This window comes from Nonomuraea sp. NPDC004580, from assembly GCF_040609855.1.
GTDB classification, from domain to species: domain Bacteria; phylum Actinomycetota; class Actinomycetes; order Streptosporangiales; family Streptosporangiaceae; genus Nonomuraea; species Nonomuraea salmonea.
Window position 1 is genome coordinate 1 of the sequence record NZ_JBEXLH010000060.1, and the last position, 53,824, is coordinate 53,824.

Consider the following 53,824-nt stretch of genomic DNA (forward strand, 5'->3'; position numbering starts at 1 on the left):
CTCAACCGGACCAAGGACACACGACGTCGGCGGGCAACCACTCCCGATTTTCAGCCCAGAACGGGCCTCCCGCTAGGGAGATCGGAGACTAACCCGCCGGCTCGCGGCCGAACGGCGTGCGCCCGGGGTGGTGAGACCCGGTGTCCCTCGCCCATCCGGCCCGGTCGCCGGCCCGGTCGCCGGTGTCCCTCGCTCATCCGGCCCGGTCGTCGGCCGTCCGGCGGGCGTGTGCGCGGGGCGTCAGTCGGGTTGCTGGGCGGTGACGAGGAAGCCGCAGTCGCCGAAGGCGACCTCGTCGCCTGACTTCACGCGCGCGGGCCCCACCAGGCGCCAGCCGTTGAGCCGGGTGCCGTTGAGCGAGCCGAGGTCGACCAGCATCCACTCGCCGTCGCTCTCCCGCCGCAGCTCGGCGTGCACCCGGGAGACGGTCAGATCGGACAGGACGAGGTCGCACGCGGACCCGCGCCCGACCACGTACCGCAGCCGGTCGTCGTCGGGCAGCGCGAGCCGGGGCAGCCTGGGCCGCCGCCAGGCGGCCTGGAGGCGGGTGGTGAACTCCGAAACGGAGGCGACGGCGTCGGTCAGCCGCTGCCGGAGGGTGGGCCGCCGGGGCAGGTCGGCCACGAGCTCGTCGAGCTCGTGCCTGCTGCGCGCCCGCAGCGCCTGGTCGACCCGGCCCACGAAGGTGTCATGGGAGATGCGGCCCTCGACGGCGCGGTCTCTGAGCTCATCGATCGCACGGTCACGTTCCCCGTCTGAGGCGCGAAAGGGCGGATGAGTGGAGCTCATAGAGCGAGTATCGGCCTGAACCTCGGTCGCTGTCCAGAATACGGGGATCAGTTGCGATAAGCATACTCAGTATGCATAGTCAGTATCCATGTCGATCAGGCACGGACTGCTCGCCCTGCTCAGTGGCGGACCCCGCTACGGCTACCAGCTCAGGGTGGAGTTCGAGGCGTCCACGGGGGGCACGTGGCCGCTCAACATCGGCCAGGTCTACACGACGCTGGCCCGGCTGGAGCGCGACGGGCTGGTCGCCCCGGGTGGCTCCGACGACCAGGGCCGCGCGATCTACACGATCACCGAGCAGGGCCGGCGCGAGCTGGAGCACTGGTACGGCACCCCGGTCGCCCCGACCGACCGCCCCAGGGACGAGCTGACCATCAAGATCGCCATGGCGGTGGCCGGCGGCGTGGACGTCGCCGCCGTCCTCCACACCCAGCGGGAGGCCACCATGCGCGCCCTGCAGGAGCACACGAGGGCCAAGCACAGGGCGGGCGAGGGCCTCGCGCAGCGCCTGGTCCTCGACTCGCTGATCTTCAAGGCCGAGGCGGAGCTGCGCTGGCTCGACCACTGCGAGGCCGTGGCGAAGGGGAGGACCTGACGGCGGTCACTCGGCGCCGGCAGGGGCCGGCGCGGCGGGCGCCTTGAGCCGGTACTTCATGACCATCAGCACCGAGGAGAAGATGATCAGCGCGGGGATCACGGTCTGCCCGATGAGGACGGCGGTCACCGCGCTCTCCGGCTGCTCGACCGGCCGGCTCGGCTCGGACTCGATGAACCCGCCGATCGACAGCACCACGCCGAAGATCAGCGCGCCGAACGCGCTCACCCCGCTCTCGATGGCCGTCCACAGCCCGGTCAGCACGCCGGCCCGCCGCTTGCCGGTCTCCGCCGCGTCGGCCGCGATGACGTCCGCCAGCATCGAGAACTGCAGCAGCTGCACCCCGGCGTAGCCGACGCCGACCAGCAGGATCCACAGGTGCGCCCACACCGAGCCGAACAGCGGCGTGGCGATCGCGGCCGTGGTGCCGCCGCCGAACATCACCGTGGCCAGCACCATCGCGCCGCGCTTGTCGAGGCGCCTGGCCAGCCGCACCCACAGCGGCATGGTCAGCAGGATCGGCCCGACGAGGGCGGCGAAGAGCGTCTGGGTGGCCCCCGAGGAGCCGAGCGTGTACGTCGCGAAGTAGGGCGCGGCGGCCAGCATCATGCTGACGGCCAGCATCTGCGTGCAGGCCAGCACGGTCAGCCAGATGAACGCAGGGTTCCCCTTGATCGCCGCGAACTGCTCGCGCCACCCGCCGCGGTCCGGCTCCGGCGCTCCCGTCATGGGGGCGCGGGCGGTGCCGAGGAAAGAGGCGAGCATGGCGACGAGCAGGATGACCGCGATCGTCAGGCCCATCGTCCGGTAGCTGCTCAGCGTGCCGTGCTCGCCGTCGCCGGTGGCGATGGCCGGCGCCAGCACGCCGCTGATCGCGGTGGCCGCGCCGATGAAGACCATCCGCCACTGCAGCAGCGCCGTGCGCTCGTGGTAGTCGTGCGTCATCTCGCCGGGCATCGCCTTGTACGGCACCTCGAACAGCGCGTACGCGGTCGCCGTGGCCATGAAGCAGGCGCCGACGTACAGCGCGGCGGGCACCCCGGTCAGCGGCGGCCCGGCGAACACCAGGAAGAAGGCGACCGGCAGCGTGCACGCCCCGGCGAGCAGCCAGGGCCGGCGCGGCCCCCAGCGCGAGACGGTCCGGTCAGACCAGCGCCCGACGAGCGGGTTGATGATCAGGTCCCAGATCTTGGGCGCGCTCACCACCACACCGGCCAGCCATGCGGGCACCGCGAGGAAGTTCGTCATGTAGAACAGCAGCAGCAGGCCGGGCACCGCGTTGACGGTCGAGGTGCAGAACGACCCGATCCCATAGCCGAACCGCACGCCTTTCGGGACGGTGGCCGTGCCTGCCCCCGGTGTGATCATGACCTCATTGAAACCGAGCGAGGGCTTGTTGGGGAGGGCCCACTTTCGCGGGCCCTCCGCCGCTCAGTCGTTCACGCTGGCGCAGACCACGTGCGCGCCGATCTCGATCATCCGGCGCTCGCTGCGCGCGTCGGCGACCCTGGCCATCAGGATCGGCGCCCCTGAGGCGGCGAACTGCGGCAGCCGGGCGCGGACGAGGCGGTGCAGGTCGCGTACGACGTCCTCGGCCGCGGACATGTGCACCTTGACGTGCAGCATGATCCCGGGTGCGCCGGACGCCGTGCGCGCCTCGCTGATCCAGACGTGGTGCACGAGCGGGAAGTCCATCAGCAGGTACGCGATGGCCTGCCGCAGCGCGGGCAGGATCGGATGTGTGCACCGCCGGTAGCCGGGGTCCACCTGCTGCATCGGCCCCGACAGGTGCGGCCGCGGCGCGGGCACCCACGGCAGCGCGGGGGCCTCGGGCGACGGGGGAGCCACCTGCGCGAGCGCGGCGCCGCGTGACACGGTGGCCATCGCACCCGTGGCGTAGGCGGCGGGCGCCGCCCCCGACAGCACGGGCGTGGGCCCCGTGCGCGTCGTGGTGAGGAAACGTTGGAGATCGTCGATGGGCACGGCCGCGGCGGCCGGGCCCGCCGCGTCGATGACGATCTCGCGTACTCCGGTGACGCGCTGGATGTCCAGGATGGTGTCGGCGTCGCAGGCCGACAGCGAATGGCTTCCGCGGTGCCGGGCGTAGGTGGCGGCGCTGGTGTAGCCCAGCAGCACCCGGTCACCTACTTGAGTGGTCCCGAGGACCACGGAGCGATCTGGTCGCACTGCCACCAGGACTCCACCGTCGGCAAGAGCGCCCAGCAGGCGGTGCGGAGTGCCATGCTGGGCGAGCACGTCGGCAAGCGCAGGATTCCCGATGCTCATATGACGAACCATAGGTAGTCGGCCACGGCTTATCAGGCTAATGGCGAATAAATCTCCCGATCAAGACAAAGATGGGAGCGGCGTGGATGACTTTCCACTCTGCTGGGTACAGGGCCTCCCGTCTCACATCGTGAGTCCCTCGTGAACGCGTTCACAAGCGCCCGATAGACTCTGTGGGACCGCCGGGGGGATCCGTGGACGTGTCCCTCCCAAGCCCGCCCTGCCTTAAGGATCCACACCAGTGAACAAGCCCGTCGTTCTGGTCGCAGAGGAGCTGTCCGAGGCCGGTCTCGCCGTACTCGGCGCTGATTTCGAGGTCCGCCACACCGACGGCGCCGACCGTTCCCAGCTGCTGCCCGCCCTCGCCGACGTTGACGCGCTCATCGTCCGCTCCGCCACGCAGGTCGACGCCGAGGCCATCGCCGCCGCGCCGAAGCTGCGGGTGGTCGCCCGTGCGGGGGTCGGCCTCGACAACGTCGACGTCGAGGCGGCCACCAAGGCCGGCGTCATGGTCGTCAACGCTCCGACCTCCAACATCACCAGCGCCGCCGAGCAGACCGTCGCGCTCATCCTGGCCAGCGCGCGCAACACGGCCCAGGCCCACGCCGCGCTGAAGAACGGTGAGTGGAAGCGCTCGAAGTACACCGGTGTCGAGCTCGACGAGAAGGTCGTCGGCATCCTCGGCCTCGGCAAGATCGGCCAGCTCGTGGCCCAGCGGCTGGCGCCGTTCGGGGTCGAGCTGATCGCCTACGACCCCTACCTGCCGCCGGCCCGCGCCGCGCAGATGGGCGTCCGGCTGGTCAGCCTCGACGAGGTGCTCAAGCAGGCCGACTTCATCACCGTCCACCTGCCCAAGTCCAAGGAGACGGTCGGGCTCATCGGCGACCGTGAGCTGCACCAGGTCAAGCCCAACGTGCGGATCGTCAACGTCGCGCGCGGTGGCATCGTCGACGAGGGGGCGCTCTACGCCGCGATCAAGGAGGGCCGGGTCGCGGGAGCCGGCCTGGACGTCTTCGCCAAGGAGCCGTGCACCGACAGCCCGCTGTTCGAGCTCGACCAGGTCGTCGTCACGCCCCACCTCGGCGCCTCCACCCACGAGGCCCAGGAGAAGGCCGGCACGCAGGTCGCGCGCAGCGTGAAGCTGGCGCTGGCGGGCGAGTTCGTGCCCGACGCGGTCAACGTCCAGGGCGGCGCCGTGGCCGAGGACGTCAAGCCGGGCCTGCCGCTGGCCGAGAAGCTGGGCCGGGTCTTCACCGCGCTGGCCGGCGAGGTGGCCACCAAGCTCGACGTCGAGGTGCGCGGCGAGATCGCCGCCCAGGACGTGCGGGTGATCGAGCTGGCCGCGCTCAAGGGCGTCTTCGCCGACGTGGTCGAGGAGCAGGTCACCTACGTCAACGCGCCGCTGCTGGCCAAGGACCGCGGCATCACGGTCGAGCTGGTCACCAGCTCCGAGAGCCCCGACTGGCGCAACCTGGTGACCGTGCGCGGCGTGCTGGCCGACGGCCGCACGGTCTCGGTGTCGGGCACGCTGTCCGGGCCGCGCCAGATCACCAAGATCGTCGAGGTCAACGGCTTCGAGATGGAGATCGAGCCGACGGCCCACCTGTGCTTCTACACCTACACCGACCGCCCCGGCGTCGTCGGCGTGGTCGGCCGGCTGCTCGGCGAGCACGGCATCAACATCGCCTCGATGCAGGTGGCCCGCGACGTCAAGGGCGGTAAGGCGCTCATCGCGCTGACCGTCGACTCGGCGATCCCGGCCGAGGTGGTCGAGCAGATCGGCGCCGAGATCGGCGCTGAGAGCGGCCGCTCGGTCGACCTGGAGGACTGACCCTCTGACCTGCGCAGGGCCGTCACCCGTTTCGGGTGGCGGCCCTTTTGCGTCTCAGGATGCGAGATAGTAGGACATCCAAGCACTGTCCTCGGGTACTGTAGCCGTTGATGCGCCAGGTTCTCGTACTCATTACCTGCCGCGGCGGGGCCTGTTAGGGCAGGTCGACGACCCGCCGCGGTGAGCGGCGTATGCGTCGGCCGTCAAGTCCCTTCGTCCGGTCCGTGACCCGGACCACGAGATTCAGGCCCGGTCGGGCTCGCGACCGGAGTCCGGCTTCCCCCCTTCTCAGGAACACGTCCGCGAAGCGAGATGAGCCACATGTACGAGATGTATGCCTACAACCGTGCCGAGGACCAAGAGGACGAGGCGGCCGAGGCCGTCCAGATGGCCCTCGACCGGCGTGACAACGGCGGAGCCCCCCAGAGCAGGTGAGCCCAGAACGGCCCCGCGCTCGTTCGCACGGGGCCGCTCGTCCGGGTGGTGTCAGGTCAGAGGGTCGCGGTCAGCATCGACGGAGCGGGGTCATCGCGCCGTTCCTGCAGTTCGCGCCACTCACGGACGCCCTTGCGGTCGGGCCTGACCGCTCCGACGAACGCCTGCCGGCGCCAGTCGGAGAGCTTCTCCTCCTTCACCACGTCGCCCGAGCGCGGCGCGTGCACCATGTAGCCGGGCTTGGAGATCATGCCCACGTGACCGAGTCCGCTGAAGAAGACCAGGTCACCGGGCTTGAGATGGTTCCAGCTGATTTTCCGGGAGAACGCGTTGTACTGCTCGGCGGCGGTGCGCGGCAGGTGGATCCCCGCCTTCTGGTACGCCCTGAGCATGAGCCCGGAGCAGTCGTACCCGCTGCGGCTGGTGCCGCCCCACACGTACGGGATGCCGCGCTGGTGCATCGCGAACCTGAGGGCGGTCTTCCAGGCCGGCTTGGGCGCGCGCTTCTGCTGGATGCGCTTGACCTCGGGGCCGGTCAGAGTGATCGAGCCGGCCGCGTTCGTGCCGGGATCGGAGTCCGTGTCGCGGCCGGAGTTCGTGCCGGCGTCGGAGTTCGTGCCGGGGTCGGAGTTCGCGTCGGGGTCGGAGTTCGCGTCGGGGGAGTGACGGCTTTCGCCGGGGCCGACGGGCGTCGGCGCGGCGGAGGCCGGAGGGGGGCACACGAGGAGCCCGGCGGCGACACCCGCCAGGGCGATGGCGATGCGAGACAGGGGTCTGTCCTTCCATGCGGCCGGCCGGGTTAGCTGACGGGCTCGGGCCTGGAAGACAGCCCTACGGCGAAGCCGATTCGCCCCTGGGGGAGAGGTGGGTCCCCGGCTCCACGCACCTGCTGCGTGGATTAGGCCTGACGGACTCTAACGAATCGGTCAAAAGGTCGCAATACATACAAAATCGGACGTCCGGAAAATGAGATGATGTGTTCGTCAGTCGAGACGAGCCGGTAAGGTACCGCCCATGGAGTCGCGTAACATCCGCCTGGCTGTCATCCCCGGTGACGGCATCGGCACCGAGGTCGTCGCAGAGGGGCTCAAGGTCCTGGAGGCCGTGGGCACCAAGATCGAGCCCACCCACTACGACCTGGGCGCCGCGCGCTATCACCGCACCGGCGAGACGTTGCCCGACTCGGTGCTCCACGAGCTGCGCGGCTACGACGCCATCCTGCTCGGCGCCGTCGGAGACCCCAGCGTGCCGCCCGGCGTCCTGGAGCGCGACCTGCTGCTGCGGCTGCGGTTCGAGTTCGACCACTACGTCAACCTGCGCCCGGTCAAGCTGTTCCCCGGCGTGCGCACCCCGCTGGCCGACACCCCGCCCGAGAAGATCGACATGATCGTCGTCCGCGAGGGCACCGAGGGCCTCTACGCCGGCACCGGCGGCGCCATGCGGCGCGGCACCCCGCACGAGATCGCCACGCAGGAGTCGCTCAACACCGCACACGGCGTCGAGCGCGTGGTCCGCTACGCCTTCGAGAAAGCTCAGTCGCGCCCGCGCAAGAAGCTCACGCTCGTCCACAAGACGAACGTCCTGACCTTCGCGGGCGACCTGTGGCAGCGCACCGTCAACCGGGTCGCCGCCGACTACCCCGAGATCGCCGTCGACTACTCCCACATCGACGCGGCCTCGATGTTCTTCGTCACCCAGCCCGAGCGCTTCGACGTGGTGGTCACCGACAACCTCTTCGGCGACATCATCACCGACCTCGGAGCCGCCATCGCGGGCGGCATCGGCCTGGCCGCCAGCGGCAACATCAACCCCGACGGCGCCGCGCCCAGCATGTTCGAGCCGGTCCACGGCAGCGCGCCCGACATCGCGGGCCAGGGCAAGGCCGACCCGACCGCGACCATCCTCTCCGTCGCCATGCTCCTCGACCACCTCGGCCTGAGCGCCGAGGCGGCCAGGGTGGAGCAGGCCGTCGCCGACGACATCGCGGCGCGCGTCGCGGGCTCCGCCCCGCGCGGCACGCAGCAGATCGGCGACGACATCACCGCGCGAGTATCCGGCTAGGACCGCCTAGCCCGATCACGAGCGCCCGGCGGCCCTGAGCGGACTGCCGGGCGCTTTTTCGTGTCCCTGTAGGGAGAAATGGGGGCTATATCCCCCGTTGACCCCTTGCCATCCCATATAGCGAGACAATAGGAAGTACGGACTGCCTCCCGGCGCGGCCGCCTCTCGCGGCAGTCGCAGAACCGCAGACAGCGGGCAGCTTCCGGTAGTTTTCGGTAGATCGCAGAGAGAAGGACCGACGTCATGACCATCGCTCAGAAGCTCAGCTTCGACGTGCAGCTATCCGACCATGCTCGCACCGCGGCCGAGCGGGAGCAGGTACTGGCGACCCCCGGGTTCGGGCAGGTCTTCACCGATCACATGATCTCGATCGACTTCACCGAGGGCAAGGGCTGGCACGACGCGCGTCTCGAGGCGTACGGGCCGCTCGTCCTCGACCCGGCCACCGCGGTCTTCCACTACGCCCAGGAGCTCTTCGAGGGGCTCAAGGCGTACCGGCAGGCCAACGGCTCGATCGTGACGTTCCGCCCCTACGCCAACGCCGCCCGCTTCAACCGCTCCGCCCAGCGCATGGCCATGCCGGAGCTGCCCGAGGAGACCTTCGTCGAGTCGCTCGAACTGCTCGTCACCACCGACAAGGAGTACGTGCCTACCACCGAGGGGCACAGCCTCTACCTGCGGCCCTTCATGATCGCCACGCAGGCGGGGCTCGGGGTCAACTACCCGTCGAAGACGTACCGGTACATGGTGATCGCCTCTCCGGCGGCCTCCTACTTCACCGGCGGCATCAAGCCCGTCTCCGTCTGGCTGTCCACCGAGTACACGCGGGCCGCGCCCGGCGGCACCGGGTTCGCCAAGTGCGGCGGCAACTACGCCGCGGCCTTCGTGGCGCAGCGGCAGGCCGTCGAGAACGGCTGCGACCAGGTTGTCTGGCTCGACGCGCACGAGCACCGCTACGTCGAGGAGATGGGCGGGATGAACCTGTTCTTCGTCCTCGGCGGCAAGCTCGTCACCCCCGCGCTCACCGGCACGCTGCTGCCCGGCATCACCCGCGACTCGATCCTGGAGCTGGCCGGCGACCTCGGGCTGGAGACCGAGGAACGGCTGATCAGCGTGGACGAGTGGCAGGCCGGCTGCGAGAGCGGCGAGCTGACCGAGGTGTTCGCGTGCGGCACCGCGGCCGTGGTGACGCCGGTCGGCACGGTCAAGGGCGCCGACCGCTCGTGGACGGTCGGCGACGGCACGCCTGGCCCGGTCACGATGCGGGTGCGCGAGGAACTGGTCGGCATCCAGTACGGCGCCCGCCCCGACACCCACGACTGGGTCCACAAGATCGCCTGACGCCCGCACGCGGGGGCGGAGGGCGCCTCACGCCCACCCCGGGGTGCGCGAAAGCCGCCCCAGCCCGCTCCGGCCCCCGCGTCCGCTCAGGTGTCGAGGTTGGCCAGGTAGGCGGCGTTGCCGCGCTCGCCGGCCACCGCGCCGGGCGGCACCAGCGCCTCGAGCCGCCCTACCGTCTCCTCGTCGAGGGTGACGTCGGCGGCCGCGGCGTTGGCCCGCGCGTTCTCGGCCCGGCGCGTCCCCGGGATGGGCACGGCGCCGCGGTGCACGAGCCAGGCCAGCGCGAGCTGCGCCACCGGCAGCCCCACCTCGCCGGCCAGGCCCGCCACGGCGTCGGCCAGCTCCACGTTGCGATCCAGGTTGCCCTCCTGGAAGCGCGGGTTGCCCCGGCGCCAGTCGCCCTCCTCCAGCGACCCCCTGCCCCTGATCGTGCCGCCGAGCAGGCCGCGCCCGAGCGGGCTGTAGGCCACGAACCCGACGCCCAGCTCGTCGCAGGCCGGGCGCACGTCCTGCTCCGGGTAGCGGTGGAAGAGCGAGTACTCGGTCTGCAGGGCGGTCACCGGGTGGACCGCGCAGGCCCGCCGCAGCGTCGCCGCCGACACCTCCGACAGACCGACGTACCGGATGTCCCCGGCCTGGACCAGCTCGGCCAGCGCGCCCATCGTCTCCTCGATGGGCGTCGTGGGGTCGAGCCTGTGCAGGTAGTAGAGGTCCACCCGGTCCGTACGCAGGCGGTCGAGGCTGGCCTCCAGGGCCCTGCGGACGTACTCGGGCCGGCCCATGCCCGGCACCAGCCTGCCCTGATCATCGGAGTTCCCGCCGAACTTCGTGGCCAGCACCACCTCGTCCCTGTGGCCCCGCAGCACCCGCCCGATCAGGGTCTCGCTGTGCCCGGCGCCGTAGATGTCGGCGGTGTCGACGAACGTGACGCCCGCGTCCAGCGCCGCCAGGAGCGCCTGCGTCGCCTCCGGCTCGCTCACGTCGCCGTACACCCTGGGCGCCAGCGTCATCGCGCCGAACCCCAGGGCCGAGACCGTCGGGCCTTCGCGGCCCAGTGTCACGTATCGCATGGCTGATCCCCCTTCATCCCCGCAGACGAACCTGCCCGGCGCGCCGGGGGCGTACGCGTGTGATGGCCGTTGTCGCCGCTTCCGATAGGGTCTGCGCGATCGATAAAGGTGAGAGTGGGCTCATGAAGAAGCGGTTGATGGCGGTCGTGGCGGCCTTCGCGGCGATCACCGTACTCGGGGTGCTGGCGTTCTCCCAGCCCGGCGCGTCGTCCGACGGGGTGCAGCTGAGCAGGCAGGCGGACGGGTCGATGATCCTTGCCGACCTGGGCAGCGACGCTCCGGTGCTCGACGTGTTCGAGGACTTCGACTGTCCGGTGTGCAAGGACATGCACAGCAAGGTCGACGCGACGATCCAGCGCCTGGCCAAGGAGGGCAAGGTGAAGGTCGTCTTCCACACCGTCACGATCTTCCGGGACGAGCCCATGCGCTCCAACTCCGTCCGCGCCGCCGCGGCCGCGCGCTGCGTACCGGAGGAGAACTGGCTGGCCTTCAGGGATGCCGTGTACGCCATGCAGCCCGCCCCGCACGGCGTGGCCTCGGGCTTCACGGTCGAGGAGTTGTCGGCGGCGGCCAGGAAGGCCGGCGCGTCGGTGGACGAGTGCGTGAAGTCGCAGACGTACGCGGAGGCGCACCTGGCGCAGACGGCCGGGATCTCGCTGGAGGGCACGCCGACCGTGCTGCTCGACGGCCAGATGCTGGGCGGCGAGGTGTTCGACGCCGCCGCGATCGAGCGCCTGATCACCGGAGGCATCGGCGTCCAGGTGTGACCGTCCCCACCGTGCCGTGTCCCAGGGAGTGAGACCGGTGTGCCAGATGGTGAATCCGTGTGGCAGACTGGGCGGCACCATGTTCTACGGTCTGCTCATTATCGGCAGGCGCGCTGGCTGATACCGGGACACCGCCAGCGCGCAGACCTCTCACGTCCGTGAGGGGTCTTTTTGTTTTCCCGGGTTCTCCCGAGAACCGTCCTTCGCAGAGAAGCTTCCGCAGAGAAGAGAGACTCATGGCCGACGACCGCTTCCACGTCTACGACACGACGCTACGCGACGGCGCGCAACAGGAGGGGCTCAACCTCACCGTCGCCGACAAGCTCGCCGTCGCTCGTCACCTGGACGGCCTGGGCGTCGGCTTCATCGAGGGGGGCTGGCCCGGCGCCAACCCCAAGGACACCGAGTTCTTCAGGCTGGCCCGAACAGAGCTCGACCTGAAGCACGCGCAACTCGCCGCGTTCGGCGCGACCCGCCGGGCAGGTGTGCAGGCCGCCGACGACCCCCTGGTGGCCGCCTTGCGCGAATCCGGCGCGCCGGTCGTGACCCTTGTCGCCAAGAGCCACGACCGGCACGTGGAGCTGGCTCTCCGCACGACTCTCCAGGAGAACCTCGCGATGATCCGCGACACGGTCTCCCACCTGCGTGCGGAGGGCCAGCGCGTCTTCCTCGACGCCGAGCACTTCTTCGACGGCTACCGGTCCAACCCGGCGTACGCGCTGGAGGTCGTCAGGACCGCCGCCGAGGCGGGGGCCGACGTCATCGCCCTGTGCGACACCAACGGCGGCATGCTGCCCGACGAGCTGGCCGAGATCGTCCAGGAGGCCGTCCGTACGAGCGCCCGCGTCGGCATCCACTGCCACGACGACACCGGCTGCGCCGTCGCCAACACGCTGGCCGCGGTCAAGGCCGGCGCCACCCACGTGCAGGGCTGCGCCAACGGCTACGGCGAGCGCTCGGGCAACGCCAACCTCTTCACCGTCGTCGCCAACCTCCAGCTCAAGCGCGGCTTCGACCTCGTGCCCGAGCAGTCGCTGGCCGACATGACCCGCATCGCGCACGCGATCACCGAGGTCACCAACGTCACCCCCAACTCCCACGCCCCCTACGTCGGCGCCTCCGCCTTCGCCCACAAGGCCGGCCTGCACGCCAGCGCCATCAAGGTCGACCCCAACCTCTACCAGCACATCGACCCCGCACAGGTCGGCAACGACATGCGCATGCTCGTCTCCGACATGGCCGGCCGCGCCTCCGTCGAGCTCAAGGGCCGCGAGCTGGGCTACGAGCTGACCCCCGAGCACACCAAGACGCTCGTCGAGCGGGTCAAGGACCTCGAGTCGCAGGGCTTCACCTTCGAGGCCGCCGACGCCTCCTTCGAGCTGCTGCTGCGCGACACCGTCGAAGGCGAGCGCAAGCGCCACTTCGAGGTCGAGTCATGGCGGGTCATCGTCGAACGCGCCAAGGGCGGCGAACTGGTCAGCGAGGCCACCGTCAAGCTGCACGCCAAGGGCGAGCGCATCGTCGCCACCGGCGAGGGCAACGGCCCCGTCAACGCCCTCGACAAGGCCGTCCGGCTCGCGCTGGAGCGGCTCTACCCCGAGCTGGCCAAGCTCGCCCTGGTCGACTACAAGGTCCGCATCCTGGAGGGCGCCCACGGCACCGACGCCGTCACCCGGGTGCTCATCACCTCCAGCGACGACACCGCCGACTGGGCCACGGTCGGGGTGGCGGAGAACATCATCGACGCCTCCTGGCAGGCGCTGGAGCAGGCGGTCACGTACGGCCTGCTGCGGGCCGGCCACGACTGCTGACCGAGGCCGGGCCCCTGCGGAAGGGGCCCGGCGCTCAGAGCACCTTGGCCGCGAACGACACCCCGTTCACCTTGACCTTGCCGCCCGAGCACGACACCTTCGGCGAGTCGGTGCCCGGCACGATCACCGTCAGCAGCGACTTCGCGGCCGGTGAGACGACGACGTTGGTCCGCTGCTTCGACAGGTACGCCGGCGACACCCAGCCGAGCTTGCCGCCCCGCTCGACCTTCTGCCCCCCGACCGGGGAGCACGACGAGCCGAGCTGCAGCAGCGTCACCCTGAACTTGCCGTCACCCAGCACCACCTTGCCGCCGCCCTTCGAGATGAGCTTGAGCGAGGGCGCGAAGCGCCAGATGTTGCGCACCTTCTTGCCGCCCGAGGCCGTGTCGTACACCGCCATCAGGTCGTCCCCGTGGTCGACCAGCACCGACCTGGTACGGCTGACCCCGTACGCCTTGTCGGTCAGCCGGAACGCCTGGCGGTCCTTGCCGTACGACGTCTTGGCGAGCCTGCTGGCCGTGCGCGGGCGGAAGCGGGCGCCCACCACCGTCGGGACGTTGTGCGCCTCGGGGGAGAGCGTCCAATAGCGGTAGGAGCTCTTCTCGTAGGAGTGGAAGCCGCCGTCCATGAGGATGTCGCGGCCCTGCGCGTAATAGGTGACGCCCAGGTGGTCCTCGTGGCCGTGGAACTTCATGCCGGGGCCGAACCTGATCGAGTAGTACGCCGACTCAGGGTCGTCCCACTTCGTGCGGCCGAAGACGTACCCGGCCCTGTAGGTCTTGACCTCCTGCTTCGGCGTGCCCGTCTCCATCTTGGGCTCGGTCTCCGCGCTGCCGTCGCCGAGCGGGGCCATGTAGCCGTTGGGCATCGTGGCGTGGGCGATGAAGTCCTTCAGCGCCTCGGTCCGCCGGGAGATCTCGCCCGGCACCTTGCGCTTGCACGCCTTCATGTTCGTCATCGCGACCTGGAGGCGGCCGTAGACGTAGACGGCGTAGCGCGGCGCCTGCTCCATCAGCGCGCCCTGCGCGTCCACGTCGAGCTTCACGGTGCCGGTCAGGCGCTTGGCGGCCAGGTCGGCCCAGTCCTTGCGGCCGAAGCGGCAGCCGATGCCCATGAGCGCGATGTCCTGGTCGATGCCGTGGTTGTGGCCCTTCTTGTACAGCCGCGGGTTCGCCAGCAGCTTGGCGTGCACGGCCAGGCTGTCCTTGAGCCACTTCGCGTTCACGTGCCTGCTCAGGCAGAGCAGCGGCTGGGTGCGCAGCGAGACCGGGTGGTCCTTCCACACGTACGAGGGGGTGCCGCTGGCGCCGTACTTGTTGCCCGCCACCCAGTCCTCGGCGATCTCGACGGCGCGGTCGAGGTAACGCTGCTCGCCGGTGTTCTCGTACTGGACGACGAGGGTGCCCATCCAGCGCAGCGACTGGAAGACGTACTCCCAAGAGCGGTTGCGGTACGGGCTCGCCGTCCACCTGATCTTCTTGCCCAGCTTGTACGCCGGCAGGCCGACCAGCGAGATCTCGCCCTTCATGACGTCCTCGGCGGTCGGCGTGGCGGGCAGCCAGTCGCCCTGGCACTCGGCCGTCCGAGTCACCTTGTCCCTCACCGTGTCCCTCACCGTGTCCTGCACCGTGTCCTGCACCGTCTCGGCGGCTTGAGCAGGGCCTGCAGAGGCTCCTGATGCGAGCGTGAGGGCAAGGGGTATCGCGAGCCGGCGCACGCCAGTTCCTTCCGGGACAAAACGATGAGGGCGGGACATGCTTTCGAACCGACGATCATAGGGTCAAGCCGAATGCCCCATTTGTTAGCCGCCCGATGCTCCACCGGCATCGCCCGGCACGGCATGCTGGTGCATGTGAAACTCGACGACCTGGTGATACCCGATACGCCCGCCTGCCGGGGCGCGCTCGAAGTGGCCACCCGCTACCACTCGCCCTCCCTGCTCAACCACTCCATCCGGGCCTACCTGTGGGCGGCGGCGTACGCGCAGGACAACGGCATCGCCTTCGACGCGGAGCTGCTGTACGTGGCCGCCATGCTGCACGACATCGGCCTGGTCGCCGAGTACGACAGCCACACCGTCCCGTACGAGGAGGCCGGCGGCCACGTGGCCTGGGCGTTCTGCGCGGGGGCCGGCTGGTCGCCCGAGCGGCGCGACCGGGCCGCCGAGGTGATCGTCCGGCACATGTGGGACGAGGTGCCCGTGGACGAGGACCCCGAGGGACACCTGCTCGAACTGTCCACCGGCATGGACATCTCGGGCCGCGATACCTCCGCGATCCCCGCCCTCGTGCGGCAGGAGGTGCTGGAGCGCCATCCGCGGCTGGAGATCGCCAAGGAGTTCAGCGTCTGCATCGCCGACCAGGGCGCCCGCAAACCGTCCAGCTTCGCGGCCCGCTTCCTCCGCAACGGCATCGTCGACCGCATCATCCACAACCCGTTGGACGGCTGACGCGCGAGCCCCGCGCCCCCCGGCGCGGGGCTCGCGCGGAAGTGTCTGCGCTAGGCCTTGGGACCGGCGCTCTCGGCCACCTCGAAGGTCCACACCTCGGAGCCGGTCGCGGCCGGGCCGCCGTGCCCGTGACCGTGGCCCTGTCCCTGGGCCTGTGCCTGTGCCTGGGCGGACGCCTGGGCGGCGGGGCCGGTGGGGCGTTCGCCGGCGGCCTGGGCGTGGCCGCGCTGGAACGCCTCGCCCTGCTGCCACTTCTGGAAGTCCTCCTCGCTGCGCCAGCGGGTGTAGACCAGGTAGCGCTCGGTCCCGTCCACCGGACGCAGCAGCTCGAACCACTCGAACCCCTCGGCCGCCTCCACCATCCCGGCGCGGCCGGCGAAGCGGCGTTCGAGCTCTTCGCGCATCTCGGCCGGCACGGTCAGCACGTTGATCTTCACGACGGACATCGCAGGACCCCTCTCGTCAGCGCACGTCACGGTGTGGCGCGGGTGAGGGCTCCAGGCTAACGCGGGCCACCGCCGGAACCCGATCTCGGTCCAGCGCGTCGCGCATGTGCGGCAGCGCCACGGCCGACAGGTGCCGGCTCAGCTCGGCGATCGGCACCGACTCGTCGGCGACGACCCGCAGGCGTACCTCGGGCCTGGTGGGCGGGCCCACCAGGTTCGCGTCGGCGCTCAGCACGGCGGGGCTGGACGCCACGTCCGCCGCCACCGCCTGCGCCATCCCTCCCGCCGAGATCTCGGTGACGCCGCTGGGGCCGTCCTCGATGCGCAGCGTACGGTGGGTCTGCCTGCGGCCCTGCACGAGCAGCCAGCGCACCGCCAGCACCGCCACGACCAGCGACGCCAGCGCGGCCAGCCACCACAGCGCCGGGCCGCCACGGGCGAAGAACCCCGTCACGTAGCCGTCGACGATCGGCGTCCGCGCCGGAGCCAAGTCCTGCGGGAACACGCCCAGCCCACGGGCCAGCGCCGCGCCGCCGAGCAGCGTCAGCACCAGCCCCACCAGCCCGAGGCCGAGCCGGTTGCCGCGCCGGGTCCGCGCGTTCATCTTCGCCCCCTGACCGCGACCCGGTAGGGATGAACCAGGTCGTACCCGGCGAGCCTGCTCAGCACGGCGCCGCGCACGTCCTGATCGACGTCACCGCCGTACGTGGTGGGCGTGACCGCGAACGTCTGCCCGCGCAGTCTCCCCCGCGCCGACCGCACCCCTGGCACCTGCTCCGCCGCATGCGCCAGGGCCCGGGCCACGCTCCTGGGCCGCAGCCCGATGATCAGATCAGGGTCACCGCTGCGCACCGGCACCATGCGTGGCCGCCCCGGCACCAGCGCCGACAACAGCAGCGCGACGCCGATCAACGTCACCACCGCCGCACCGAGCAGAACCAGCGGATCCGACCATGAGGTGGTGGACGCCCAGGCAAGCATCCTGTCGTACGGAATCCACCGCAACGGCCTCCCGACCAGCCCAGAGACGATCTCCAGCAGCAGGAGCAGACTGCCCACCGCCAGCAGGGCGGCCACCACGACGGCGGGAACCCTGCGGGCCGGCCGAAACGCCCGCACCGCCGCCCTATCAGCGGCCTTCGACGCAGGCGCCTCGGCCCCCGCCCGATGCGCGCCCGCCGGCACGGCGCTGGGGCCCCCATCACCAACGGGCCCCTGCTCGCTGGGCCGTCCGGAATTGTGGCCCTTTCCGGGTGGGTCGGGTGGGATGGCGCAGATTTCCGGGTCCGAGCCGCTCATGGCAGGTCACCGCCCAGGTCGGTCATCGTGATGTCGAGGCGGGCGACGTTCAGGCCGGTCTGGGCGGCGACGCGGCGGGTCACGTGCTCCCTGAGCCGGGCCGCCACCGCGTGCAGCGGCGCCGGGTAGGCGACGCTGACCGAGAGCCGCAGCGTGGTCTGCCCCTTGTGGACCTCTCCGCCGGACGGGCGCGCCCACGGCAGCGTACGGAGCTGCACGTCACGCACCCCGGGCACCTCCCTGGCCGCCATGCACGCGATCTTGGTGACCACCCGGTCGGAGATCTCCGTGCGCCCGCGCAGCTCGGGAGCCGGCGGGGGAGCGGGACGCTGCGCGGGAACGGTGGACAGTACGGTCATTTCCGCTTCACCGTCGGACCCGACAGGTTGATCTCGCCGGTCTCGATGATCCGGCCGACCAGGAACCCGATCGCGCCGAGCACCAGGACGAGCAGGAACGCGCCCAGCCCCCCGAACGCCCCCGCGAACCCGAGCGCGATGCCGACCGCCATGCCGACGAGCGGCGTCAACTGACTGTTGTTCATGTTCCCTCCACGACGATGTCGTCCACCCGCACGTGCACGGGACGGTCACCGGCCAGGTCCGCGACGGCCCGCCGCACCTCGTCGGCGGTCTCGGGCAGCGGCCTGTCCAGCGTGGCGACGATGGCGACCTCGACCGCCCGCTCCCGCACCGACACGCCGACGAGCCGCTCGCCCGGCAGATACGTCGCCACCGTCCCGAACGACCCCCCGGACAACCGGACCACCCCGTCACAGGCACGAACCCGCTCCGCTAGGTCCCGCGCGACCTCCTTCTCATCGGCCTCGCGCGCCGCTCCCGCAGCCGCAGAGCCAGATGGGGAGGAGAGGTCCGTCCCGCCACCCCCCGCCGTCCCCACAGCACCGGCCGCGCCCGCCGGACCGGACGCGGAGCCGGCCGCCTCCGCCGGGTCCGGTGCCGAGCCGGGTGGGGACGGGATCATCGGACGCGGGGTTCCTGGTCCGCGTCGCTGCCGCGGTCCTGTGAGCGGCCGGTGTCTCTGCCTCGGTCCTGGTCGGGGAGGTGGACGTCGTCCACCCTGATGTTCACCTCCGTCACCTCGAGGCCGCACATCCGCTCGACGGCCCCGATCACGTTCTTGCGGACGGCCGCCGCCAGCTCAGGGATCGCGGTTCCGTACTCGGCGACCAGATCGAGGTCGACGGCCGCCTGGCGCTCGCCCACCTCGACCGACACGCCCTGGGAGACGTTCGGGTCCCCGCCGACGATCCCCCGTACGCTGCCGAACGCCCGTGCCGCGCCCGCGCCCATGGCGTGCACGCCCGACACCTCCCGGGCGGCGAGCCCGGCGATCTTGGCGACGACCCCGTCGTCGATGCTCGTGGTGCCCTTCTCCGTGACCAGCGAGGTCGCACCGCCCGGCACGCTCTCCTGCGTCCTGGCCCGCGGAACCGTCGCCGCGCCGCCGGCCGTACCCGGCCGGCCGGACATCGTGTCAGACACGATCCGTCACCCCCAAAAAAGGTGTTATCTCTCATACAGCGACATAACCCCCCCTGTATGACCGAAGCCTGATAAGACGGACTTGGGGCTTATAAATGGACAGTTCGTGACCCGTCGTGGGCAGGCCGATCCCGAGGTGGGCGGACCCCGCCGGCGGCGGCGATAGCCTTGACGGGTGCGTATAGCGAGGTTCTCCACAGGCGAAGGCGTCTCGTTCGGCGTGGTCGAGGGCGGTCCCGGCGAGGAGTTCGTCTCCGCGATCTCCGGTCACCCGTTCGGTCAGGTGCAGTTCACCGGCGAGCGGTTCCCGCTGTCCCAGGTGAAACTGCTGGCCCCGATGCTGCCGAGCAAGGTGGTCGCCATCGGCAGAAACTACGCCGAGCACGCGGCCGAGCTGGGCAACGAGGTGCCGGAAGAGCCGCTCATCTTCATCAAGCCGTCCACCACGGTCATCGGCCACGGCGAGAACATCGCCTACCCCACGTCGCTGTCCGACCGCGTCGACTACGAAGGCGAGCTGGCCGTCGTCATCGGCCGCCTCTGCCGCGAGGTCCCGGTCGAGCGGGTCAAGGACGTCATCTTCGGCTACACCTGCGCCAACGACGTCACCGCCCGCGACCTGCAGAAGAAGGACGTGCAGTTCACCCGGGCCAAGGGGTTCGACACGTTCTGCCCGCTCGGGCCGTGGATCCAGACCGATCTCGACGCGAGCGACCTGGCGCTGACCACCACGGTCAACGGCGAGATCCGGCAGAGCGGCCGCACAAGCCAGCTCATCAACGACATCCCGGCGCTGGTCGCCTACGTCAGCGCGGTCATGACGCTGATCCCCGGCGACGTCATCCTGACCGGCACCCCGGCGGGCGTCGGCCCCCTCGAGATCGGTGACGAGGTCAGCGTCGGCATCGAAGGCATCGGCACACTCACGAACAAGGTGGTCTCCCGTGACTGAAGTACGGGTGCGGTTCGCCCCGTCCCCAACCGGCATGTTTCACGTGGGCGGCGCCCGCACCGCGCTGTTCAACTGGGCGCTGGCCGTGCAGTCGGGCGGCCGTTTCGTGCTGCGCATCGAGGACACCGACGCGTCGAGGAACCGCCCCGAGTGGACCGAGGGCATCATCTCCGCCCTCGACTGGATCGGCATCAACGGCACCAACCCCGTCTTCGAAGGCCCCTACTTCCAGTCGGCCTACGAGCCGCAGCACCGCGAGGCGGTGGCCAAGCTGCTGGCCGACGGCCGGGCCTACTACTGCGACTGCACCCGCGAGACGCTGGTCGCCCGCACCGGCTCCGAGCACCGCGGCTACGACGGCTTCTGCCGCGAGCGCGGCCTGACGCAGGGCGCCGTCCGCTTCCGCACGCCCGACGAGGGCGTCACGGTGGTGGCCGACCGCATCCGCGGCAACGTCGAGTTCCCCAACGAGGCGCAGGAAGACTTCGTCATCGCCCGCACCGACGGCTCGCCCCTCTACGTGCTGGCCAACGCGGTCGACGACATCACCCAGAACATCACCCACGTCGTACGCGGCGAGGAGCACCTCGGCAACGCCGCCAAGCAGATGCTGCTCTGGCCCGCCCTGGGCGCCAACCCGCCGGTCTGGGCCCACCTGCCGGTCATCGTCAACGAGCAGCGGAAAAAGCTGTCCAAGCGCCGCGACAAGGTCGCCCTGGAGAGCTACCGCGACGAGGGCTACCTCGCCGAGGCGATGGTCAACTACCTCATGCTGCTCGGCTGGGGCCCCGGCGAAGACCGCGAGATCATGCCGTGGTCGGAGATGGTCCCGCTGTTCCGGCTGGAGGACGTCAACTCCGCCAGCGCGTTCTTCGACGAGAAGAAGCTGCGCGCGTTCAACGGCGAGTACATCCGGGCGCTGCCGCTGGAGACGTTCGAGGAGCGCTGCGCCCCCTACCTCGACCCGTCGTGGGACCGCGAGCTGTTCAGCAAGGTCGCCGGGCTGGCCCAGACCCGCATCGCGGTGCTGTCGGAGATCCGGCAGAACGTCGACTTCCTCTTCCTCGACGAGCCCGTCTTCGACCAGGCGTCGTGGGACAAGGCGATGAAGAACTCCCCTGAGGAGATCCTCACCGGCTACCTCGACCGTCTTGAGAGCGTGAGCTGGGACCCCGAGTCGCTCAAGCAGGCGCTCGAAGAGGTCGGCACGGCCCACGGGCTCAAGCTGGGCAAGGCGCAGGCCCCGGTCCGGGTGGCCGTCACCGGCCGTACGGTCGGGCTTCCGCTGTTCGAATCGATCGAGGTGCTGGGCCGCGAGCGCACGCAGGAGCGCCTGCGCGCCGCCCTGGCCCGCCTGCGCGGCTAGGAGCCATTCCGCCATCTGGGCCGTCGCTGTAAGGCGAAGGCCCAGGTGGCGGAAGAGCGGACGTCAGACGAGGCCGCGGCGGGCCAGCAGCGGCCCGATGCCGGCCTCGCGCCCCCTGAAGTTCCTGAACGCCGTCAGCGGATCGATGCTGCCGCCCCGCGACAGCAGCTCGCGGCGGAAGTGGTCACCGTTCGCCCTGGTGAGCCCGCCGTTCTCCTTGAACCACTCCACGCTCTCCGCGTCCAGCACCTCGCTCCAGATGTAGGAGTAATAGCCGGCCGCGTAGCCGCCCGAGAAGATGTGCGCGAAGTAGTTGGTCCGGTAACGCGGCCGGACCAGCGGGAACGCGATCCCCGCCGCCTTCAGCGCGGCGGCCTCGAACGCCTCCGGGTCCTCCACCGTCTCGCCGGGCGCCAGCTTGTGCCAGGCCCAGTCGAGCAGCGTGGCGGCCAGATATTCGACGGTCTGGAAGCCCTGGTTGAACTTCTCGGCCGCCTCCAGCTTGGCCACCAGCTCCGCCGGCATCGGCTCGCCCGTCTCGTAGTGCTTGGCGTAGTTGGCCAGCACCTCGGGCCAGGTCACCCACATCTCGTTGACCTGCGACGGGTACTCCACGAAGTCGCGCGGCACGCTCGTACCCGACACGCGGGGGAAGCGCACCTGCGAGAACAACCCGTGCAGCGCGTGGCCGAACTCGTGGAAGGCGGTGCTGACCTCGTCGTACGTCAGCAGCGTCGGCCCCGAGGCCGGCTTGGTGACGTTGAGGTTGTTGATGACGACCGGCTTCAGCCCGAACAGGAACGACTGGTCGACCAGGTTGTTCATCCACGCGCCGCCGCGCTTGTTCGGCCGCGCGTACGGGTCGAGCACGAACAGCCCGAGCGGGCCGCCGTCCTCGTCCGACACCTCGAACACGCTCACGTCCTCGTGGTAGCCGCCCAGGTCGGGCCGCTCGGCGAAGGTGATGCCGTACAGCTTGGTCGCCGCGAAGAACACGCCGTCGCGGTAGACCCTGTTGAGCTCGAAGTACGGCCGCATGGCCGCGCCGTCGAACTCGTAGCGCGCCTGGCGCACCTTCTCGGAGTAGTAGGGCCAGTCCCACGGCTCGATCGGGAACCCGGCCTGCTCCGCCAGCGCCTCGGCCTCCTTCTCGGCGTTGCGCACGGCGGGGCCGACGAGCTGGCCGAGCATCTCCTCGACCGCCTCGACGGTCTTGGCGGTCTGGTCGGCCACCGTGTACGCGGCGTGCGTCGGGAACCCGAGCAGCTGCGCCCGCTCCCCCCGCAGCGCCGCCATCCTGGCCGCCAGCTCGAAGTTGCCGGGGGCGCGGCCGACGCTCAGCTCGTACAGGCGGCGGCGCACGTCACGGTCGGTCAGCTGGGACAGGCTCGGCTGGGCGGTGAAGTTCAGCAGCGGCAGGACGTACGTGCCGTCGTCCTGGCGCAGCGAGGCGATCTTGGCCTCGTCGAACCCGTCGAGCTCCTTCGGGTCCGTCACGACCAGCGCCGACTCCGTGGTCGCCTTGAGCAGGCTCTGCGCGAACTCGGTGGACAGCCGCGACAGCTCCTCGTTGAGCGCGCGCAGGCGCTCCTGCTCGGGCTCGGACAGGTCGGCGCCGGCCCTGACGAAGTCCTGGCGGTACTTCTCCAGCAGCCACGACTCCTCGGGGTCCTCCGTGGCGACCTGCTTGATGCGGGCCCACAGCGGCCGGTTGAGCCGGATCGCGTCACTGTGCCGGGTCAGTCGCGGGGAGATCTGCTTCTCGATCTCCATGATGCCGTCCGTGGTGTTGGACGCGGCGACGCTGAAGAAGACCGTGGCCGTACGGTCGAGGATCCTGCCCGACCGTTCGAGAGCGGCGATCGTGTTGTCGAACGTCGGCGGCTCGCTGCTGCCGGCGATGGCTTCGACCTCCGCGAGCTGCTCGGCCATGCCGCGCTCGAACGCGGGCAGGTAGTGCTCTTCCCGGATCGCGGCGAAGGGCGGCAGCTCGTACGGCAGATCGCTAGGGGCGAAGAACGGATTCTCGGCCAACGCTTGGGCTCCTCCACGTGGTGTTTTGTCCCCTTCAGCTTGGCACGGACGGGGACCCGGTGGGAGCAGCGGAGGAGGGCCGGGACATTCGTTTTGGTCTTAGCCCCGGAGCTGGGCTATTCTTTCGGACGTCGCCAAAGCGCTCCGCGAGGAGATCGCAGCGGTGGGGTATGGTGTAATTGGCAGCACGACTGATTCTGGTTCAGTTAGTCTAGGTTCGAGTCCTGGTACCCCAGCATATGAACGGATGTCTCCCCGGTGAGGCGTCCGTTTTTTCATTTCGCCAGCCGATGCAGAATCTCCGAGATCTCCTGGTACGCCCGAGCGGTCGGCGCGTGCGTGGCGGCCACCGAGAAAACCTCGAACCGGTTGCCCGGCGTGGCCGCGTCCGCCTCCCTGATCATCCGGTCCTGCAGCGCGAGCGGGATCATCCGGTCCTTCGTGTGCCTGATGTAGACCCGGCGCACCCTGCCCCACCGCTCCTTGCGGCCTCTGGAGTCGGCGGACGACACCTGCATGCTCTCGTCCGGCAGCAGGGTGTTCAGCAGGGCCAGGAACTCGCCCTCGGTGCCGTCCGCCATGAACGTCTTCCTGGCCGCGGCCAGGAACTCCGGGTCGTTGGTGCGCCAGTTGACGCGCAGCGCCCCGATCACCGCGGGGTCGGCCACGATGCCGCTCGCCAGGCTGGCCGCCAGGCTGGTCTTGCCCTCCGGGGTGGCGGTGTAGTCGTTGGGGGAGCGCAGCCGGGTGCAGCAGTACGCGGCGTCGTACACGAGGGTGTCGATCAGGTGCGGCACCGCGTCGGCCACCTTCGTGATCGTCGCGCCGCCCAGGCTGCCGCCCACCAGGATCACCGGCCCGTGCTCCGCCACCTGGCGCACCACCTTGACCGTCGCGTCCACGTAGTCGTCGAGCGTCACCCCCGCGACCGGCGACTTGAGCGTGGCCAGCGCCGCCAGGTCCTGCGGCGCCTGGTAGGCGCGGACGAACTGCTCCTCGGGGCCGTGCCCCGGCAGCCCCACCCCGATGGAGCGGTGCCCGCGCGACGTCAGCTCGGGGTCGGCCGTGGCCACCCCGTTCGAGCCGGAGACGAAGACGTACGTGGTGACGTCCTTCCTGGGTTTGACCACCGCCGTGGAGGCGAGGGCGCCGGCGGCGGCGAGCTGAAGAGCGGTTCTGCGCGTCGTGTTCATGCCTTCGATGCTCGCGCCGGCGCCCGTGTCCCCACATCGCCCACCCGGCCAGAGAACCGGTGGACGCCGGCCATCAACCGATCGGTCGATGCCATGCCAAGCTCAACCCCATGACCAGCCCCGACGCCCCCGGCCCGCGGACACCGCCTGACGGCCCCCAGCCGCGGACACCGCCCCTGGGCGGCGGCTCCGAGCCGCGGACGACGCTCGCCGGTGGCGGCTTCGAGTCGCGGACACCACCCCCGGGTGGCGGCTCCGAGTCGCGGAGGCCGCCCGCCGGTGGGCAGGGGCGTGAGCGGTGGGTGTTCGCCGCGCTGGCCTATGCGCTGCTCGCCGTCAGCTCACTGGTGACCGCCCTCGCCGAACCAGGGGGAGCCCCCGACGCCGACGCCGGCACCACCCTGGGGCTTCCTTCCTGGCTGGCCGGTCCCCTCGCGGCTGGGACGGCTCAGGGGCCTCTGAGCAGCGTGGAGGCGGTGTGGGGGAGCGTGCCGTGGCCGTTCCTGGCGGTGGTGGCGGCGGTGTGGCTGGCGCCGGTCGCGTGGCTCCATCCCGTACGGGAGCGGCAGCGGGCGCTCGTCGTCGGCCACGTCCTCGTCCTGCTGGCCATCGCCGCCGGGCTGACGCTCAAGGCGCCGGCGTTCATCGTGTTCGCCTCGATCGGCTACCCGCTGACGATCGCCATGTTCCCGGCCCGGCTGGTGATGGCGGGCGTCACGCTGACGGCGCTGGTCAACGTCGCCGTACAGGCCGGGCCAGGCGCGCGTGACACCCTGCTCGCGGTGCTCGCCGGCGTGGCCCTGCCGCTGGTGGCCGCCGGCTGGTACGTCTCCGCCGAGCACGACAAGCGCCGCCGCCTCGTCCAGCGCCTGCGTGCCGCCATGGAAGAGAACGCCGAACTGAACGCCCGCCTCCTCGACCAGGCCAGGCGGGCGGGCGTCGCGGACGAGCGGCACCGCGTGGCCGGCGAGATCCACGACACGCTCGCCCAGGACCTCGTGGCCCTCATCGGCCAGCTCGACGCCGCCGGTCACACCGCTCGCGGGCCGGCCCGCGAGCACCTCGACAGGGCCGCCGCGCTGGCCCGGCGCGGCCTGGCAGAGACCCGCCGCTCGATCACCGCCCTGCGCCCCGAGCCACTCGAACGCACCGACCTGCCCCAGGCGCTGCACCACATGGCCAGGTCGTGGGCCGAGACGGCGGGCGTCGACCTGCGCTTCGAGATCACCGGCACGCCGGTCGCGCTGGCCGCCGACGTGGAGTCCGCCCTGTTCCGCATCGCCCAGGAGGCCCTGGCCAATGTCGCCAAGCACGCCAACGCCACCAGGACGGGCCTCACCCTGACGTACACCGACGAACTCATCCTCCTGGACATCCGAGACGACGGCCTCGGTTTCCCGCCGCAGCGGCCGACTGACGGCTTCGGCCTGGACAGCATGCGCCGGCGCGCCGGCGCCCTGGGCGGAACCCTGACCGTCGAATCCGAGCCAGGCCGTGGCACCGCCGTCGCCGCCGCCGTCCCCGCGATCCCGCCCACCACGTCAGACCGGCGCCGATGAGACGCTGTACCGCGTCAGAGGGAGCGGCCATGCCCGAGCGAGTGCCGGCAAGCCGATGAGGGGGAGCGGCCATGTCCGTGCGGGTGCTGATAGCCGACGAGGGGGAGCGGTCATGTCCGTGCGGGTGCTGATAGCCGACGATCACCCGATCGTGCGCGACGGCCTGCGCGCCGCCCTCACCCGTGACCCCGAGAGCGAGATCGTCGTGGTGGGGGAGGCGGGCGACGGCGAGGAGGCCGTACGCCTGGCCGGGGAGCTGGCGCCGGACGTCATCCTGATGGACCTGCGCATGCCCGGCATGGACGGCATGACCGCCATCCGCCGCCTGGCCGGGACGGGCCCCCGGGTGCTGGTGCTGACCACGTTCGACACCGACGTCCTGCCCGCGCTGGAAGCGGGCGCCACCGGCTACCTCCTCAAGGACGCCCCGCCCGCCGACCTGGCCCGCGCCGTCCTCGCCACCAGCCGCGGCGAGACCGTCCTGGCGCCCGCCGTGGCCGGCCGCCTCGCCGACCAGGTCCGCCGCCCCGCGAGGGGGCAACTGAGCCCGCGAGAGCTGGAGGTCTTGCGCCTGGTGGCCGCAGGCGCCACGAACAAGGAAGCAGCGGCAAGCCTGTTCATCAGCGAGGCCAGCATCAAAACGCACCTGCTGCACATCTACGCCAAACTCGACGTCCGCGACCGCGCCGCCGCGGTCGGCGAAGCCTACCGCCGCGGCCTCCTGCCCCACTGACACCGCCGGGGACGGCCGCGAACCACGCCCGCCGATGCCCCGGCCTCTCGCCAGGCGGTCGCCTACCCCCGCCTCCCGATGGGGCACTGGACATGGATTGGTCGCAGGATGTGATCATGCGGTGGCATTTCGGTAGGGTTGGGCGTCCTATGGTTGAGTTTCGGCCCCGTGCGGGGGGTTTCCCGCGTTTCCTCGCTCCGTTCATCGCCCCGCTCATCCTCTTCTTCTTCGTTCTGCTCCTCCTGGGCGCGATCTTCACCAACAGCACCCCACTGGGCGTCCTGATCGGCGCGATCGCGACCGGCGTGCTGGTGGGCGTCCTGGTCGTCAAGCACCGCCGTCTCACCCAGGGCACCGTGGCACGCTTCTCGCCCGAGGGCGTCGAGCTGGTCGACCGGATGGGGTTCAGGGTGCGGCTGCGCTGGCGCGACGTCACCCGCATCGACGTCGTGGACACCCAGCTCGCCGACCCCCGCAGGATGGGGCGGCCGGGGGGAGCGAGGGCCGGGGTGCAGGCGCTGCGCTCGGTCGGGCTCATCGGCTGGGGCGAGCGCGCGGTGCCGCCGCGCATCCCCGCCTGGATGCGGGAGCGCCTGGCGCGCGTCCCGGTGGACCCGGCGACGGGCAGGCCGGAGGTGACGATCCCGCTGGGCGAGTTCGACCCGGTGTGGCAGCGCGGCCCGATGGGCGACTGGGTCCGGCGCTACAGGCCCGATCTGATGGGCCCTTAAGCGGTTTGGTGTGGTCTTCCAGGTGCGGTAGAGTTACCTGCGTCGCCGGGGAAGCCCCCGGCACAGCAGCTTGTGGACAGGGTCCCGTCGTCTAGTGGCCCAGGACGCCGCCCTCTCAAGGCGGTAGCGCCGGTTCGAATCCGGTCGGGACTACCACTTGTCACAAGCCCGCGAAGGTCCCGTCGTCTAGTGGCCCAGGACGCCGCCCTCTCAAGGCGGTAGCGCCGGTTCGAATCCGGTCGGGACTACGTCTGCAACATCAGCTCCGGTGCTCAAAGCCCGGAGCTTTTTTGTTTTCCGTACGCGCGAAAAGAAACCGGGTGCCGCCTCGCGGCGGCACCCGGCGGAACCTACTTCGAGCGGGCCTTGAAGAGCGCGCGCCGCGCGGCCTTGGCCACCTGTTTGTCGGGGTGCACCTGGGAGATCAGGTCGAGCAGCTCCTCCACGTGCGCGTGCGGGATCTTCCAGATCACCTCGAGCAGGTCGTTGACCATGTCGGGCCCGATGTCGCGCAGGCTGCTGACGAACTCGGAGCGGCCGAGACCGGCCGAGATCGTCCACATGTCGAGGATGAGCCAGTGGGTGTCGTCGGGCGTCGGCTCCGGCGCGTCCTCGACCTCCAGCTGGCTGAGGTGGGTGGCCGCGTAGGGGCGCAGCGAGGGGTGGTCGAGCGCCGCCCGCCAGGCCGGCACGGCGGCCTCGCCCAGCGTGCCGACCACGCTCGCGGCCTGCACCCTGATGAGCGCGTCGCTGTCGTCCTCGGCCGCGGCGGCCAGCAGCTCCTCGGCGGCCTTGGCGGGCTCGCGCAGCCGCATCCAGGCCGCGAACTCGGCGTCGGCCTCCTCCTCGGGCAGCTCGGCGCTGAGCGCGAGCAGCTCGTGGGCGCTCATGGAGTCGATCGCCGGGCGGGCGTCGACCTCGATGTCGGCGTCGTCGATGAGGTGGACGACGCCCTCGGTGCCGAGCGGGGTGAGACGCAGCACGTCGCCGTCGCGCTCGACCATGCCGTAGCCGGTCAGCCACTCGATGGAGGACGCCAGCGGGTCGTCGCCGGCCGCCTCCCAGGCGTCGCCGCCCAGCTCGTCGAGGTCCGCGGCGGCCTCGCCCAGCTCACGGGCGAGCCCGTCGACCTCGCGCGAGCCGCCGGCCAGCAGCAGCCGGACGAGCACGCCCCTGGTCAGCCCGGCCAGCGCCATGGTGAGGTCGTCGTCGTCGAGCTCGGGATCGCCGTAGTCGACGGAGTGGAGGCCGAGCATCCACGCGTCGAGCACGTCCTCGTCGTCGTCGAACGGCCACTCGGCGGTGTCGTCCTGGACGGTGACGGTGCCGCCCTCGCCCGGCTCGAGGAACTCGAGGTCGACGGCGAGGTTCCAGATGTTCCACAGCTGGGGCACGGCCTCGCTGACGGGCCCTTCGGTCTCGGGCCTGGGCAGGCCGACGGCCTCCAGCGCCTCTTCGACCTCCGCGTCTGTGAGCAAGGTCTCCTCGCCCACCTTGCGCCCTGTGCCCACCCACACGGCCAGATCGCGGGCCTTGGCGACCAGGGGCGCCTGGCGGGCGGCGGCGGCCAGCTCGGAGTCAGGGCGCAGCCTGACCGTGTCGAGCTCGGACAGCTCGTCGGCGAACGGCTCGAAGTCGCCGAGGTCGCCGGCGTCGTCGTCGTCCTCCTCGCCCTCGCTCTCGTCGAGCAGCTCTTCCATCAGGTCGACGAACTCGTCCTCGACGTCGTCGAGCTCGGCCTGCAGATCGGCGAGGGAGTCGGAGCCCTTGCCCAGCCGGCCGGTGCTGTCGAGGAAGGTCAGGTAGGCGTCGACGGCCGGGAGCATCCCGTCGGCGGCGGCGTCGGGATCCTCCACGACCTTCGGCATGCGGTCGAGCAGCAGGTTACGCAGGTCGGCGCGCTTCCACGTGCCGAGGTCCTGCGAGAAGGCGAGCCGGTGCCACAGCGCGGCGGGCCCCACGAGCTCGGGGTCGCTCCCGGGGGCGTTCGCACGCGCCCACATGATGAACTCTTCGAGCAGGGGTCGCAGCTCAGTGGCGGCTACCTCGATGCGATCTGTCACGCACTCAGGCTAGTGTGCCCGCGAGGCTGTCGGCTCCCGAAATAACGCCTTTCGCTGATCATGATGTCCGGCGCATGGCCTCGGTGATCCGCTCGGCGGCGGCCATGACCGGCACCGCGTGGAGCCGTCCTGGCGCTCTCGTGAGGCGTTCGATGGGGCCGGAGACCGACACCGCCGCGATCACCTTGCCGCCGCTGCCCCTTATGGGAGCGGAGACGCTGGCCACCCCCTGCTCGCGCTCGCCGACGCTGTGAGCCCACCCACGGCGGCGTACGGAGGCCAGCGTGGCGGCGGTGAACTTGGCCCCGCGCAACCCGCGGTGCAGCCGGTCGGGCTCCTCCCAGGCCAGCAGGATCTGCGCTGCGGAGCCTGCCGTCATGGGCAGCGCGGACCCGACGGGCACGGTGTCGCGCAGGCCGCTGGCGCGCTCGGCGGCGGCCACGCACACGCGTTCGTCGCCCTGACGGCGGTACAGCTGCGCGCTCTCCCCGGTCAGGTCACGAAGGTGCATCAAAACGGGCGCGGCGACCGCCAGCAGCCGGTCCTCGCCGGCCGCGGTGGACAACTCCGACAGCCTGGGGCCGAGCACGAAACGGCCCTGTGTGTCGCGGCTCACGATGCGGTGGTGCTCAAGGGCGACAGCCAGCCGGTGGGCGGTGGGGCGGGCCAGGCCGGTGGCCTGGACGAGCTGGGCCAGTGAAGCAGGTCCCGCTTCGAGGGCATTGAGTACAAGAACCGCCTTGTCGAGTACTCCGACTCCGCTAGAGTTGTCCATACACCGATACTGCAGTCTCGACATATGAGAAAGCAAGTCGGATGATTCTCAAGGAGGAGATCATGGGCCGCACACTGGCCGAGAAGGTCTGGGAGCAACACGTAGTCCGTCGCGCGGAGGGCGAACCGGACCTGCTCTATATCGACCTGCACCTCATCCACGAGGTGACCAGCCCGCAGGCGTTCGACGGGCTCAGGCTCGCCGGCCGCAAGGTGCGGCGGCCCGATCTCACCATCGCCACCGAGGACCACAACGTGCCGACCGTGCTCGGCCCCATCGCCGACCCGGTGTCCAAGACCCAGGTCGAGACGCTGCGCAAGAACGCCGCCGAGTTCGGCATCCGCCTGCATCCGATGGGCGACGCGGGGCAGGGCGTGGTGCACATCATCGGCCCGCAGTTCGGTCTCACCCAGCCCGGCATGACCATCGTGTGCGGCGACTCCCACACCTCCACGCACGGCGCGTTCGGCGGCATCGCGTTCGGCATCGGCACCTCCGAGGTCGAGCACGTGCTGGCCACGCAGACGCTGCCCGCCTACCGCCCCAAGACGATGGCCATCGAGGTCAGCGGCGAGCTGCCGGTCGGCGTCACCGCCAAGGACCTGATCCTGGCCATCATCGCCAAGATCGGCACCGGCGGCGGCCAGGGCTACATCGTCGAATACCGCGGCGAGGCCGTGCGCAAGCTCTCCATGGAGGGCCGCATGACGATCTGCAACATGTCGATCGAGGCGGGCGCGCGGGCCGGCATGATCGCCCCCGACGAGACCACGTTCGCGTACCTGAAAGGCCGCGCCCACGCGCCGAAGGGCGAGGCGTGGGACCAGGCGGTCGAATACTGGAAGTCGCTGCGCACCGACGACGACGCCGTCTTCGACAAGGTCGTGGAGATCGACGCCTCCACGCTGACCCCCTACGTCACGTGGGGCACCAACCCGGGCCAGGGCCTGCCGCTGGGCGAGTCCGTGCCCGCGCCGGAGAGCTTCGACGACCCGGTGGCGCGCTCGGCCGCCGAGCGGGCGCTGGAGTACATGGGGCTGAGCGCCGGCACGCCGCTGCGCGAGATCGAGGTCGACACCGTGTTCGTCGGCTCGTGCACCAACGGCCGCATCGAGGACCTCCGCTCGGCCGCCGAGATCCTGCGCGGCCGCCAGGTCAAGACCCGCACGCTCATCGTGCCCGGCTCGATGATGGTCAAGAAGCAGGCCGAGGAGGAGGGCCTGCACGAGGTGTTCAAGGCCGCGGGCGCCGAGTGGCGCGAGGCCGGCTGCTCGATGTGTCTCGGCATGAACCCCGACACGCTCAAGCCGGGCGAGCGCAGCGCCTCCACCTCCAACCGCAACTTCGAGGGCCGCCAGGGCAAGGGTGGCCGCACCCACCTGGTGTCGCCGCAGGTCGCCGCCGCGACCGCCGTCACCGGCCGCCTCACCGCCCCCGCCGACCTGTAAGGGAGACCACGTTCCATGGAAGCCTTCACCACCCACACCGGTACGGCGGTGCCGCTGCGCCGCAGCAACGTCGACACCGACCAGATCATCCCGGCCGTCTGGCTCAAGCAGGTCAGCCGCACCGGCTTCGAGAAGGGCCTGTTCGCCGCCTGGCGCGAGGACCCGACGTTCGTGCTCAACGACCCCTCCTACGAGGGCGGCTCGATCCTGGTCTCCGGCCCCGACTTCGGCACCGGCTCCTCCCGCGAGCACGCCGTCTGGGCGCTGCAGCAGTACGGGTTCCGCGTCGTGATCGCCGCCCGCTTCGGCGACATCTTCCGCAACAACTCCACCAAGATGGGCCTGCTCCCCGTCGTCCTGCCGGGCGAGAAGGTCGAGGAGCTGCAGGCCGCCGTCGAGGCGGAGCCCACGCTCGAAGTGACCGTCGACCTGGTCGAACGCCAGGTCCGCTGGGCCGGCGAGGCCGTCCCGTTCGAGATCGACGACTACACCCGCTGGCGGCTGATGGAGGGGCTCGACGACATCGGGCTGACCCTGCGTCACGAGGGCGAAGTGGCGGCGTACGAGAATGGTCGGCAGCCATGGCTGCCGACGACCGTCTAGAAGACGACGAACTGGCGCGGCGGTTGCGCGAGGCGCACCGCCGCGTCCGCATGCTGCCCGCCGACCGCAGGGAACGCCTCGGGCGCCGCTATCTCGCGATCTGTGACCTGGCGAAGCACGACAGGGAAAGGGCGGCGCTGCGCCTCGGGGCGTTTCTGCGGGCCCTTGACGCGGCTTTCGACACGCCACGTAGTGAAGAAAATCCGCCAGGTGATTGAGTTCATCGGCGATCCCGCCTACTTTCAGAGCCCGTAAGGGGTTTCTACGTCGAACTCGTGAGCTGGAACCCCGAGCCGTAACTGGGGGAGCAGGACTTTCATGAACAAGCGAGAACTCGTCGAGGCCATCGCGGATCGGGTGGGCGACAGGAAGACGGCCACGGAGGCCGTCAACGCGGTCATCGACGCCATCCAGAAGGCCGTGGCCGGCGGCGACAAGGTCTCGATCACGGGCTTCGGCGCGTTCGAGATGGTGAACAAGCCCGCCCGCACGGCGCGCAATCCGTCCACCGGCGCGGAAATCAACGTGGCCGAGAGCTGGGCGCCCAAGTTCCGTCCCGGTTCTGATTTCAAAGAACTGGTGAACGAGGGCGGCAAGAAAATCGGCAAGAAGAAGTAAACACAGCGGACCGCCGAACGCCCGGGCCATCTCGGCCCGGGCGTCCGCGTGTCGGGATCAGGGCTTGTAGGCGTCGGGCACCGGGAAGGTGGACAGCGTGATGTAGCCGATCTCGCCGCCGCTCATGCCGAGATTGACCCGCTGACCGGAGCGGAGCAGCCGCAGCGGGCCCGCGTCGAAGGCGGCGGTGCCGAAGGGGAGCACGGCACCGTCGTCGAGGAAGACCGTGCCGGAACGGGTGGCCTCGTCGAAACTGCGTACGGTCGCCTGCACGCCACCAGCTTAAGCGCTCACCCTTCCCGATCAACCGGCCACAGCTCGGCCACCACCGCGGCCGTGTGCCCGCCCAGCCCGAGCGCGATCGCCGCACGCAGGTCGTCGGGGGTGTCCACGTCGCGCCTTACCGAGTCGATGCCGGGCACGCACAGCTCCTTGGCGCCGCCGGCCAGGTGCTTGGCCCGCGACTCGCCGCCGAACCGCGGCGTGAAGGGCCGGCCTGGGCGCACCCCGTAGAAGGTGGTGCCGACGTCGAGCGCGTCGGGCACGAACGCCTGGTCGAACTCGGCCGCCGCCTCCAGCGCCACCGCCAGCTCGGCGGGCCGCAGCGCGGGCAGGTCGGCCTGGAGGGCGCCCACCGCGTCATCGGGCGCGACGCGTACGGCGTGGGCGGCGCCCGTACGCAGCGCCGTGTTCAGCCCCCGATCGGGGTCGTGCACCACGTCGGCGCCCAGCGCGGCGAGCGGCCCCGCGGCGGCGGGATCGGCCGTCACCACGATGACCCGGGCGACGGGCGGGCAGGACAGCGCGGCGGCCACGGTGTCGCAGGCCACGGCCACGGCCAGCCGCGTGCGGTGCGGCCCCGTCGCGGCGGCCAGCCGGGTCTTCGCCGCGACCAGCGTCTTCACCGGAATGACCAGGGACCAGCGGATGCTCATAGGGTAAGCATCGCGCCTCGACATCCCACGCCGCCAACCGGGAGACTTGGGGCGCATCCCGTACGTCTTGGAGGAGACCATGAGCCGCCCCACGAGACCATCGCGTTTCTGGGAAACCCTGGCAGTCGTCGTGGTGAAACCGCTGTCCTGGCTTTTGGTCAAGAAAGACTGGCGTAACGGCGATCGCATGCCGAGGACGGGCGGCGTGATCATCGCGGCCAACCACCTGTCGTGGGCCGACCCGGTGCTGCTGTCGCACTTCCTCTACAACCACGGCCGCTGGCCGGTCATCCTGGCCAAGTCGGGATTGTTCAAGGTGCCGTTCCTGGGCCACGCCGTCGCCGCGCTGCGCGCCATCCCGGTCGAGCGGGGCAGCAGCGAGGCCGCGAGGTCGCTGCGCATCTCGGAGGAGCGGCTGGCCGACGGTTGCGCGATCCTGTTCTACCCCGAGGGCACCTGCACCCGCGATCCCGGCCTGTGGCCGATGACCGGCAAGACGGGCGCGGCCCGGCTGGCTCTGGAGAGCGGCGCCCCGGTGATCCCGGTGGCCCACTGGGGGGCGCACGAGCTGCTGCCGTACGGCGCGAAGAAGCCCAGGCTGTTCCCCCGCAAGACGTTCCGCGTGACGGTGGGCCCGCCGGTCGACCTGTCGAAGTACGCGGGCCGGCCGGCGCACGCCGACGTGCTGCGCGAGGCCACGGCCGACATCATGGCCGCGGTCACCGCCCAGCTCGCCGAGCTGCGCGGCGAGAAGGCACCGGAGACCCCCTACGATCCGACCAGGCGGTGAGCGCATGACGAAGGCAGCCGTGTTCGGCACGGGATCGTGGGGCACCACGTTCGCGATGCTCCTCGCCGAGGCGGGCAACGAGGTCACGCTCTGGGGCCGCAGGCAGGAGCTGGTCGACGTGATCGACCGCGACCACGTCAACCCCGACTACCTGCCGGGCGTGCCGCTCCCGCCCTCGCTGCGGGCCACCACCGACCCCGAGCGGGCGCTCGCCGGGGCCGACTTCGTGGTGCTCGCGGTGCCGTCCCAGCGGCTGCGGGCCAACCTGGCGGCCTGGAAGCCGTACATTCCGCCGCACGCCGTGCTGGTGAGCCTGATGAAGGGCATCGAGCTGGGCACCACCAAGCGGATGAGCGAGGTGATCCGCGAGGTCGCCGAGGTGCCCGACGAGCGGGTGGCCGTCGTCTCCGGGCCCAACCTGGCCATGGAGATCGCCCACCGCCAGCCCGCCGCGACCGTCGTGGCCTGCACCGACGAGAGCGTGGCCGAGCGCCTGCAGGCGATCTGCCACCTGCCGCCGTGGTTCCGCCCCTACACCAACCCCGACGTCGTCGGTGTCGAGCTGGGCGGGGCGGTCAAGAACGTCATCGCCCTCGCCGTCGGCGTCTCCGCCGGCATGGGCATGGGCGACAACGTCAGCGCCATGCTCATCACGCGCGGCCTGGCCGAGATCTCCCGGCTCGGGGCCGCGCTCGGCGCCGACCCGCACACCTTCGCCGGGCTCGCCGGCATGGGCGACCTGGTCGCCACCTGCACCTCGCCGCTGTCGCGCAACCGCACGTTCGGCGAGAACCTCGGCCGCGGCATGACGCTGGATGAGGTCGTCGCCGCCACCAAGCAGACCGCCGAGGGCGTCAAGTCGTGCGAGTCGGTGCTGGAGCTGGCGAGGAAGCACGACGTGGAGATGCCGATCACCGAGGTCGTCGTCGGCGTCGTGCACGACGGCATGTCGCCGGCCGAGGCCGGAATGCTGCTGATGTCCCGCTCGCCGAAACCTGAACGGTACGGGCTGTGAGAATGACCTGAATACGGCGTGCTCGGCTCGCTGTGACAGGGACACCCCGGTAGATTCGGACACCATGAGCAAGCCACGCATCGCCGTCGTTTTCGGAGGTCGCAATTCCGAGCACGCCGTCTCCCTGATGGGGGCGGGCAGCGTGCTGGAGGCGATCGACAGGACCAAGTACGAGGTGATCCCGATCGGGATCGCCCAGGACGGCAGATGGGTGCTGGCCGCTTCCGACCAGCGGTTCGCCATCGAGTCCGGCGAGCTGCCGGTCGTCGACACCTCGGGCGCGGCGCTCGCGCTCCCCTCAGGGAGCGGTGGCCTCGTGGCGTACGACCCCGGCGCGATCCCCGTCGAGCTCGGCACCGTCGACGTGGTCTTCCCCGTGATGCACGGCCCGTTCGCCGAGGACGGCACCATCCAGGGCCTGCTGGAGATGGCCGGCGTCCGCTACGTCGGCTCCGGCGTGCTGGCCAGCGCGGTCGGCATGGACAAGGCCCACATGAAGACCGTCATGGCCGCGGCCGGGCTGCCGATCGGCCGCTACGTCGTCGTCCGCGAGCGCGACTGGCGGCTCGACCGCGAGACCGTGCTCAAGGAGGCCGAGGAGCTCGGCTACCCGGTCTTCGTCAAGCCGGCGAGGGCGGGCTCGTCCCAGGGCATCTCCAAGGCGGGCGACCGCGCGGAGCTGGCCGCGGCCATCGAGCTGGCCAGGGAACACGACCCCAAGGTCCTCGTCGAGGCGGCCATCGTCGGCCGCGAGATCGAGTGCGCGGTGCTGCAGTCGCCCGGCGACGAGCGGGCCGCCGCGTCGATGCCGGGTGAGGTGAAGGTCGAGGGCGGGCAGGAGTTCTTCGACTTCGCGGCGAAGTACTACCCCGACCAGATGTCGCTCGCGGTGCCCGCCGACATCCCGCAGGAGACGGCCGAGGAGCTCCGGGAGATGGCGGTGCGGGCGTTCGAGGCGCTCGACTGCGAGGGGCTCGCCAGGGTCGACTTCTTCTACACCCCCGACGGCAAGCTGATCTTCAACGAGATCAACACCATGCCAGGGTTCACCTCGCTGTCGGTGGCGCCGCAGCTCTGGGCCGCCTCTGGGCTGTCCTACCCGGAGCTGGTCGAGCGGCTCATCCAGCTCGCCCTGCGGCGCAGGCCAGGACTGCGCTGATCAGGCCCGGGGCGTGGTGGCCTGGGCGATCGGCCCCGACAGGTCGGCGAGCAGCTCGGCCGCCACGTGCTCGCCGCCGACCGTGACCTCGACGTACGCGGTGTCGGTCACGGCGGTGAACAACGCCGGCTTCTCCGGGTCGGCGAACCAGCCCACGCCCTCGATCTCCTGCAGCTGGTCGGTCGGCGCCATCCTGACCGGCCGCGGCACGCCGCAGCGCAGCGCGATGACGCCCGAGCCCCAGACGGCGACGTAGGGGGACGCGGGCTCGGACGTGCCGCGCTCCTCGCCGTCGAGCGTCTTGGGCAGCAGCGGGGCCAGCCGGTCGCAGGCCGCCGCCGCCTCGCCCGCAGGACGCGGCGGCTCGACCTGAACGGCGCCGCCGCAGCCGGCGAGTGTCAGGAGAACGAGCAGGACGGCGGCGACACGCATGAGGGACCTCAGATATGGACGATCGGACACGTCAGCGTACGCGTGATGCCCTCCACCGCCTGAATCTGGGCGACGACGAGCTTGCCCAGCTCATCGACGTTGTTGGCCTCCGCGCGCACGATCACGTCGTAGGGGCCCGTCACGTCCTCGGCCCGGGTGACCCCCGGGATCCCGGAGATCTCGCGAGCCACGGCGGCGGCCTTGCCGACTTCGGTCTGGATAAGGATGTAGGCCTGCACCATCACGTCCTCCCGGGCGATTGGATCACGCCGAAGGGCCACCGTACCCTGTGTGCGTCAGGAGGTGCGTCATCACAGTCGGAGATCTCGGCGAATTCGGTGTGGTAAATCGCATTACCGCACAACTGCCCCAGGGTGACGCGGTGATGCTCGGCCCGGGTGACGACGCCGCCGTCATCGGCGCCCCCGACGGGCGTGTCGCGGTCTCGACGGACCTGCTGATCGAAGGCCGCCACTTCAGGCGCGACTGGTCGCGCGGCTACGACGTGGGCCGCAAGGCCGCCGCCCAGAACCTCGCCGACGTGGCCGCCATGGGCGCCCGTCCCACCTCGCTCGTGGTCGGCCTGGGCCTGCCCGCCGACCTGCCGGTGAGCTGGCTCGACGAGCTGACCGCCGGGTTCGCCGACGAGTGCGGGGTCGTGGGGGCGAGCGTGGCGGGCGGCGACGTGACCCGCTGCGACCTGGTCGTCCTCGGCGTGACCGCGCTGGGCGACCTCGGCGGGCGCGCTCCCGTCCTGCGGTCGGGGGCCAGGCCGGGGCACGTGGTGGCGGTGGCCGGGCGGCTCGGCCGCGCCGCCGCCGGGTGGGCGCTGCTGGAGGCGGGCGTCTGCGTGGACACGCCCGGGTTGCGGGCGGCCGTGGCGGGGCATCGGCGGCCGTGCCCGCCGTACGCGAGCGGGGTCGAGGCGGCCGAACTGGGCGCGAGCGCCATGCTGGACGTCAGCGACGGGCTGCTGCAGGATCTGGGGCACGTCGCCAGGGCCAGTGGCGTACGGATCGAGCTCGATCCCGCGGCCTTCACCGTGTTCACCACGGCTGAGCCGGTGGCGGCGGCGGCCAAGGAGCTGGGGGCCGATCCGCTGGAGTGGGTGCTGTCGGGTGGCGAGGATCACGCGCTGGCGGCGGTGTTCCCTTCCGAGGTGTCGTTGCCGGAGTCGTGGCAGGTCGTGGGCCGGGTCGCCGAGGGTTCCGGCGTGGTGGTGCGCGGGCGGGAGATCGGGCATCGCGGGTGGGATCACTTTCGGTGATGAGATGTCCCGATTTACGTGAAATTTTCCTGTTTTGGGGTATGACTAGCGGGATTGCTGTGACAACGGCGTAGCAAAGGTGTTATGAAGATTGGCGGCCACTGTAACCGGGAAGAAAGGGCAGCCATGGGCCGCCACGGCACAGGTGGATCCGAAGACGGGGACGAACGGGGGCACAGCGCTTTTTGGGGTCCTGACGAGCAGGCCGAGCCGCCGGGCTGGCCGTCGCTCCCGGACCAGCCCGAGGTGACGGGGCAGTGGGCCCCGATGCCGAGGCGCGCCGACGGGCCGCCTCCGCGCGCGCCGCAGTCGGAGCCGTTCGAGACCACCGGGGCCTTCGCCGTGCCCACGAACGACCCGGCGGGCGCCTACCCGCAGCAGCCTGGGCGTGACCCCAGGATGGACCCGGGCATGGCCCCGGGCATGGACCCGGGCACGGATGACGCAGGGCCGTTCGAGACGACGGGGGCGTTCGCCCGTCCGCAGGAGTGGAACCAGCCCCCCGACCAGACGGCCGTCTTCGGCGGCCCCGGGGGCGCGCAGCAGTTCCCCGGGCAGGGTGACGCGCTGTTCGATCCGCCCGCTGAGCAGCGCGGGCTCTTCGACCCACCGGGGGGCCGGCGGGGCTCCTTCGACGACCGGCCGGGCGCCTTCGACGATCATCGTGAGCCCTTCGACGGCCGGCGGATGCAGTTCGAGGATGAGCGGGATCGGTTCGACGATCCCGCGGGCCCTCAGGGGCCTTTCAACGGGCCCGAGCAGCGTGGCCCGTTCGACGGGCACGGGGACCAGCTCGGGCCGTTCAACGATCAGCGCGGTCCCTTCGACGGGCCGGCTGATCCCCACGACCCCTTCGGCTCTGCGCCCTTCGACGACGCGCCCGACAGCCGTACCGCGCGGTTCGACCCGCCCGCCGGCCCCGGCGTCCCGCCCGAGCCGGGCGACGTCAAGGTGGCCGGCGAGCCGACCGCCATGCTGGCCCCCGCGTGGGCGAACGCCGAAACCGGCTTCCTCGGCCCCGACGACGGCTCAGGCTGGCCGGACGACGCCGACGAGCCGCGCGCCCGCCGCGGGCGCCGCAAGGGCCGCGGTGGCGGTGGCGGTGGCGGTGGCGGCGGTGACGACGACGTGCTCGCCGCGGCTCCGTCCGGCGCCGGCAAGGGCCGCGTGGCGCTGCTGTCGGTGGCGGCCGTGGCCGTCGTGCTCGGCGGCACGGTGGCGGGCGTCAAGTTCATGAGCTCCGGCGACGACCCGGTCAAGTGCGAGGGTACGTCCTGCGCCGCCGTACAGGCTCCGAGCCAAGAGCCGGCGCCCGCCGGGTCGGGACCCGTGGACGAGGGGAGCGAGCCCGAGCCCGAGGACGAGCCGGTGGAGGAGGAGACGGCGGCCGACGAGGAGCCGTCGAGCAGGCCGACGCCGACGGCCACCTACAACGCGGGAGCGCCGCGCCGCACCGCCACTCCCACGCCGACGCCCACCAAGACGAGGGTGAAGAAGCAGGAGAAGCCGGTGGACGAGCCGGCCGCCGACCGGTCGGCCGAGGCCGAGGAGACCGTCTCCGAGGCGCCGAGCGAGCAGCCGTCCACGCTGGACGACGCCGACACCGGCACCGGGGTCGTCCCCGACGAGTCCACCCCGCCGGCGAACGACTCGGGGATCGACTCGCCGCTGACGAACACCGGCGCGCTCAACGTCCGGCAGACGATCAAGCAGCGGCTGACCACGTACCAGGCGAACCTGACCCTTTCCAACGACTCCGTGCAGCCCCTCAGGAGCCCGACGGTCTCCGTCCCGGTGGACGGCAAGGTCGTGAAGGTGGAGGGCGCCAGGTGGACGCAGGACGGCGACCTGCTTATCCTCGACGTCTCCACGACGCTCGCCTCCGGCGACTCGATCGAGGTCTCCTTCACCGCCACCGGCCGCGGCAGCAAGGCCAGGAACTGCGGCGTGGTCGCCGGCCAGTGCGCCATCAGCTGACCCCTGCCCAGCCGCCCGCCCTCCGGGCGGGCACCGGCCTCCTGGAGCCGCCGATCTCACCACCTGGTGGGTCGGCGGCTCCATCGCTGTGCGGTGACGGCCTCTCCGCGGGGCAGGACCCGTCCGCGCGTCCCTGAGTGGCGTTCTCCTCGGCGCGTGCGGGCGACGACGGCTCCTGGAACCGACGACGCCGCCTCCAGTTTCTGGAGGCGGCGCTGAGGGCCCTTCCGGCGGCACCTCGTGAAAAAGGGGGCCGGACATGGCGAAGGCCCGCGGCTCCCTGAGCGGGAGGCGGGCCCTTCGAAAGATGAACTAGCGGGTGACCTTGCCCGCCTTGATGCACGAGGTGCACACGTTCAGCTTCTTCGGCGTGCCGCCGACGACCGCGCGGACCGTCTGGATGTTGGGGTTCCAGCGACGGCGGGTGCGGCGGTGAGAGTGGGAAACGTTGTTGCCGAAGGTCGGGCCCTTGCGGCAGACATCGCAGACGGAAGCCACGGTATCGCTCCTTAAAACAGTCGATGTAGCCCTGTCCGCTGATGCTTTCCGGGCGGAGGGCATGCCGGGACGACCGGCCAGCCAGAAGAGAATATCCGATCCACGCCGATGGGCGCGAACCAGAGCATCTGGGCCGGATCCCGGGCGGCGATATTCTCCTCGCACAACCGTAGCGCATCCAGGCGGTTCGCTCGGCCGGTGCCGGACCATCAGTGCCGGACCATCGGCGTCGGTCATCGGCGTCGGTCATCGGCGCCGGTCATCGGCGTCGGTCATCGGGGCCGGGCTGTCAGGGCAGTAGGTCGGGGGACGTAGCCGGAGGCACCAGATGAAGATCCTCGACCCGCCCGCCGTACGCCGCTGGGCCCGCCTGGCCGCCGACGCGCTGGGCCAGGCCAGTACCGAGATCGACGCGCTCAACGTGTTCCCGGTGGCCGACGGCGACACCGGCACCAACCTGCACCTCACCATGCTGTCGGCGGCCGAGGCCGTCGAGTCGCTGCCCGAGGACGTGGACGCCGCCGTGGTCTGGCAGACCCTCTCCTACGGCGCGCTGATGGGGGCGCGCGGCAACTCGGGGGTGATCGTCAGCCAGGCGCTGCGCGGCCTCGCCGAGGTGCTGAAGGACGGCTCCGACCTGCGGGCGGGGCTGCTCAGAGCGGCGGTGCTCGCCAGGGAGGCGGTGGCCAGGCCGGTCGAGGGCACGGTGCTCAGCGTGCTGGAGTCGGCGGCGCGGGCCGTCCAGGAGGTGGAGGGCGACCTGCCCGAGGTGGCGCGGCAGGCGGCGGGTGAGGCGCGGGCGGCGCTCGGCCGTACGCCTGAGCAGCTCGACGTGCTGGCACGCAGCGGCGTGGTGGACGCGGGCGGCGCGGGGGCGGCGATCGTGCTGGAGACGCTGGCCACGGTGGTCACGGGCGGCGCGGCCGAGCACTACGAGGTGCCCGCGCCGACCTCCCGGGTGACGCCGATGACGGAGGCGGGGGCGGGCTATGAGGTGATGTACCTGCTGGACGCCGGCGACCGGGCGGTGGCCGCGCTGCGCGAAGAGCTCGACGCCATGGGCGACTCGCTGGTCGTGGTGGGCGGCGACGGGCTGTGGAACGTGCACGTCCACGTCCCCGAGGCCGGTCCCGCGGTGGAGGCGGGGATCAGGGCGGGGCGGCCGTACCGGATCAGGATCACGTACCTGGCCGAACGCACCCATAAAGGCGGCAGTGGCAGCGGCGTGGTGGCGGTCGCGGCGGGCGACGGCATCGCGGCGCTGTTCGAGGAGTGCGGCGCGATCGTCGTACGCCGCGCGCCGGGCACCCGTCCCACCCTGCCCGCGCTGCTGGCCGCGATCAGGCGGGCCGGTGACAAGGTCGCCGTGCTGCCGAACGACGACGGCGTACGCGCGGTCGCCGCCGCTGCCGCCGAGATCGCCCGCGAGGAGGGCGTGACGGTCAGCGTGCTGCCCACGGAGGCGACCGTGCAGGGGCTGGCCGCGCTGGCCGTGCACGATCCGCTGCGGCGCTTCGACGACGACGTGGTGGCGATGACCGACGCCGCAGGGCACACCCGCTGCGGGCACGTGACGGTGGCGGACAAGGAGGCGTTCACGAGCGCCGGGATGTGCCGGCCGGGCGACGTCCTGGGCCTGATCGGCGGGGACGTGGCCGTGATCGGCCGATCGGTCGCCGGCGTGGCCGCCACGGTGGTGGACCGCATGCTGGCGGGCGGCGGCGAGCTGGTCACGCTGGTCACCGGCGAGGGCGCGGGGGAGGCGGCGTCCGAGGTCGAGCGGCACGTCGCGGGTACGCGGCCCGACGTGGACCTCGTCGTGTACGACGGCGAGCAGGGCGGCTACCCGCTCCTCATCGGCGTGGAGTGATCGCGGGCCCTCGCACGGCCCCCCGCCACGACGGCGGGAGTGATCCCCGGCGTCGCTGGGGATTCCTGTCGGCCGCAGGCGGTAGAACTTATTGCCGTGAGCCGTTTCGACGAGCCTCTGACGAAGGCGCTCGACCCGAAGACCGCCAAGCTGCTGCACAGCGTGCTCGGCCTGGAGACGGTCGGCGACCTGCTGCGCCACTATCCGCGACGCTACGCCGAGCGCGGCGAGCTGACCTCGCTCGACGCGCTTGAGGTCGACGAGCACGTCACCGTGGTGGGCGAGGTGACCAGGCTCATGCGCAAGCCGATGCGCAACCGCGGCGGCACCTGGCTGGAGGTCGAGGTCGTCGACGGCAACGGCAACAGGATCTATCTGTCGTTCTTCGGCAAGGGCTCCCACGTGGCCGAGTCGCGGCTCAAGCCGGGCAGGCGCGGCATGTTCGCCGGCAAGGTGGGGCTGTTCGGCGCGCGGTCGAAGCCGCGCTGGCAGCTCGCGCACCCGGAGTTCGAGCTGTTCGAGGAGGGCGAGGCGAGCGCCGAGGAGTTCGCGGCGGCGCCGGTGCCGATCTATCCGGCGGGCAAGGACCTCACGCCGTGGGCGATCAGGCGGGCGGTCGGCGTCGTGCTCGACACGCTGGGCCCGCTCGACGACCCGCTGCCCGCCGCGCTGCGCTCCCGCCACGGCCTGCAGGACCTCGGCGACGCGCTGGTGGCGATCCACCGGCCGAAGGACTTCGCGGAGGTCGGGCGGGCGCGTAACAGGCTGAAGTTCGATGAGGCGTTCGTGCTGCAGGCCGTGCTGCTCCAGCGGCGCCAGGCGGCGACCGCGTGGCCGGCCAGGCCGCGGCCCCGGCGCTCCGACGGCATGCTCGCCGACTTCGACGGGCGGCTGCCGTTCGCGCTGACCGAGGGGCAGGCCCAGGTGGGCGAGGAGATCGCCGCCGACCTGGCGACCGCGCACCCGATGCACCGGCTGCTGCAGGGCGAGGTTGGCGCGGGCAAGACGGTGGTGGCGCTGCGGGCGATGCTGCAGGTGGTCGACGCCGGCGGGCAGGCGGCGCTGCTGGCGCCCACCGAGGTGCTGGCCCAGCAGCACCATCGTTCGATCACCACGATGCTGGGCGACCTGGCGCAGGGCGGCATGTTCGGCGGCACCGCGGTCACGCTGCTGACCGGCTCGATGGGGGCCGCCGCGCGGCGCTCCGCGCTGCTCGACGCGGCCTCGGGCACGGCCGGCATCGTCGTCGGCACCCACGCGCTGCTGCAGGAGCACGTGCAGTTCGCCGACCTGGGGCTGGTCGTGGTGGACGAGCAGCATCGGTTCGGGGTGGAGCAGCGTGACGCGCTGCGCGAGAAGGCGGGTGACGCCAGGCCGCACGTGCTGGTCATGACCGCCACCCCGATCCCGCGTACGGTCGCCATGACCGTCTTCGGCGACCTCGAGGTCTCGACGCTGTCGCAGCTCCCGTCCGGCCGCGCGCCGATCACCACCCACGTCGTGCCGGCCGCCGAGAAGCCCCACTACCTCGAGCGCACCTGGCAGCGGGTCAAGGAGGAGGTGACGCTGGGGCGGCAGGCGTACATCGTGTGCCCGCGCATCGGCGACCTCGAGGGCGACGAGGGCGACATGGCGGCGTCCGACGACGAGCGGCGGCCGCCGCTCGCGGTCCTCGACGTGGCCGAGATGCTCACCGAGGGGCCCTTCCACGACCTGCGGGTGGGCACGCTGCACGGCAAGCTCCCGCCGGAGGAGAAGGACGCGATCATGCGCGCCTTCACGCGGGGCGAGCTCGACGTGCTGGTGGCGACGACGGTCATCGAGGTCGGCGTCGACGTGCCCAACTCGTCCGTCATGATCATCATGGACGCCGACCGCTTCGGCGTCTCCCAGCTCCACCAGCTCAGGGGCCGGGTCGGCCGGGGCGGGCTGCCCGGGCTCTGCCTGCTGGTCACCGACTTCCCCGAGGGCACACCGGCCCGCGCCCGCCTCGACGCGGTGGCGGCCACGCTCGACGGGTTCGAGCTGTCGCGGGTCGACCTGGAGCAGCGGCGTGAGGGCGACGTGCTGGGCGCGGCGCAGTCGGGCAAGCGGACGTCGCTGAAGCTGCTGCAGCTGCTCCGCGACGAGGACGTCATCGCCACCGCCCGCGACGAGGCCGCCGCCCTGCTGGCCGACGACCCCGACCTGACCAGGCACGCCGGCCTGCGCGCGGAGATAGACCGGCTGCTGGCCGACGAGAAGGCCGAATACCTGGAGAAGACCTGACGGCCCGATGAACCCGTCTGACTGCGGAGGGCGCGCGTTGTGGGCCTGCCCGTGGGCGGGGGCCGTGAAGGCCGGTCGGCCGGTAGGCGCGTGTGGAGGGCCTGGCAGCCGGCGGTCGCGGAGGCTGGGCGGTGGGGGCGTGGAGACGGCCGGAGTGGTGGGGGTGCACGGGGGGTCGGTGGCCGGGTGTTCGTGAGGCGATTTCAGGCCCAGCCGCCGGGGACGGCCTCCCCCCGAATGCCGTCCCCGGCTGGGCCCACCCTCGGGTCAGGTGCCGAGGGAACCGGCGTGCGGAAGGGCTCACGATCACGCCGGTCGGCCTTCATGTGGGTCACCTTGAAGGCCGCAGAATCATCATGCGGGCCGCCCGGCCCGATGTGAATCACCCTTGCGCAGTCGAGGCCGACACTTGTCCACTCTTGACCTGCGTGAACATGCGGGACAATGGGTGACATGACGCGGATCATCGCAGGCACGGCGGGTGGGCGGCGGCTGGCGGTGCCGCCGGGGCGCGGCACGCGGCCGACCAGCGACAGGGCCAGAGAAGGCATCCTCTTGACGCTCGACTCCCTCTACGGCCTGCGCGACGCCCGCGTCCTCGACCTCTACGCCGGCTCCGGCGCGGTCGGGCTGGAGGCGCTGTCGCGGGGCGCGGCCGAGGCGGTGCTGGTGGAGTCCGACCCCAAGGCGGTGCGCACGATCAAGGCCAACGTCGCCTCGCTCGGACTCGCCGGGGCGCGGGTGGTGGCCGACAAGGTGCAGCGGGTGCTTGGCAGGCAAGCCGACACGCCGTACGACATCGTCTTCGCCGATCCCCCCTACGCGGTGCCGGACGACGAGGTGCGGACGGTGCTTGAGCTGCTGCGGCACAACGGCTGGCTGGTCGAAGAGGGACTGGTGGCTTTCGAGAGAGAAAGCCGGGGAGGGCCGCTGATGTGGCCAAAGGGGTACGTTGAGGAGAGGGTCCGTAGATATGGCGAAGCGTCCGTTTGGTACGGTCGCGCCGCCGGGAACCCGTAGACCTGGGAGGCGTCTTGCGCCGCGTAGTCTGCCCGGGGTCGTTCGACCCCATCACCAATGGCCACCTCGACATCATCGGCCGCTCCGCGCGGTTGTACGACGAGGTGACCGTGGCAGTCCTCATCAACGTCGAGAAATCCAGCCTGTTCACGGTCGACGAACGCATCGAGATCCTGCAGACCGTGACCAAGGAATATCCGAACGTCAAGGTGCGCAAGTTCCACGGCCTGCTCGTCGACTTCTGCAAGCAGAACGACATCCCCGCCATCGTCAAGGGCATCAGGGTGGTCAGCGACTTCGACTACGAGCTGCAGATGGCTCAGCTCAACTACCGGATGTCCGGGGTCGAGACGCTGTTCATGCCCACCAATCCCGAGTACTCGTTCCTGTCATCGTCCCGGGTGAAGGAGATCGCCCGGTATGGTGGTGACGTCTCGGGTCTCGTGCCCGACCTGGTCCACCAGCTGCTCATCGAGCGGCTCAGAGGCTAGTCGCAAGCTGCTATCCTTACTTTTCGGCCTTGTACGACGGCGATGCTTTTCGCCATGCCTAGCGAGAGCAGGATGACTCAGCACCTCGACCCCCGCTCCCCGTGGGTGATCTCCACACATGACCTGGGGAAGCGGCCGGGCACGATGCGGCAGATGACCCTGGTCCTCCCGGCACCGGTGGATCTCGGCGTCGACATGATCGGCGTTCCCAAGGACGCCGAAGTCGAGCTGGATCTCCGGCTCGAGGCAGTGATGGAAGGCGTGCTCGTGTCAGGCACGGCGCAGGCCCCGCTCGCCGGGGAGTGCGCGCGGTGTCTCGACCCGGTCTCCTCGGAGATCCAGGTCGATCTGCAGGAGCTGTTCTTCTACTCCGACGAGGACGCCTCGGAGGAGGACTCACTGCTCGACGGTGAGCTGCTCGACCTCGAGCCGACGTTCCGCGACGCGGTGGTGCTCGCACTGCCGCTGAGCCCGGTGTGCCGTGAGGACTGCCCAGGGCTCTGTGCGGAGTGCGGGGTCAAGCTGGCCGAGGCCGGCGATGACCACGGGCACGAGAAGATCGACGCCCGCTGGGCGTCGTTGCAGGGTCTGATTACCGACAAAGATAACGATCAGGAGAAGTGACGTGGCCGTCCCGAAGCGAAAGATGTCGCGGAGCAACACCCGCGCCCGTCGCTCCCAGTGGAAGACGACTGCTGTCGCCCTGGTGAGCTGCCCGCAGTGCCGTTCGCCGAAGCAGCCGCACATCGCGTGCCCCACCTGCGGCACCTACAACCGCCGTCAGGTCGTCGAGCCGTCCGCCTGATCCGCCAGCAGTTGACGTGATGCCGACCGAGTGCCATTGTGCCTCGGTCGGCGTTACCGTCTCAGATGCGTGCGGCGGCGGTTCGCCCGCGGCCGTGGTGGACGCCGGGGCTAACGCGTTACCCCGACGCCCACCACGTTTTCGGGCATCTTCCGCAGTCGGCGCGCCATGTGAAGATGTCCGAGGAGGAAGCACGTGGGCGCAGGTCCTAAGCCGGTGGCCGTGGAGGTCGCCAGAGACGAGCTGGAGCGGGTCCTTTCCGTCGCGCTGGGCAGCGGCATTCTCGAGCGGGCGCTGACGCACCGCTCCTACGCGTACGAGAACGGTGGGCTGCCCACCAACGAGCGCCTGGAGTTCCTGGGCGACTCCGTGCTGGGCCTGGTCGTCACCGACACGCTCTACCGCAACCACCCCGATCTGCCCGAGGGCCAGCTGGCCAAGCTGAGGGCCGCGGTGGTCAACATGCGCGCGCTGGCCGACGTCGCGAGAGGGCTCGGCCTCGGCCGGTTCCTGCGGCTCGGCAGGGGCGAGGAGGGCACCGGCGGGCGCGACAAGTCGTCGATCCTGGCCGACACCCTTGAGGCGCTCATTGGCGCCATCTACGTCGACAAGGGCCTTGACGAGGCGTTCCGGGTCGTGCACCTGCTGTTCGACCCGCTGATCGTGCGCTCTGCCTCGCTCGGCGCCGGGCTCGACTGGAAGACCTCCCTGCAGGAGCTGACCGCCTCCGAGGCGCTCGGCGTGCCCGAATACCACGTCGAGGAGAGCGGGCCCGACCACGCCAAGTCGTTCACGGCCATGGTGCGGGTCGGGGGCGAGTCCTACGGCTCGGGCACCGGCCGCAGCAAGAAGGAAGCCGAGCAGCAGGCCGCCGAGGCGGCCTGGACCCGCATCCGCGCCCGCCGCGAACAACGCGAAAGCCAGCCCACCGGCTGACCCACGCTTCGGGGTTTCGGCCGCCGTGGGCGGTGGTCTCCGCGTGGCCGGAACATCGGATTCGGGTCACTGGCAGGATTTCGGTCGGGGGCTCTGGGGCTGGAGGGCTTCCGGCGGAGAGCCGGTATGCCGGACGATGGTGTGCTTGATGCGGGTGGCCGGGAGCAGGGCGCCGGGAAGGGCCGGGGAGGCGTCCGATGTTGTCCGGAGGGTGAGACTTACGTTCCCCCCGATGTCGAAGGACGAGGTTCGAGGTGCCTGAGCTGCCGGAGGTCGAGGTCGTCAGGCGCGGCCTCGCGCAATGGGTGACCGGGCGCGAGATCGCCGCCGCAGAGGTGCTGCATCCGCGCGCGATCAGGCGGCACGTGCCGGGCGCCGACGAGTTCGCCGCCCGGCTCAAGGGCCGTACGCTGCTGTCGGCCGAGCGCCGCGGCAAATACCTGTGGCTGCCGCTGTCGGGAGCCGAGGAGGCGCTGCTCGCCCACCTGGGGATGAGCGGCCAGCTCCTCGTCGTCGATCCGGAGTCGCCGCCTGAGAAGCACCTGCGGGTCCGCCTGCGCTTCGAGGACGGCGGTCCCGACCTGCGCTTCGTCGACCAGCGCACGTTCGGCCACGTGATGCTGACGCCGCTGGTGGACGGGGTGCCCGCGCCGATCGCGCACATCGCCCCCGACCCGTTCGAGCCGGCGTTCGACGAGGCCGAGTTCGCACGCAGGCTGCGGGCCAGGCGCACCGAGATCAAGCGGGCCCTGCTCGACCAGTCGCTGATCAGCGGCGTCGGCAACATCTACGCCGACGAGGCCCTGTGGATCGCGAGGCTGCACTGGGCCAGGCCCACCCAGACGCTCACCCGGCCCAAGATCGCCGAGCTGGTGTCCGCCGTACGCACCGTGATGGGCGCGGCGCTGGAGCAGGGCGGCACCTCGTTCGACAGCCTGTACGTCAACGTCAACGGCGAGAGCGGCTACTTCGAGCGCTCGCTCGAGGTGTACGGCCGCCGCGACCTGCCCTGCTCCCGCTGCGGCACGGTCATCAGGCGTGAGGCGTTCATGAACCGGTCGTCCTATTCCTGCCCCAGATGCCAGCGACGACCACGCTGACCACGGTGAGCGTGGCGCCCGCCCCCATCACGGCGGGCACCGACGCCGCGTCCGTGATCCGGCCGCCGGCCAGGGCGCCGAGGGCGATGGAGACGTTGAACGAGCTGACGTAGAGTGCCGTGCCGAGCTCGCCGCCGCCCTCGCGCATGAGCCAGAGCTGCAGGGCGACGCCGAGACCGCCGTAGCCGAGCCCCCAGACGACCAGTGCGGCCAGCGGCGGCACGCCGGTCAGCAGGAGCGCCGGCATGGCCACGGCCATCAGGACGACCAGCACGATGAAGGTGGACTTGGGGTTCCTGGCCGCGCGGGCGCCCGCGGCGAAGTTGCCCGCCACGCCGGCGGCGCCGTACAGGAGGAGCGCGGTGCCGACGAGGGCGGGGCCGGCGCCTGAGACCTGCTCCAGGAACGGGCGTACATAGGTGTAGGCCGCGAAGTGCCCCGAGATGGTCAGGGCGGTGAGCACCAGGACGAGGATGAGCGGCCCTGAGAGCCACGAGAAGCGCTTCCCTCGCGTCGCGGGCTCCGATTCCCCGGCCGGGGGACGCAACGGCGGCAGCGTCGCGGCCAGGACCGCGAGCAACGCGAGCGCCAGCACGCCCGCGGCGACGAAGGCGCTGCGCCACCCCGCGAACGACGACACGAACGTCGCCGCGGGAACTCCCAGCACCGACGCCACCGACACCCCGCCCAGGATGATCGAGGTGGCCCGTCCCACGGAGCGTTCCGGCACCAGCCGCGACCCCAGAGCGGCGGCGAACGCCCAGAACCCGCCGATGCTCACCCCCGTGAGCACCCTGGCGGCCAGCATGACGGCGTTGTCGGGCGCGGCGGCGGCCACCAGGTTCGCCACCCCGAGCAGCGCCATCAGCCCCATGAGGAGCAGCCGCCGGTCCATGCGGCGCGTGGTGAACGCCAGCGCGGGCGCGGCGACGGCGGCCACCAGCCCGGGAGCCGTCATCGCCAGGCCCGCCGTGCCCGCCGAGACCCCGAGGTCGGCGGCGATGGAGGTGAGCAGCCCGACGGGCAGCATCTCGCTGGTCACCACGGTGAAGGTGCCCACCGCGACCGAGGTCACGGCGAGCCAGCGCGCGCGTACGGCGCTCGGAACATCGGTCATCGTCATGCCGCTCAGCCTCGTGCGGCCCGGGAGCGGGAACAATGACGAAGCCCGAAGGCTTGGTTTAGGCAGGCTAAGCGATCCGGGTGTGGAGGCGCCGATGGAGTTCAGGGAGCTGGAGTGCTTCGTCGTCCTCAGCGAGGAGATGCACTTCGCGCGTACGGCCGAGCGGCTCTACCTGTCGCCGGGCCGGGTGAGCCAGCTCGTGCGCTCGCTGGAGAGCAGGATCGGCGGCCGGCTGTTCGAGCGGACCAGCAGGCGCGTCCGCCTGACGCCGCTCGGCGAGCGGTTCCTGGCCGACCTGCGGCCCTCCTACGACGGTCTCTCCCAGGCCGTGCAGCGGGCCAGGGCGGCGGCCAGGGGAGTGACGGGAGTGCTCAGGGTGGGGTTCCTGGCCACGCCGACCGACGTGGTGACGGGCAGCGTGCGCGCGTTCGAGCGGCGCAACCCGGGCAGCGAGGTCGAGCTGATCGAGATCCCGCTGTCCGACCCCTTCGGCAGGCTGCGGGCCGGCGAGGTGGACGTCGCGTTCACGCTGCTGCCCGTGGACGAGCCCGACCTGGCCACCGGCGAGCCGCTCAACCGGGTCTCCTACCGGCTGGGCCTGTCCGTACGCCACCCGATGGCGAGCAGGACGGTCATCGAGGCGGAGGAGCTGGCCTCGGTGCCGCTGATCGGGCTCGACGGCCCGGCACCGCGCGCCTGGCACGAGCGCATCGCGCCTTCGAGCACCCCGTCAGGCCGGACGATCGCGCCGGCCGGTAAGGTGGCGACCACGCAGGAGGGCCTGACCCAGGTGGCACTCGACCGGGGCGGCATGCTCTTCTGCACGCCCACGGCGGCCCAGCACGCCAGGCCCGACGTCGCTTTCGTGCCGGTCACCGGGCTGTCCGCCTCGATCTTCGGCCTGGCCTGGCCGAAGGCGGGCGAGACGGCCGCCGTCAGGGCGTTCAACGAGGCCGCGGTCGCCCACGCGAACGCGGCGCCCGCCCTGGTGGCCTGAGGCGACACACGGCATGGAGGAGTGCGGATGCCTGACAGCGGTGCCGATGCCCGGCTGACCGCCTGGGTGCGCGGCCGGGTGCAGGGTGTGGGCTTTCGCTGGTGGACCCGTTCGCGGGCGCTGGAGCTCGGTCTGACCGGGTGGGCGCGCAACACCGACGACGGCCGCGTGGAGGTGGTCGCGGAGGGGCCGCGCGAGGCGTGCGTCAAGCTCCTGGAGCTGCTCAGAGGTTGCGACACGCCGGGCAGAGTGGATGGAGTAGTGGAACGCTGGAGCGAACCCCGAGGTAGTTTGGGGGGGTTTGTGGAAAGGTAGCTCGTTTCGCTAAACCGCCCAAATAGGGTATAGTTGTATGTCGGGAGTGCCCATCAGTAGGGCTCAGCGGTTCGATCGACTTGACCGCCCACACTGCCGGTGCGACTCTTGTTAGGTACCACGCGCACCCCTCCCGCGGAATAGAAGTGCGCGAACCAGTCTGGTCACTCAGCGTGGAGGACCCTTTACCATGGCGAAGGCTCTACTCGGCCACGTCGGCGGTCCTGACCCTCGGATGGTCTCGGAGATGCGCCGCCTGCAGCAGCGTATCCGGGATCTGGAGGCAGAACTCATCCGACTTCAGGCCACGAATGACGCTCTTGCGGCGCAAACCCGCGACGAGGCACTCAGCCGCATGCAGGAGCGCGAGCCGGCACTCACCTGAGAGTGATCGGAGCGCAAGACCCAGGGACGTCTCGAAGAGGCGTCCCTTGTTATTTGCCCTGAACCCACGGCTGCGAGGTCAAGTGCGGTCCCTGCGGTAGATGCCCACCCGCGACGGCCGGGACCAGTAGGCTTTTCCGAGTCCGTTCCGGGGAGAGGGGGTCGCGCTCGTGTACCTGAAGACCCTCACCCTGCGCGGCTTCAAGTCCTTCGCCTCGGCGACCGCCCTGCGCTTCGAGCCCGGCATCACCTGCGTGGTCGGCCCCAACGGCTCGGGCAAGTCCAACGTCGTCGACGCCCTGGCCTGGGTCATGGGCGAGCACAGCGCCAAGTCGCTGCGCGGCGGCAAGATGGAGGACGTCATCTTCGCCGGCACGGCCAACCGGCCGCCGCTCGGCCGCGCCGAGGTCACGCTGACCATCGACAACAGCGACGGCGCCCTGCCGATCGACTACACCGAGGTCACGATCAGCCGGCTGATGTTCAGGTCGGGGCAGAGCGAATACGCCATCAACGGCGACACCTGCCGCCTGCTCGACATCCAGGAGCTGCTGTCCGACTCCGGCATCGGCCGCGAGATGCACGTCATCGTCGGCCAGGGCCAGCTCGACGCCGTGCTGCACGCGGGCCCCGAAGATCGCCGGGCGTTCATCGAAGAGGCCGCGGGGGTGCTCAAGCACCGCAAGCGCAAAGAGAAGGCGCTGCGCAAGCTCGACGCGATGCAGGCCAACCTGACGCGCGTCCAGGACCTCGCCACCGAGCTGCGCCGCCAGCTCAAGCCCCTGGGCCGGCAGGCCGAGATCGCCCGCAAGGCCGCCGTCATCCAGGCCGACCTGCGCGACGCCAGGCTCAGGCTGCTGGCCGACGACGTCTGCATCCTGCGCGCCACTCTTGAGCGCGAGGCCGCCGACGAGGCCGCGATCATGGCCAGGCGGCAGCAGGTCGAGACCGAGCTGGCCGAGGCGCAGCAGCGCGAGGCGGCGCTGGAGGCGGCCGAGGCCGAGACCCAGCCGCGGCTGGCCGCCGCCCAGGAGACCTTCTTCAGGCTCTCCTCGCTGCGCGAGCGCACCACCGGCCTCGAGCAGCTGGCCGCCGAGCGCCACCGCCACGCACTCGACGCCGCCGCCATCGAGCGGCGCGGGCGCGACCCCGAAGATCTGGAGCGCGAGGCCGCAGAGGTGCGCGAGCGCGAGCAGCTGCTGCGGGCCGAGCTGGAGCAGGCCCAGGAGCTGCTCGACGACGCCGTCCAGCGGCGGGCCGCGGCCGAGGCCGAGCTGGGCGCCGAGGAGCAGCGGCTCGCGCTGGCCGCCAGGGCCGCCGCCGACCGCCGCGAGGGCCTGGCCAAGCTGCGCGGCCAGGCCGACTCCGTACGCAGCCGCGCGCGGGCGGCAGAGGAGGAGATCGGCCGCCTGCGCCAGGCCGTGGCCGACGCCGCCGAGCGTGAGCGCCGCGCCAGGGAGGATCTGGAGGCGCAGCGGCTGGAGGAGCCTGCCGTCGATCCCGGGCTGGCCGACGAGCTGGCCGGGGCGCAGGCCGCCGTCGAGGAGGCCAAGGCGGTGGCCGACGAGGCCCGCGCGGCGGCCGACGCGAGGGAGATCTTGTTGGCGAAGTACTCCTGCAGCACCGGCGTGGCGACCTTGGTCTTCCACTCGTCGAACCCGTTCACCTTCAGGAACGGCGCG

The 53,824-nt window shown here is 71.1% G+C and carries 56 protein-coding genes, 3 tRNA genes and 1 riboswitch; of the genes, 36 read left to right on the forward strand and 23 right to left on the reverse strand.

Going from position 1 to position 53,824, the window contains the following annotated elements:
- Window positions 1-240: 240 nt before the first annotated feature.
- Window positions 241-789, reverse strand: coding sequence for a DUF1707 and FHA domain-containing protein (locus ABZW11_RS37660; protein ID WP_355428290.1), 549 nt, complete (start codon window positions 787-789; stop codon window positions 241-243).
- An 88-nt stretch (window positions 790-877) separates the two neighbouring features.
- On the opposite strand from ABZW11_RS37660, the gene ABZW11_RS37665 reads away from it, so the two are divergent.
- Entirely contained in the window at window positions 878-1,384 is a 507-nt protein-coding gene (locus ABZW11_RS37665; protein WP_355428292.1) for a PadR family transcriptional regulator, read from the forward strand.
- Window positions 1,385-1,390: 6 nt separating this feature from the next.
- Here the strand turns inward: ABZW11_RS37665 and ABZW11_RS37670 are convergent, their stop codons facing one another.
- Both ABZW11_RS37670 and ABZW11_RS37675 read right to left on the reverse strand, forming a co-directional pair.
- Entirely contained in the window at window positions 1,391-2,752 is a 1,362-nt protein-coding gene (locus ABZW11_RS37670) for an MFS transporter (RefSeq protein ID WP_355428295.1), read from the reverse strand.
- 63 nt (window positions 2,753-2,815) lie between these two features.
- On the reverse strand, window positions 2,816-3,577 hold the full coding sequence (locus ABZW11_RS37675; protein WP_355428297.1) for a hypothetical protein: 762 nt from the start codon (window positions 3,575-3,577) through the stop codon (window positions 2,816-2,818).
- Between the two features lie 334 nt (window positions 3,578-3,911).
- Here ABZW11_RS37675 and serA point away from each other — a divergent pair, with 334 nt between their 5' ends.
- A complete protein-coding gene (gene serA, locus ABZW11_RS37680; protein WP_355428300.1) occupies window positions 3,912-5,501 on the forward strand; it encodes a phosphoglycerate dehydrogenase in 1,590 nt (529 codons plus the stop codon).
- Between the two features lie 491 nt (window positions 5,502-5,992).
- On the opposite strand, the gene ABZW11_RS37685 is transcribed toward serA, so the two are convergent.
- Window positions 5,993-6,658: a C40 family peptidase gene (locus tag ABZW11_RS37685; protein ID WP_355428302.1), complete on the reverse strand. Its 666-nt coding sequence runs from the start codon at window positions 6,656-6,658 to the stop codon at window positions 5,993-5,995.
- A 51-nt stretch (window positions 6,659-6,709) separates the two neighbouring features.
- Window positions 6,710-6,851: riboswitch (cyclic di-AMP (ydaO/yuaA leader) on the reverse strand.
- A gap of 99 nt (window positions 6,852-6,950) precedes the next feature.
- On the opposite strand from ABZW11_RS37685, the gene ABZW11_RS37690 reads away from it, so the two are divergent.
- Together ABZW11_RS37690 and ABZW11_RS37695 are read left to right on the forward strand one after the other, a co-directional pair.
- Window positions 6,951-7,997: a 3-isopropylmalate dehydrogenase gene (locus ABZW11_RS37690; RefSeq protein WP_355428305.1), complete on the forward strand. Its 1,047-nt coding sequence runs from the start codon at window positions 6,951-6,953 to the stop codon at window positions 7,995-7,997.
- Between the two features lie 243 nt (window positions 7,998-8,240).
- Window positions 8,241-9,338, forward strand: coding sequence for a branched-chain amino acid aminotransferase (locus tag ABZW11_RS37695; RefSeq protein ID WP_355428308.1), 1,098 nt, complete (start codon window positions 8,241-8,243; stop codon window positions 9,336-9,338).
- 86 nt (window positions 9,339-9,424) lie between these two features.
- On the opposite strand, the gene ABZW11_RS37700 is transcribed toward ABZW11_RS37695, so the two are convergent.
- Window positions 9,425-10,408 carry an aldo/keto reductase gene (locus ABZW11_RS37700; RefSeq protein WP_355428309.1) on the reverse strand — a complete coding sequence of 328 codons (984 nt, stop codon included), beginning with the start codon at window positions 10,406-10,408 and terminating at the stop codon, window positions 9,425-9,427.
- Between the two features lie 122 nt (window positions 10,409-10,530).
- Between ABZW11_RS37700 and ABZW11_RS37705 the strand changes: the two genes are divergently transcribed.
- On the forward strand, window positions 10,531-11,175 hold the full coding sequence (locus ABZW11_RS37705) for a thioredoxin domain-containing protein (protein ID WP_355428312.1): 645 nt from the start codon (window positions 10,531-10,533) through the stop codon (window positions 11,173-11,175).
- A 236-nt stretch (window positions 11,176-11,411) separates the two neighbouring features.
- The gene (gene cimA, locus ABZW11_RS37710) at window positions 11,412-12,986 is read left to right on the forward strand and encodes a citramalate synthase (protein WP_355428315.1); all 1,575 of its coding nucleotides are present in this window, start codon (window positions 11,412-11,414) and stop codon (window positions 12,984-12,986) included.
- Window positions 12,987-13,020: 34 nt separating this feature from the next.
- On the opposite strand, the gene ABZW11_RS37715 is transcribed toward cimA, so the two are convergent.
- A complete protein-coding gene (locus tag ABZW11_RS37715; protein WP_355428318.1) occupies window positions 13,021-14,577 on the reverse strand; it encodes a heparinase II/III family protein in 1,557 nt (518 codons plus the stop codon).
- Window positions 14,578-14,775: 198 nt separating this feature from the next.
- Here ABZW11_RS37715 and ABZW11_RS37720 point away from each other — a divergent pair, with 198 nt between their 5' ends.
- Window positions 14,776-15,435 carry an HD domain-containing protein gene (locus ABZW11_RS37720; RefSeq protein ID WP_355428321.1) on the forward strand — a complete coding sequence of 220 codons (660 nt, stop codon included), beginning with the start codon at window positions 14,776-14,778 and terminating at the stop codon, window positions 15,433-15,435.
- Window positions 15,436-15,485: 50 nt separating this feature from the next.
- On the opposite strand, the gene ABZW11_RS37725 is transcribed toward ABZW11_RS37720, so the two are convergent.
- The 7 genes from ABZW11_RS37725 to ABZW11_RS37755 all read right to left on the reverse strand — a co-directional run bounded on the left by ABZW11_RS37725 (window position 15,486) and on the right by ABZW11_RS37755 (window position 18,685).
- Window positions 15,486-15,881 (reverse strand): antibiotic biosynthesis monooxygenase, encoded by a 396-nt coding sequence (locus ABZW11_RS37725; protein WP_355428324.1) that lies wholly within the window; start codon window positions 15,879-15,881, stop codon window positions 15,486-15,488.
- A 16-nt stretch (window positions 15,882-15,897) separates the two neighbouring features.
- Window positions 15,898-16,485 (reverse strand): hypothetical protein, encoded by a 588-nt coding sequence (locus ABZW11_RS37730; protein ID WP_355428326.1) that lies wholly within the window; start codon window positions 16,483-16,485, stop codon window positions 15,898-15,900.
- A complete protein-coding gene (locus ABZW11_RS37735; RefSeq protein ID WP_355428329.1) occupies window positions 16,482-17,000 on the reverse strand; it encodes a DUF6286 domain-containing protein in 519 nt (172 codons plus the stop codon). The genes ABZW11_RS37730 and ABZW11_RS37735 overlap by 4 nt, the downstream gene beginning before the upstream one ends.
- 176 nt (window positions 17,001-17,176) lie before the next feature.
- Window positions 17,177-17,539 carry an Asp23/Gls24 family envelope stress response protein gene (locus ABZW11_RS37740; RefSeq protein ID WP_355428332.1) on the reverse strand — a complete coding sequence of 121 codons (363 nt, stop codon included), beginning with the start codon at window positions 17,537-17,539 and terminating at the stop codon, window positions 17,177-17,179.
- Window positions 17,536-17,724 (reverse strand): hypothetical protein, encoded by a 189-nt coding sequence (locus ABZW11_RS37745; protein WP_355428430.1) that lies wholly within the window; start codon window positions 17,722-17,724, stop codon window positions 17,536-17,538. The genes ABZW11_RS37740 and ABZW11_RS37745 overlap by 4 nt, the downstream gene beginning before the upstream one ends.
- Complete coding sequence (locus tag ABZW11_RS37750) at window positions 17,721-17,948, reverse strand: hypothetical protein (protein WP_355428334.1); 228 nt, start codon at window positions 17,946-17,948, stop codon at window positions 17,721-17,723. The genes ABZW11_RS37745 and ABZW11_RS37750 overlap by 4 nt, the downstream gene beginning before the upstream one ends.
- Before the next feature lie 212 nt (window positions 17,949-18,160).
- Window positions 18,161-18,685 (reverse strand): Asp23/Gls24 family envelope stress response protein, encoded by a 525-nt coding sequence (locus ABZW11_RS37755; RefSeq protein ID WP_355428336.1) that lies wholly within the window; start codon window positions 18,683-18,685, stop codon window positions 18,161-18,163.
- Window positions 18,686-18,860: 175 nt separating this feature from the next.
- Between ABZW11_RS37755 and ABZW11_RS37760 the strand changes: the two genes are divergently transcribed.
- Both ABZW11_RS37760 and gltX read left to right on the forward strand, forming a co-directional pair.
- Window positions 18,861-19,637, forward strand: coding sequence for a fumarylacetoacetate hydrolase family protein (locus ABZW11_RS37760; RefSeq protein ID WP_355428339.1), 777 nt, complete (start codon window positions 18,861-18,863; stop codon window positions 19,635-19,637).
- On the forward strand, window positions 19,630-21,003 hold the full coding sequence (gene gltX, locus ABZW11_RS37765) for a glutamate--tRNA ligase (RefSeq protein ID WP_355428342.1): 1,374 nt from the start codon (window positions 19,630-19,632) through the stop codon (window positions 21,001-21,003). Before ABZW11_RS37760 ends, gltX begins: the two co-directional genes overlap by 8 nt.
- Window positions 21,004-21,066: 63 nt before the next feature.
- Here gltX and ABZW11_RS37770 read toward each other — a convergent pair whose 3' ends face one another.
- Entirely contained in the window at window positions 21,067-23,037 is a 1,971-nt protein-coding gene (locus ABZW11_RS37770; protein ID WP_355428345.1) for a M3 family metallopeptidase, read from the reverse strand.
- 164 nt (window positions 23,038-23,201) lie between these two features.
- On the opposite strand from ABZW11_RS37770, the gene ABZW11_RS37775 reads away from it, so the two are divergent.
- Window positions 23,202-23,273, forward strand: a tRNA-Gln gene (locus tag ABZW11_RS37775).
- Window positions 23,274-23,312: 39 nt separating this feature from the next.
- Here the strand turns inward: ABZW11_RS37775 and ABZW11_RS37780 are convergent.
- The gene (locus ABZW11_RS37780; RefSeq protein WP_355428348.1) at window positions 23,313-24,230 is read right to left on the reverse strand and encodes an alpha/beta hydrolase; all 918 of its coding nucleotides are present in this window, start codon (window positions 24,228-24,230) and stop codon (window positions 23,313-23,315) included.
- Between the two features lie 110 nt (window positions 24,231-24,340).
- On the opposite strand from ABZW11_RS37780, the gene ABZW11_RS37785 reads away from it, so the two are divergent.
- The 5 genes from ABZW11_RS37785 to ABZW11_RS37805 all read left to right on the forward strand — a co-directional run bounded on the left by ABZW11_RS37785 (window position 24,341) and on the right by ABZW11_RS37805 (window position 27,501).
- The gene (locus ABZW11_RS37785; protein WP_355428351.1) at window positions 24,341-25,789 is read left to right on the forward strand and encodes a sensor histidine kinase; all 1,449 of its coding nucleotides are present in this window, start codon (window positions 24,341-24,343) and stop codon (window positions 25,787-25,789) included.
- Between the two features lie 112 nt (window positions 25,790-25,901).
- On the forward strand, window positions 25,902-26,522 hold the full coding sequence (locus tag ABZW11_RS37790) for a response regulator transcription factor (RefSeq protein ID WP_355428353.1): 621 nt from the start codon (window positions 25,902-25,904) through the stop codon (window positions 26,520-26,522).
- Between the two features lie 149 nt (window positions 26,523-26,671).
- Window positions 26,672-27,253, forward strand: a complete 582-nt coding sequence (locus ABZW11_RS37795) for a hypothetical protein (protein ID WP_355428356.1) — start codon at window positions 26,672-26,674, stop codon at window positions 27,251-27,253.
- Between the two features lie 80 nt (window positions 27,254-27,333).
- Window positions 27,334-27,409: transfer RNA gene (locus ABZW11_RS37800), tRNA-Glu, on the forward strand.
- Window positions 27,410-27,428: 19 nt separating this feature from the next.
- A tRNA-Glu gene (locus ABZW11_RS37805) sits at window positions 27,429-27,501 on the forward strand.
- A 102-nt stretch (window positions 27,502-27,603) separates the two neighbouring features.
- Here ABZW11_RS37805 and ABZW11_RS37810 read toward each other — a convergent pair.
- Window positions 27,604-29,316: a hypothetical protein gene (locus tag ABZW11_RS37810; protein WP_355428359.1), complete on the reverse strand. Its 1,713-nt coding sequence runs from the start codon at window positions 29,314-29,316 to the stop codon at window positions 27,604-27,606.
- Window positions 29,317-29,374: 58 nt separating this feature from the next.
- Complete coding sequence (locus ABZW11_RS37815; RefSeq protein ID WP_355428362.1) at window positions 29,375-30,091, reverse strand: IclR family transcriptional regulator; 717 nt, start codon at window positions 30,089-30,091, stop codon at window positions 29,375-29,377.
- A 62-nt stretch (window positions 30,092-30,153) separates the two neighbouring features.
- Between ABZW11_RS37815 and leuC the strand changes: the two genes are divergently transcribed.
- The 4 genes from leuC to ABZW11_RS37835 all read left to right on the forward strand — a co-directional run bounded on the left by leuC (window position 30,154) and on the right by ABZW11_RS37835 (window position 32,760).
- Window positions 30,154-31,539, forward strand: coding sequence for a 3-isopropylmalate dehydratase large subunit (gene leuC, locus ABZW11_RS37820; protein WP_355428364.1), 1,386 nt, complete (start codon window positions 30,154-30,156; stop codon window positions 31,537-31,539).
- 15 nt (window positions 31,540-31,554) lie between these two features.
- Window positions 31,555-32,142, forward strand: a complete 588-nt coding sequence (gene leuD / locus ABZW11_RS37825; RefSeq protein WP_355428367.1) for a 3-isopropylmalate dehydratase small subunit — start codon at window positions 31,555-31,557, stop codon at window positions 32,140-32,142.
- Window positions 32,121-32,360: a hypothetical protein gene (locus ABZW11_RS37830; RefSeq protein WP_355428369.1), complete on the forward strand. Its 240-nt coding sequence runs from the start codon at window positions 32,121-32,123 to the stop codon at window positions 32,358-32,360. The genes leuD and ABZW11_RS37830 overlap by 22 nt, the downstream gene beginning before the upstream one ends.
- A 100-nt stretch (window positions 32,361-32,460) precedes the next feature.
- On the forward strand, window positions 32,461-32,760 hold the full coding sequence (locus ABZW11_RS37835; RefSeq protein WP_355428372.1) for an HU family DNA-binding protein: 300 nt from the start codon (window positions 32,461-32,463) through the stop codon (window positions 32,758-32,760).
- A gap of 57 nt (window positions 32,761-32,817) precedes the next feature.
- Here the strand turns inward: ABZW11_RS37835 and ABZW11_RS37840 are convergent, their stop codons facing one another.
- Together ABZW11_RS37840 and cofC are read right to left on the reverse strand one after the other, a co-directional pair.
- Complete coding sequence (locus tag ABZW11_RS37840; protein WP_355428375.1) at window positions 32,818-33,033, reverse strand: hypothetical protein; 216 nt, start codon at window positions 33,031-33,033, stop codon at window positions 32,818-32,820.
- A gap of 17 nt (window positions 33,034-33,050) precedes the next feature.
- Window positions 33,051-33,695: a 2-phospho-L-lactate guanylyltransferase gene (gene cofC / locus ABZW11_RS37845; protein ID WP_355428378.1), complete on the reverse strand. Its 645-nt coding sequence runs from the start codon at window positions 33,693-33,695 to the stop codon at window positions 33,051-33,053.
- A 187-nt stretch (window positions 33,696-33,882) separates the two neighbouring features.
- Here cofC and ABZW11_RS37850 point away from each other — a divergent pair, with 187 nt between their 5' ends.
- From ABZW11_RS37850 to ABZW11_RS37860, 3 genes are all read left to right on the forward strand, one after another.
- Complete coding sequence (locus ABZW11_RS37850) at window positions 33,883-34,485, forward strand: lysophospholipid acyltransferase family protein (protein WP_355428380.1); 603 nt, start codon at window positions 33,883-33,885, stop codon at window positions 34,483-34,485.
- 4 nt (window positions 34,486-34,489) lie between these two features.
- Complete coding sequence (locus ABZW11_RS37855; RefSeq protein WP_355428383.1) at window positions 34,490-35,500, forward strand: NAD(P)H-dependent glycerol-3-phosphate dehydrogenase; 1,011 nt, start codon at window positions 34,490-34,492, stop codon at window positions 35,498-35,500.
- Window positions 35,501-35,564: 64 nt separating this feature from the next.
- A complete protein-coding gene (locus ABZW11_RS37860) occupies window positions 35,565-36,659 on the forward strand; it encodes a D-alanine--D-alanine ligase family protein (protein ID WP_355428386.1) in 1,095 nt (364 codons plus the stop codon).
- On the opposite strand, the gene ABZW11_RS37865 is transcribed toward ABZW11_RS37860, so the two are convergent.
- Together ABZW11_RS37865 and ABZW11_RS37870 are read right to left on the reverse strand one after the other, a co-directional pair.
- Window positions 36,660-37,091, reverse strand: coding sequence for a DUF3515 family protein (locus tag ABZW11_RS37865; protein WP_355428389.1), 432 nt, complete (start codon window positions 37,089-37,091; stop codon window positions 36,660-36,662).
- An 8-nt stretch (window positions 37,092-37,099) separates the two neighbouring features.
- Complete coding sequence (locus ABZW11_RS37870) at window positions 37,100-37,333, reverse strand: Lrp/AsnC ligand binding domain-containing protein (RefSeq protein ID WP_345389169.1); 234 nt, start codon at window positions 37,331-37,333, stop codon at window positions 37,100-37,102.
- Window positions 37,334-37,380: 47 nt separating this feature from the next.
- Here ABZW11_RS37870 and ABZW11_RS37875 point away from each other — a divergent pair, with 47 nt between their 5' ends.
- On the forward strand, window positions 37,381-38,358 hold the full coding sequence (locus tag ABZW11_RS37875; RefSeq protein ID WP_355428392.1) for a thiamine-phosphate kinase: 978 nt from the start codon (window positions 37,381-37,383) through the stop codon (window positions 38,356-38,358).
- A gap of 267 nt (window positions 38,359-38,625) precedes the next feature.
- Window positions 38,626-40,335 carry a hypothetical protein gene (locus ABZW11_RS37880; protein ID WP_355428395.1) on the forward strand — a complete coding sequence of 570 codons (1,710 nt, stop codon included), beginning with the start codon at window positions 38,626-38,628 and terminating at the stop codon, window positions 40,333-40,335.
- A gap of 312 nt (window positions 40,336-40,647) precedes the next feature.
- Here the strand turns inward: ABZW11_RS37880 and rpmB are convergent, their stop codons facing one another.
- Entirely contained in the window at window positions 40,648-40,833 is a 186-nt protein-coding gene (rpmB, locus tag ABZW11_RS37885; RefSeq protein WP_043618345.1) for a 50S ribosomal protein L28, read from the reverse strand.
- A gap of 328 nt (window positions 40,834-41,161) precedes the next feature.
- Here rpmB and ABZW11_RS37890 point away from each other — a divergent pair, with 328 nt between their 5' ends.
- From ABZW11_RS37890 to mutM, 8 genes are all read left to right on the forward strand, one after another.
- Window positions 41,162-42,703, forward strand: a complete 1,542-nt coding sequence (locus ABZW11_RS37890) for a DAK2 domain-containing protein (RefSeq protein WP_355428397.1) — start codon at window positions 41,162-41,164, stop codon at window positions 42,701-42,703.
- A 96-nt stretch (window positions 42,704-42,799) separates the two neighbouring features.
- On the forward strand, window positions 42,800-44,971 hold the full coding sequence (gene recG / locus ABZW11_RS37895) for an ATP-dependent DNA helicase RecG (protein WP_355428400.1): 2,172 nt from the start codon (window positions 42,800-42,802) through the stop codon (window positions 44,969-44,971).
- A 453-nt stretch (window positions 44,972-45,424) separates the two neighbouring features.
- On the forward strand, window positions 45,425-45,991 hold the full coding sequence (rsmD, locus tag ABZW11_RS37900) for a 16S rRNA (guanine(966)-N(2))-methyltransferase RsmD (protein ID WP_355428403.1): 567 nt from the start codon (window positions 45,425-45,427) through the stop codon (window positions 45,989-45,991).
- Between the two features lie 14 nt (window positions 45,992-46,005).
- Window positions 46,006-46,482, forward strand: coding sequence for a pantetheine-phosphate adenylyltransferase (gene coaD, locus ABZW11_RS37905; protein WP_355428405.1), 477 nt, complete (start codon window positions 46,006-46,008; stop codon window positions 46,480-46,482).
- A gap of 72 nt (window positions 46,483-46,554) precedes the next feature.
- Entirely contained in the window at window positions 46,555-47,106 is a 552-nt protein-coding gene (locus ABZW11_RS37910) for a YceD family protein (RefSeq protein WP_355428408.1), read from the forward strand.
- Window position 47,107: 1 nt separating this feature from the next.
- Window positions 47,108-47,287, forward strand: a complete 180-nt coding sequence (gene rpmF / locus ABZW11_RS37915; protein WP_082535183.1) for a 50S ribosomal protein L32 — start codon at window positions 47,108-47,110, stop codon at window positions 47,285-47,287.
- A 222-nt stretch (window positions 47,288-47,509) separates the two neighbouring features.
- Window positions 47,510-48,223, forward strand: coding sequence for a ribonuclease III (rnc, locus tag ABZW11_RS37920; RefSeq protein WP_355428427.1), 714 nt, complete (start codon window positions 47,510-47,512; stop codon window positions 48,221-48,223).
- A 254-nt stretch (window positions 48,224-48,477) separates the two neighbouring features.
- Window positions 48,478-49,323 (forward strand): bifunctional DNA-formamidopyrimidine glycosylase/DNA-(apurinic or apyrimidinic site) lyase, encoded by an 846-nt coding sequence (gene mutM / locus ABZW11_RS37925; RefSeq protein ID WP_355428412.1) that lies wholly within the window; start codon window positions 48,478-48,480, stop codon window positions 49,321-49,323.
- Here mutM and ABZW11_RS37930 read toward each other — a convergent pair.
- Window positions 49,271-50,446: an MFS transporter gene (locus tag ABZW11_RS37930; protein WP_355428415.1), complete on the reverse strand. Its 1,176-nt coding sequence runs from the start codon at window positions 50,444-50,446 to the stop codon at window positions 49,271-49,273. The two genes, mutM and ABZW11_RS37930, sit on opposite strands and share 53 nt — an antisense overlap.
- A 94-nt stretch (window positions 50,447-50,540) precedes the next feature.
- On the opposite strand from ABZW11_RS37930, the gene ABZW11_RS37935 reads away from it, so the two are divergent.
- The 4 genes from ABZW11_RS37935 to ABZW11_RS37950 form a co-directional block, all read left to right on the forward strand.
- Complete coding sequence (locus ABZW11_RS37935) at window positions 50,541-51,443, forward strand: LysR family transcriptional regulator (RefSeq protein ID WP_355428418.1); 903 nt, start codon at window positions 50,541-50,543, stop codon at window positions 51,441-51,443.
- Between the two features lie 27 nt (window positions 51,444-51,470).
- On the forward strand, window positions 51,471-51,758 hold the full coding sequence (locus ABZW11_RS37940; RefSeq protein WP_355428421.1) for an acylphosphatase: 288 nt from the start codon (window positions 51,471-51,473) through the stop codon (window positions 51,756-51,758).
- Between the two features lie 190 nt (window positions 51,759-51,948).
- Entirely contained in the window at window positions 51,949-52,143 is a 195-nt protein-coding gene (locus ABZW11_RS37945) for a hypothetical protein (RefSeq protein ID WP_090938435.1), read from the forward strand.
- Window positions 52,144-52,312: 169 nt separating this feature from the next.
- The coding region (locus ABZW11_RS37950) for an AAA family ATPase (RefSeq protein ID WP_355428424.1) at window positions 52,313-53,824 on the forward strand (1,512 nt) is incomplete at its 3' end.

What these genes read in the sequence shown, in the direction of transcription:
- ABZW11_RS37690 (WP_355428305.1), top strand. Translation starts at nt 6,951, where the DNA reads ATGGAGTCGCGTAACATCCGCCTGGCTGTCATCCCCGGTGACGGCATC.
- ABZW11_RS37865 (WP_355428389.1), bottom strand. Translation starts at nt 37,091, where the DNA reads ATGCGTGTCGCCGCCGTCCTGCTCGTTCTCCTGACACTCGCCGGCTGC.
- cimA (WP_355428315.1), top strand. Translation starts at nt 11,412, where the DNA reads ATGGCCGACGACCGCTTCCACGTCTACGACACGACGCTACGCGACGGC.
- ABZW11_RS37830 (WP_355428369.1), top strand. Translation starts at nt 32,121, where the DNA reads ATGGCTGCCGACGACCGTCTAGAAGACGACGAACTGGCGCGGCGGTTG.
- ABZW11_RS37780 (WP_355428348.1), bottom strand. Translation starts at nt 24,230, where the DNA reads ATGAACACGACGCGCAGAACCGCTCTTCAGCTCGCCGCCGCCGGCGCC.
- ABZW11_RS37705 (WP_355428312.1), top strand. Translation starts at nt 10,531, where the DNA reads ATGAAGAAGCGGTTGATGGCGGTCGTGGCGGCCTTCGCGGCGATCACC.
- ABZW11_RS37945 (WP_090938435.1), top strand. Translation starts at nt 51,949, where the DNA reads ATGGCGAAGGCTCTACTCGGCCACGTCGGCGGTCCTGACCCTCGGATG.
- ABZW11_RS37835 (WP_355428372.1), top strand. Translation starts at nt 32,461, where the DNA reads ATGAACAAGCGAGAACTCGTCGAGGCCATCGCGGATCGGGTGGGCGAC.
- ABZW11_RS37910 (WP_355428408.1), top strand. Translation starts at nt 46,555, where the DNA reads ATGACTCAGCACCTCGACCCCCGCTCCCCGTGGGTGATCTCCACACAT.
- ABZW11_RS37695 (WP_355428308.1), top strand. Translation starts at nt 8,241, where the DNA reads ATGACCATCGCTCAGAAGCTCAGCTTCGACGTGCAGCTATCCGACCAT.
- ABZW11_RS37745 (WP_355428430.1), bottom strand. Translation starts at nt 17,724, where the DNA reads ATGAACAACAGTCAGTTGACGCCGCTCGTCGGCATGGCGGTCGGCATC.
- ABZW11_RS37785 (WP_355428351.1), top strand. Translation starts at nt 24,341, where the DNA reads ATGACCAGCCCCGACGCCCCCGGCCCGCGGACACCGCCTGACGGCCCC.
- ABZW11_RS37930 (WP_355428415.1), bottom strand. Translation starts at nt 50,446, where the DNA reads ATGACGATGACCGATGTTCCGAGCGCCGTACGCGCGCGCTGGCTCGCC.
- ABZW11_RS37890 (WP_355428397.1), top strand. Translation starts at nt 41,162, where the DNA reads ATGAAGATCCTCGACCCGCCCGCCGTACGCCGCTGGGCCCGCCTGGCC.
- ABZW11_RS37720 (WP_355428321.1), top strand. Translation starts at nt 14,776, where the DNA reads ATGCCCCATTTGTTAGCCGCCCGATGCTCCACCGGCATCGCCCGGCAC.
- ABZW11_RS37870 (WP_345389169.1), bottom strand. Translation starts at nt 37,333, where the DNA reads ATGGTGCAGGCCTACATCCTTATCCAGACCGAAGTCGGCAAGGCCGCC.
- leuD (WP_355428367.1), top strand. Translation starts at nt 31,555, where the DNA reads ATGGAAGCCTTCACCACCCACACCGGTACGGCGGTGCCGCTGCGCCGC.
- ABZW11_RS37700 (WP_355428309.1), bottom strand. Translation starts at nt 10,408, where the DNA reads ATGCGATACGTGACACTGGGCCGCGAAGGCCCGACGGTCTCGGCCCTG.
- ABZW11_RS37670 (WP_355428295.1), bottom strand. Translation starts at nt 2,752, where the DNA reads ATGATCACACCGGGGGCAGGCACGGCCACCGTCCCGAAAGGCGTGCGG.
- ABZW11_RS37855 (WP_355428383.1), top strand. Translation starts at nt 34,490, where the DNA reads ATGACGAAGGCAGCCGTGTTCGGCACGGGATCGTGGGGCACCACGTTC.
- ABZW11_RS37850 (WP_355428380.1), top strand. Translation starts at nt 33,883, where the DNA reads ATGCCGAGGACGGGCGGCGTGATCATCGCGGCCAACCACCTGTCGTGG.
- ABZW11_RS37860 (WP_355428386.1), top strand. Translation starts at nt 35,565, where the DNA reads ATGAGCAAGCCACGCATCGCCGTCGTTTTCGGAGGTCGCAATTCCGAG.
- ABZW11_RS37725 (WP_355428324.1), bottom strand. Translation starts at nt 15,881, where the DNA reads ATGTCCGTCGTGAAGATCAACGTGCTGACCGTGCCGGCCGAGATGCGC.
- ABZW11_RS37935 (WP_355428418.1), top strand. Translation starts at nt 50,541, where the DNA reads ATGGAGTTCAGGGAGCTGGAGTGCTTCGTCGTCCTCAGCGAGGAGATG.
- ABZW11_RS37940 (WP_355428421.1), top strand. Translation starts at nt 51,471, where the DNA reads ATGCCTGACAGCGGTGCCGATGCCCGGCTGACCGCCTGGGTGCGCGGC.
- ABZW11_RS37740 (WP_355428332.1), bottom strand. Translation starts at nt 17,539, where the DNA reads ATGACCGTACTGTCCACCGTTCCCGCGCAGCGTCCCGCTCCCCCGCCG.
- ABZW11_RS37660 (WP_355428290.1), bottom strand. Translation starts at nt 789, where the DNA reads ATGAGCTCCACTCATCCGCCCTTTCGCGCCTCAGACGGGGAACGTGAC.
- cofC (WP_355428378.1), bottom strand. Translation starts at nt 33,695, where the DNA reads ATGAGCATCCGCTGGTCCCTGGTCATTCCGGTGAAGACGCTGGTCGCG.
- leuC (WP_355428364.1), top strand. Translation starts at nt 30,154, where the DNA reads ATGGGCCGCACACTGGCCGAGAAGGTCTGGGAGCAACACGTAGTCCGT.
- ABZW11_RS37790 (WP_355428353.1), top strand. Translation starts at nt 25,902, where the DNA reads ATGTCCGTGCGGGTGCTGATAGCCGACGATCACCCGATCGTGCGCGAC.
- rsmD (WP_355428403.1), top strand. Translation starts at nt 45,425, where the DNA reads ATGACGCGGATCATCGCAGGCACGGCGGGTGGGCGGCGGCTGGCGGTG.
- ABZW11_RS37815 (WP_355428362.1), bottom strand. Translation starts at nt 30,091, where the DNA reads ATGGACAACTCTAGCGGAGTCGGAGTACTCGACAAGGCGGTTCTTGTA.
- ABZW11_RS37795 (WP_355428356.1), top strand. Translation starts at nt 26,672, where the DNA reads ATGGTTGAGTTTCGGCCCCGTGCGGGGGGTTTCCCGCGTTTCCTCGCT.
- ABZW11_RS37730 (WP_355428326.1), bottom strand. Translation starts at nt 16,485, where the DNA reads ATGAACGCGCGGACCCGGCGCGGCAACCGGCTCGGCCTCGGGCTGGTG.
- ABZW11_RS37665 (WP_355428292.1), top strand. Translation starts at nt 878, where the DNA reads ATGTCGATCAGGCACGGACTGCTCGCCCTGCTCAGTGGCGGACCCCGC.
- ABZW11_RS37880 (WP_355428395.1), top strand. Translation starts at nt 38,626, where the DNA reads ATGCCGAGGCGCGCCGACGGGCCGCCTCCGCGCGCGCCGCAGTCGGAG.